Source organism: Natronococcus occultus SP4 (assembly GCF_000328685.1).
GTDB classification, from domain to species: Archaea; Halobacteriota; Halobacteria; order Halobacteriales; family Natrialbaceae; genus Natronococcus; species Natronococcus occultus.
Genome location: NC_019974.1, coordinates 1597884 through 1651532 on the forward strand (window position 1 = coordinate 1597884; position 53649 = coordinate 1651532).

62 protein-coding genes (2 of these 62 running past the window's edge) are annotated in these 53649 nt (G+C 66.8%); 25 read left to right on the forward strand and 37 right to left on the reverse strand.

The genetic code is table 11. The features are described from left to right. The 6 genes from NATOC_RS07845 to NATOC_RS07865 all read left to right on the forward strand — a co-directional run. A protein-coding gene (locus NATOC_RS07845) for a CDP-alcohol phosphatidyltransferase family protein (RefSeq protein ID WP_015320892.1) crosses the window boundary here: on the forward strand, positions 1-297 show its 3' end. It extends 453 nt beyond the left edge of the window; 297 of the gene's 750 nt are visible here — the last part of the coding sequence; its start codon lies beyond the left edge, outside the window; it ends in the stop codon at positions 295-297. 103 nt (positions 298-400) lie between these two features. Beyond that, complete coding sequence (locus NATOC_RS07850) at positions 401-1414, forward strand: zinc-dependent alcohol dehydrogenase (protein ID WP_015320893.1); 1014 nt, start codon at positions 401-403, stop codon at positions 1412-1414. Positions 1415-1490: 76 nt separating this feature from the next. Further along, on the forward strand, positions 1491-1640 hold the full coding sequence (locus NATOC_RS22290; RefSeq protein WP_015320894.1) for a hypothetical protein: 150 nt from the start codon (positions 1491-1493) through the stop codon (positions 1638-1640). Positions 1641-1684: 44 nt separating this feature from the next. Then, entirely contained in the window at positions 1685-2062 is a 378-nt protein-coding gene (locus NATOC_RS07855; RefSeq protein ID WP_015320895.1) for a 6-pyruvoyl trahydropterin synthase family protein, read from the forward strand. After that, complete coding sequence (locus NATOC_RS07860; RefSeq protein ID WP_015320896.1) at positions 2063-3142, forward strand: glycosyltransferase family 4 protein; 1080 nt, start codon at positions 2063-2065, stop codon at positions 3140-3142. Further along, positions 3139-4053, forward strand: coding sequence for a class I SAM-dependent methyltransferase (locus NATOC_RS07865; RefSeq protein ID WP_015320897.1), 915 nt, complete (start codon positions 3139-3141; stop codon positions 4051-4053). Before NATOC_RS07860 ends, NATOC_RS07865 begins: the two co-directional genes overlap by 4 nt. A gap of 105 nt (positions 4054-4158) precedes the next feature. Here the strand turns inward: NATOC_RS07865 and NATOC_RS07870 are convergent, their stop codons facing one another. The 6 genes from NATOC_RS07870 to NATOC_RS07895 all read right to left on the reverse strand — a co-directional run bounded on the left by NATOC_RS07870 (position 4159) and on the right by NATOC_RS07895 (position 9687). Then, positions 4159-4635: a 50S ribosomal protein L11 gene (locus NATOC_RS07870; protein ID WP_015320898.1), complete on the reverse strand. Its 477-nt coding sequence runs from the start codon at positions 4633-4635 to the stop codon at positions 4159-4161. Between the two features lie 77 nt (positions 4636-4712). Then, positions 4713-5015, reverse strand: a complete 303-nt coding sequence (gene cutA / locus NATOC_RS07875; RefSeq protein WP_015320899.1) for a divalent-cation tolerance protein CutA — start codon at positions 5013-5015, stop codon at positions 4713-4715. A 91-nt stretch (positions 5016-5106) separates the two neighbouring features. Next, on the reverse strand, positions 5107-5304 hold the full coding sequence (locus NATOC_RS07880; RefSeq protein WP_015320900.1) for an HEWD family protein: 198 nt from the start codon (positions 5302-5304) through the stop codon (positions 5107-5109). 201 nt (positions 5305-5505) lie between these two features. Continuing rightward, on the reverse strand, positions 5506-7161 hold the full coding sequence (locus tag NATOC_RS07885) for a hypothetical protein (protein ID WP_157224600.1): 1656 nt from the start codon (positions 7159-7161) through the stop codon (positions 5506-5508). Positions 7162-7463: 302 nt separating this feature from the next. Beyond that, on the reverse strand, positions 7464-8975 hold the full coding sequence (locus NATOC_RS07890; RefSeq protein WP_015320902.1) for a phosphoenolpyruvate carboxykinase (ATP): 1512 nt from the start codon (positions 8973-8975) through the stop codon (positions 7464-7466). 346 nt (positions 8976-9321) lie between these two features. Continuing rightward, complete coding sequence (locus NATOC_RS07895) at positions 9322-9687, reverse strand: cupin domain-containing protein (protein ID WP_015320903.1); 366 nt, start codon at positions 9685-9687, stop codon at positions 9322-9324. A gap of 187 nt (positions 9688-9874) precedes the next feature. Here NATOC_RS07895 and NATOC_RS07900 point away from each other — a divergent pair, with 187 nt between their 5' ends. The 3 genes from NATOC_RS07900 to NATOC_RS21795 all read left to right on the forward strand — a co-directional run bounded on the left by NATOC_RS07900 (position 9875) and on the right by NATOC_RS21795 (position 11021). Further along, positions 9875-10111 (forward strand): hypothetical protein, encoded by a 237-nt coding sequence (locus NATOC_RS07900; RefSeq protein ID WP_015320904.1) that lies wholly within the window; start codon positions 9875-9877, stop codon positions 10109-10111. 61 nt (positions 10112-10172) lie between these two features. Beyond that, on the forward strand, positions 10173-10748 hold the full coding sequence (locus NATOC_RS07905; RefSeq protein WP_015320905.1) for a class I SAM-dependent methyltransferase: 576 nt from the start codon (positions 10173-10175) through the stop codon (positions 10746-10748). Between the two features lie 135 nt (positions 10749-10883). After that, a complete protein-coding gene (locus tag NATOC_RS21795) occupies positions 10884-11021 on the forward strand; it encodes a rubrerythrin-like domain-containing protein (protein WP_015320906.1) in 138 nt (45 codons plus the stop codon). Between the two features lie 5 nt (positions 11022-11026). Here the strand turns inward: NATOC_RS21795 and NATOC_RS07910 are convergent, their stop codons facing one another. Both NATOC_RS07910 and NATOC_RS07915 read right to left on the reverse strand, forming a co-directional pair. Continuing rightward, complete coding sequence (locus NATOC_RS07910) at positions 11027-11497, reverse strand: hypothetical protein (RefSeq protein ID WP_015320907.1); 471 nt, start codon at positions 11495-11497, stop codon at positions 11027-11029. Between the two features lie 44 nt (positions 11498-11541). Next, a complete protein-coding gene (locus NATOC_RS07915; RefSeq protein ID WP_015320908.1) occupies positions 11542-12036 on the reverse strand; it encodes a small multi-drug export protein in 495 nt (164 codons plus the stop codon). A 115-nt stretch (positions 12037-12151) separates the two neighbouring features. On the opposite strand from NATOC_RS07915, the gene NATOC_RS07920 reads away from it, so the two are divergent. Beyond that, positions 12152-12928, forward strand: a complete 777-nt coding sequence (locus NATOC_RS07920; RefSeq protein ID WP_015320909.1) for an HAD-IIA family hydrolase — start codon at positions 12152-12154, stop codon at positions 12926-12928. A gap of 21 nt (positions 12929-12949) precedes the next feature. On the opposite strand, the gene NATOC_RS07925 is transcribed toward NATOC_RS07920, so the two are convergent. Next, on the reverse strand, positions 12950-13282 hold the full coding sequence (locus NATOC_RS07925) for a DUF7344 domain-containing protein (protein ID WP_015320910.1): 333 nt from the start codon (positions 13280-13282) through the stop codon (positions 12950-12952). Positions 13283-13323: 41 nt separating this feature from the next. Beyond that, entirely contained in the window at positions 13324-13764 is a 441-nt protein-coding gene (locus NATOC_RS07930; RefSeq protein ID WP_049888905.1) for an acyl-CoA thioesterase, read from the reverse strand. 117 nt (positions 13765-13881) lie between these two features. On the opposite strand from NATOC_RS07930, the gene NATOC_RS07935 reads away from it, so the two are divergent. From NATOC_RS07935 to purM, 3 genes are read left to right on the forward strand one after another with little or no spacing between them, the layout of a single operon-like run. Further along, the gene (locus tag NATOC_RS07935; RefSeq protein WP_015320912.1) at positions 13882-15654 is read left to right on the forward strand and encodes a TraB/GumN family protein; all 1773 of its coding nucleotides are present in this window, start codon (positions 13882-13884) and stop codon (positions 15652-15654) included. Beyond that, positions 15651-16289: a zinc metalloprotease gene (locus tag NATOC_RS07940; protein WP_015320913.1), complete on the forward strand. Its 639-nt coding sequence runs from the start codon at positions 15651-15653 to the stop codon at positions 16287-16289. Before NATOC_RS07935 ends, NATOC_RS07940 begins: the two co-directional genes overlap by 4 nt. A 57-nt stretch (positions 16290-16346) precedes the next feature. Continuing rightward, positions 16347-17342 carry a phosphoribosylformylglycinamidine cyclo-ligase gene (gene purM, locus NATOC_RS07945; protein WP_015320914.1) on the forward strand — a complete coding sequence of 332 codons (996 nt, stop codon included), beginning with the start codon at positions 16347-16349 and terminating at the stop codon, positions 17340-17342. Positions 17343-17401: 59 nt separating this feature from the next. Here purM and NATOC_RS07950 read toward each other — a convergent pair whose 3' ends face one another. Together NATOC_RS07950 and NATOC_RS07955 are read right to left on the reverse strand one after the other, a co-directional pair. Continuing rightward, entirely contained in the window at positions 17402-17824 is a 423-nt protein-coding gene (locus tag NATOC_RS07950; RefSeq protein ID WP_015320915.1) for a universal stress protein, read from the reverse strand. Between the two features lie 147 nt (positions 17825-17971). After that, positions 17972-18508, reverse strand: coding sequence for a macro domain-containing protein (locus tag NATOC_RS07955; protein ID WP_015320916.1), 537 nt, complete (start codon positions 18506-18508; stop codon positions 17972-17974). 127 nt (positions 18509-18635) lie between these two features. Here NATOC_RS07955 and NATOC_RS22295 point away from each other — a divergent pair, with 127 nt between their 5' ends. Further along, the gene (locus NATOC_RS22295) at positions 18636-18803 is read left to right on the forward strand and encodes a hypothetical protein (protein ID WP_015320917.1); all 168 of its coding nucleotides are present in this window, start codon (positions 18636-18638) and stop codon (positions 18801-18803) included. 108 nt (positions 18804-18911) lie between these two features. Here NATOC_RS22295 and NATOC_RS07960 read toward each other — a convergent pair whose 3' ends face one another. The 10 genes from NATOC_RS07960 to ggt form a co-directional block, all read right to left on the reverse strand. Further along, positions 18912-20486, reverse strand: coding sequence for an AMP-binding protein (locus NATOC_RS07960; protein WP_157224601.1), 1575 nt, complete (start codon positions 20484-20486; stop codon positions 18912-18914). After that, complete coding sequence (locus NATOC_RS07965; RefSeq protein WP_015320919.1) at positions 20474-21523, reverse strand: mandelate racemase/muconate lactonizing enzyme family protein; 1050 nt, start codon at positions 21521-21523, stop codon at positions 20474-20476. Before NATOC_RS07965 ends, NATOC_RS07960 begins: the two co-directional genes overlap by 13 nt. Beyond that, on the reverse strand, positions 21520-22461 hold the full coding sequence (locus NATOC_RS07970; RefSeq protein WP_015320920.1) for a 1,4-dihydroxy-2-naphthoate polyprenyltransferase: 942 nt from the start codon (positions 22459-22461) through the stop codon (positions 21520-21522). Before NATOC_RS07970 ends, NATOC_RS07965 begins: the two co-directional genes overlap by 4 nt. Before the next feature lie 74 nt (positions 22462-22535). Further along, entirely contained in the window at positions 22536-23324 is a 789-nt protein-coding gene (locus tag NATOC_RS07975; RefSeq protein ID WP_015320921.1) for a cohesin domain-containing protein, read from the reverse strand. Then, a complete protein-coding gene (locus tag NATOC_RS07980) occupies positions 23321-24658 on the reverse strand; it encodes a DUF7350 domain-containing protein (RefSeq protein WP_015320922.1) in 1338 nt (445 codons plus the stop codon). Before NATOC_RS07980 ends, NATOC_RS07975 begins: the two co-directional genes overlap by 4 nt. Before the next feature lie 14 nt (positions 24659-24672). Continuing rightward, entirely contained in the window at positions 24673-25974 is a 1302-nt protein-coding gene (locus NATOC_RS07985; RefSeq protein WP_015320923.1) for a DUF7405 family protein, read from the reverse strand. Positions 25975-26083: 109 nt separating this feature from the next. Further along, positions 26084-26977 (reverse strand): 1,4-dihydroxy-2-naphthoyl-CoA synthase, encoded by an 894-nt coding sequence (locus tag NATOC_RS07990; protein ID WP_015320924.1) that lies wholly within the window; start codon positions 26975-26977, stop codon positions 26084-26086. 76 nt (positions 26978-27053) lie between these two features. Next, positions 27054-27464, reverse strand: a complete 411-nt coding sequence (locus NATOC_RS07995) for a PIN domain-containing protein (protein ID WP_015320925.1) — start codon at positions 27462-27464, stop codon at positions 27054-27056. Next, positions 27461-27688, reverse strand: coding sequence for a DUF7557 family protein (locus tag NATOC_RS08000; protein ID WP_015320926.1), 228 nt, complete (start codon positions 27686-27688; stop codon positions 27461-27463). Before NATOC_RS08000 ends, NATOC_RS07995 begins: the two co-directional genes overlap by 4 nt. A 131-nt stretch (positions 27689-27819) precedes the next feature. Then, positions 27820-29631 (reverse strand): gamma-glutamyltransferase, encoded by a 1812-nt coding sequence (gene ggt, locus NATOC_RS08005; RefSeq protein WP_015320927.1) that lies wholly within the window; start codon positions 29629-29631, stop codon positions 27820-27822. Positions 29632-29931: 300 nt separating this feature from the next. On the opposite strand from ggt, the gene NATOC_RS08010 reads away from it, so the two are divergent. Then, positions 29932-31308, forward strand: coding sequence for an LVIVD repeat-containing protein (locus NATOC_RS08010; protein WP_157224602.1), 1377 nt, complete (start codon positions 29932-29934; stop codon positions 31306-31308). 5 nt (positions 31309-31313) lie between these two features. Here the strand turns inward: NATOC_RS08010 and NATOC_RS23050 are convergent, their stop codons facing one another. The 4 genes from NATOC_RS23050 to NATOC_RS08025 are packed head-to-tail and all read right to left on the reverse strand — an operon-like array spanning position 31314 to position 35391. Beyond that, the gene (locus tag NATOC_RS23050) at positions 31314-31703 is read right to left on the reverse strand and encodes an MEDS domain-containing protein (protein WP_157224603.1); all 390 of its coding nucleotides are present in this window, start codon (positions 31701-31703) and stop codon (positions 31314-31316) included. Beyond that, positions 31603-33402, reverse strand: coding sequence for a 2-succinyl-5-enolpyruvyl-6-hydroxy-3-cyclohexene-1-carboxylic-acid synthase (gene menD, locus NATOC_RS08015; RefSeq protein ID WP_015320930.1), 1800 nt, complete (start codon positions 33400-33402; stop codon positions 31603-31605). Before menD ends, NATOC_RS23050 begins: the two co-directional genes overlap by 101 nt. Then, positions 33399-34736, reverse strand: a complete 1338-nt coding sequence (locus tag NATOC_RS08020; RefSeq protein ID WP_015320931.1) for an isochorismate synthase — start codon at positions 34734-34736, stop codon at positions 33399-33401. The genes menD and NATOC_RS08020 overlap by 4 nt, the downstream gene beginning before the upstream one ends. Before the next feature lie 55 nt (positions 34737-34791). Next, positions 34792-35391 (reverse strand): sulfite oxidase-like oxidoreductase, encoded by a 600-nt coding sequence (locus NATOC_RS08025; RefSeq protein ID WP_015320932.1) that lies wholly within the window; start codon positions 35389-35391, stop codon positions 34792-34794. 229 nt (positions 35392-35620) lie between these two features. On the opposite strand from NATOC_RS08025, the gene NATOC_RS08030 reads away from it, so the two are divergent. Next, on the forward strand, positions 35621-35920 hold the full coding sequence (locus NATOC_RS08030; protein ID WP_015320933.1) for a hypothetical protein: 300 nt from the start codon (positions 35621-35623) through the stop codon (positions 35918-35920). Positions 35921-36068: 148 nt separating this feature from the next. Beyond that, complete coding sequence (locus NATOC_RS08035; protein WP_008425700.1) at positions 36069-36293, forward strand: ribbon-helix-helix domain-containing protein; 225 nt, start codon at positions 36069-36071, stop codon at positions 36291-36293. On the opposite strand, the gene NATOC_RS08040 is transcribed toward NATOC_RS08035, so the two are convergent. Further along, a complete protein-coding gene (locus NATOC_RS08040) occupies positions 36290-36478 on the reverse strand; it encodes a DUF7550 family protein (protein ID WP_015320934.1) in 189 nt (62 codons plus the stop codon). The genes NATOC_RS08035 and NATOC_RS08040 overlap by 4 nt on opposite strands. 109 nt (positions 36479-36587) lie before the next feature. Here NATOC_RS08040 and NATOC_RS08045 point away from each other — a divergent pair, with 109 nt between their 5' ends. The 3 genes from NATOC_RS08045 (at position 36588) to hisF (ending at position 39469) form a co-directional block, all read left to right on the forward strand. After that, positions 36588-37226 (forward strand): hypothetical protein, encoded by a 639-nt coding sequence (locus NATOC_RS08045; protein WP_015320935.1) that lies wholly within the window; start codon positions 36588-36590, stop codon positions 37224-37226. Beyond that, positions 37223-38578 carry a hypothetical protein gene (locus NATOC_RS08050; protein ID WP_015320936.1) on the forward strand — a complete coding sequence of 452 codons (1356 nt, stop codon included), beginning with the start codon at positions 37223-37225 and terminating at the stop codon, positions 38576-38578. Before NATOC_RS08045 ends, NATOC_RS08050 begins: the two co-directional genes overlap by 4 nt. A gap of 75 nt (positions 38579-38653) precedes the next feature. Then, positions 38654-39469 carry an imidazole glycerol phosphate synthase subunit HisF gene (gene hisF, locus NATOC_RS08055; RefSeq protein WP_015320937.1) on the forward strand — a complete coding sequence of 272 codons (816 nt, stop codon included), beginning with the start codon at positions 38654-38656 and terminating at the stop codon, positions 39467-39469. 13 nt (positions 39470-39482) lie between these two features. Here the strand turns inward: hisF and NATOC_RS08060 are convergent, their stop codons facing one another. Further along, entirely contained in the window at positions 39483-39914 is a 432-nt protein-coding gene (locus tag NATOC_RS08060; protein WP_015320938.1) for a TIGR03668 family PPOX class F420-dependent oxidoreductase, read from the reverse strand. Positions 39915-40016: 102 nt separating this feature from the next. Here NATOC_RS08060 and NATOC_RS08065 point away from each other — a divergent pair, with 102 nt between their 5' ends. After that, positions 40017-40850, forward strand: a complete 834-nt coding sequence (locus NATOC_RS08065) for a hypothetical protein (RefSeq protein WP_015320939.1) — start codon at positions 40017-40019, stop codon at positions 40848-40850. Positions 40851-40885: 35 nt separating this feature from the next. Here NATOC_RS08065 and NATOC_RS08070 read toward each other — a convergent pair whose 3' ends face one another. Further along, complete coding sequence (locus tag NATOC_RS08070) at positions 40886-41170, reverse strand: DNA-directed RNA polymerase subunit L (RefSeq protein WP_015320940.1); 285 nt, start codon at positions 41168-41170, stop codon at positions 40886-40888. A 98-nt stretch (positions 41171-41268) separates the two neighbouring features. On the opposite strand from NATOC_RS08070, the gene NATOC_RS08075 reads away from it, so the two are divergent. Next, a complete protein-coding gene (locus NATOC_RS08075; RefSeq protein WP_015320941.1) occupies positions 41269-43050 on the forward strand; it encodes a rhomboid family intramembrane serine protease in 1782 nt (593 codons plus the stop codon). Here the strand turns inward: NATOC_RS08075 and NATOC_RS08080 are convergent. From NATOC_RS08080 to NATOC_RS08095, 4 genes are all read right to left on the reverse strand, one after another. Continuing rightward, positions 43047-43670, reverse strand: coding sequence for an METTL5 family protein (locus tag NATOC_RS08080; protein ID WP_015320942.1), 624 nt, complete (start codon positions 43668-43670; stop codon positions 43047-43049). The two genes, NATOC_RS08075 and NATOC_RS08080, sit on opposite strands and share 4 nt — an antisense overlap. A gap of 10 nt (positions 43671-43680) precedes the next feature. Then, positions 43681-44082 carry an apurinic/apyrimidinic endonuclease family protein gene (locus NATOC_RS08085; protein ID WP_015320943.1) on the reverse strand — a complete coding sequence of 134 codons (402 nt, stop codon included), beginning with the start codon at positions 44080-44082 and terminating at the stop codon, positions 43681-43683. Positions 44083-44277: 195 nt separating this feature from the next. Next, positions 44278-45312, reverse strand: a complete 1035-nt coding sequence (locus NATOC_RS08090; RefSeq protein ID WP_015320944.1) for a cell division protein FtsA — start codon at positions 45310-45312, stop codon at positions 44278-44280. An 86-nt stretch (positions 45313-45398) separates the two neighbouring features. Further along, the gene (locus NATOC_RS08095) at positions 45399-46313 is read right to left on the reverse strand and encodes a DUF7139 domain-containing protein (RefSeq protein WP_015320945.1); all 915 of its coding nucleotides are present in this window, start codon (positions 46311-46313) and stop codon (positions 45399-45401) included. A 138-nt stretch (positions 46314-46451) separates the two neighbouring features. Here NATOC_RS08095 and dph2 point away from each other — a divergent pair, with 138 nt between their 5' ends. Beyond that, positions 46452-47501, forward strand: a complete 1050-nt coding sequence (dph2, locus tag NATOC_RS08100) for a diphthamide biosynthesis enzyme Dph2 (protein WP_015320946.1) — start codon at positions 46452-46454, stop codon at positions 47499-47501. 90 nt (positions 47502-47591) lie between these two features. Here the strand turns inward: dph2 and NATOC_RS08105 are convergent, their stop codons facing one another. After that, positions 47592-48392, reverse strand: a complete 801-nt coding sequence (locus NATOC_RS08105) for a superoxide dismutase (protein ID WP_015320947.1) — start codon at positions 48390-48392, stop codon at positions 47592-47594. A 175-nt stretch (positions 48393-48567) separates the two neighbouring features. Between NATOC_RS08105 and NATOC_RS08110 the strand changes: the two genes are divergently transcribed. Together NATOC_RS08110 and NATOC_RS08115 are read left to right on the forward strand one after the other, a co-directional pair. Continuing rightward, on the forward strand, positions 48568-49401 hold the full coding sequence (locus tag NATOC_RS08110; RefSeq protein ID WP_015320948.1) for an MBL fold metallo-hydrolase: 834 nt from the start codon (positions 48568-48570) through the stop codon (positions 49399-49401). Positions 49402-49454: 53 nt separating this feature from the next. Beyond that, positions 49455-50378 (forward strand): hypothetical protein, encoded by a 924-nt coding sequence (locus NATOC_RS08115; protein ID WP_015320949.1) that lies wholly within the window; start codon positions 49455-49457, stop codon positions 50376-50378. Positions 50379-50825: 447 nt separating this feature from the next. Here NATOC_RS08115 and NATOC_RS08120 read toward each other — a convergent pair whose 3' ends face one another. From NATOC_RS08120 to NATOC_RS23275, 3 genes are all read right to left on the reverse strand, one after another. Beyond that, positions 50826-51863, reverse strand: a complete 1038-nt coding sequence (locus NATOC_RS08120) for a tyrosine-type recombinase/integrase (RefSeq protein WP_015320950.1) — start codon at positions 51861-51863, stop codon at positions 50826-50828. Further along, positions 51853-52242, reverse strand: coding sequence for a DUF5805 domain-containing protein (locus tag NATOC_RS08125; protein ID WP_015320951.1), 390 nt, complete (start codon positions 52240-52242; stop codon positions 51853-51855). Before NATOC_RS08125 ends, NATOC_RS08120 begins: the two co-directional genes overlap by 11 nt. 1046 nt (positions 52243-53288) lie before the next feature. Beyond that, positions 53289-53649 carry the 3' portion of an HNH endonuclease gene (locus NATOC_RS23275; protein ID WP_083866574.1) on the reverse strand. It continues 275 nt past the right edge of the window, so only the last 361 of its 636 coding nucleotides appear in the window; the start codon falls outside the window, past its right edge; its stop codon occupies positions 53289-53291.

Below are 53649 nucleotides of genomic sequence, written 5' to 3' on the forward strand. Positions count from 1 at the left end.
GTCGTCGCCGTCGCCGCCGACGCCGTCCCCACGGCCTTCCTCGCGGTCGGCGCGGCGCGATACCTGTTCGTCCTCGGGACGTGGTGGCGACGGCGACGCGGACGGCCCGTCCTCGAGCTCCCGCCCAGCCGGGTACGGCGTCCGCTCGGCGCGCTGGCGATGGCTGCCGTCTGGATCGCACTGGCGCCGGTTCCCGGCCGAACGATCTCCTACGCGGTCGGCGCCGCGGTGATGGTGCCGTTCCTGGCGAACTTCTGTCGTGACTGGCTCGCCGTCTGTGGATACGGACGAGGATGACACGGACAACGACCAAGTGTCTGCCCGCGGAATCGTTCCGTACTGTGATCGCTCGCTACGACGACTCGGTTGTCCCCGTCGACGCCGCCTCCGGGAGGGACGAATGAACGCGCGAGGACTCTCCTTTGTCGCTCCCCGGTCGGTCGCCGTCAGGACTGAACCGGTTCCCGAACCCGACCCCGACGAGCTGCGGGTTCGAACGACCGTCTCGGCGATCAGCGCCGGCACCGAGGGGTTGCTCTACCGGGGCGAAGCGCCCGCCGATCTCGAAGCCGACGCCGAGCTCGACGCCCTCGAGGGGGATCTCTCCTACCCGCTTTCCTACGGCTACGCCGCGGTCGGTACCGTGATCGCCGTCGGCGATCGGGTCTCCGGGGACTGGCTCGACCGCCAGGTGTTCGCGTACAACCCCCACGAGAGCCACTTCTGTGCCCGACCCGAGGACGTACTGGCCGTCCCGGAGTCGATCACCCCGCGGGAGGCCGCGCTCTTTGCGACCCTCGAGACGGCGGCAACGTTCGTCCTCGACGGCCGTCCGCTGCTTGGCGAGCGGGTGGCCGTGTTCGGACAGGGAGTCGTGGGCCTCCTGACGACGGCGCTGCTCGCTCGGTTCCCCCTCGAGGAGCTCGTCGTCTTCGACCGGTACGAGCGACGGCGCGAACTCGCGGAATCGTTCGGCGCTGATCGAGCGCTCGATCCGGATGCGGGCGACGCCGACGACCGATTCGCCGAGATCGCCGGCGGACGGGCCGATCTCACCTACGAGCTATCGGGCAACCCCGACGCGCTCGACGACGCGATCGCGACGACGGGGTTCGACGGGCGGGTGATCGTCGGCTCGTGGTACGGGACGAAACCGACGACGGTCGACCTCGGCGGTCGCTTCCACCGCAACCGGATCGACGTTCGGAGCAGCCAGGTGAGCACGATCGCGCCCGATCTCTCGGGACGGTGGGACCGAAGGCGCCGCCACGAGACGACCTGGGACCGACTCCGGGAGCTCGAACTCGTCCGGCTGATCAGCCACGAGTTCCCCCTCGAGGACGCCACGAAGGCCTACGAGCGCCTCGAGAACCGTCCCGGGTCGACGATCCAGGTGTTGTTGACCTACGAGTGAGCGTTCCGTTCGATTCCGCGCAAACGTATCCGTATGCAAGCCTGTCGTTGATCCTGATGGCTCACGAGGACGGCGTATGGACCGAGAGATCAGAGCGAGCTGTCCGAGCTGCGAGTCCGGAACGGCGGGTGAGATCGAGAAACACCGGGACGGAGCGGAAGTGACGGCGACGATGACCTGTGGCGACTGCGGAAACGAGTGGACGAGAACCCTGCGACGCGGGTAGGTCGGGGCACAGCAGTTTACACGAGCCACCTCGTAGGTCGTCGTATGTACGCCGTCTCCGTCGACCGGTCGCTGGTCGCCCAGCACTACCTGACCGTCCCCGATCCGGGTCCGGAGGGAGAGCCCCACTCCCATCACTTTACTGTCGAGGCGACCTTCCGAGGCCCGGAGCTGAACCGCTTCGAGTACCTCGTCGACATCGACGCGATGACGGCCGCGATGGACGCCGTCGCCGACCGCTACCGGGACCGACTGCTCAACGACTTGCCCGAGTTCGAGGACGCAAACCCCAGCGCCGAGCGGTTCGCCCGTGCGTTCGGCGACCGGCTGCTCGACGAGCTCGAGCCCGAGGGCGCAACCGAACTCCGCGTCGAGATCGCCGAGGACGACGTCGCCCGCGTCGCCCACGAGCGGGACCTGTAGATGGAGGTCGGACTCGTCGTTCCCGACGACCTCGAGACGACCTCGGGGGGATACCGGTACGATCGACGGCTCGTCGCCGAGCTCCGGGCCCGGGGAGACGACGTCGAGGTGATCGCTCTCTCGGCGATTCCCGACGGCGCCGTCCGCGCCAACCTCGACCGTCCGTTCGACGTCCTGCTGCAGGACGAGCTCTGTTACGACAGCCTCGCGGCCCCCAACGACGTCCTTGGGGCGCCCGAGCGCGTCGTCGCGCTCGTTCACAACCTCCAGTCCGACGATCCCTCGCTCGCGAACCGGGATCGAGCGCGGGTCCGCCAGCGCGAGCGTCGCTACCTCGAGACCGTCGACGCGGCCGTCTGTACGAGCGGGCACACCCGCGACCGGGTCTGCGAGCTGGTCGACCTGCCGGCGACGGTCGCACACCCCGCGGGTCGCCACGAGACGCCGCCGATCGATCGGGCGACGGTCGCCGACCGCGCCCGGACGGGCGAGCTCCGGATCGCGTTCGTCGGCAGCCTCGTCCCCCGGAAGGGACTCGACGCGCTGATCGAGGCACTCGCCGCGATGGATCGCGACTGGCAGCTAACGGTCGTCGGCCGCGAGGCCGACCCCGAGTACGCGGCCGCCGTGCGTGAGCAGGCCGCGGCGCTCGGGATCGACGATCGGATCGCGTTCGAGGGGCGAGTTCCGGACGGCGTCCTCGAGTCCGTCTACGAGCGTTCCCACGTGCTGGCGGTCCCCTCCAGATACGAGGCGTTCGGGATGGTCTACCTCGAGGCGATGGAGTACGGCGTCGTCCCGGTCGCAGGCCGGAACGGGGGAGCAGGGGAGTTCGTCGCCGACGGCGAGAACGGGTTTCTCGCCGATCCGGGCACCCCGGCGCACGTTGCGGAGCTACTCGACGAGCTCGCGGCCGACCGGGAGCGGCTCGCGGCGCTCGGCGAGCGAGCCCGTGAGACCGCGGCGGCCCACCCCTGGTGGGACGACGCGGCGAAAGCGGTTCGGTCGTTCCTGCTGAACGTCCTCGAGGACGGAGCCGAGACGCCCGCTCCTTTCGACCGCGGAGGGACCGACGCGTGACCGACCAGCGGACCTTCCTCGCCGCGAAACGCACCGTCGACGACCGGGCGCTGAACCGACGAGTCCTCGACCGGTTCACCGCGGCGCTCGAGGCGCGCCCGGCCCCCGTCCGGATCGTCGAGATCGGCGCCGGAATCGGGACGATGATCGCCCGGCTGGCGGCGTGGGGTCGGCTGCCGGACGAGGTCACCTACCGCGCGGTCGATACGGACGCCAAGAGCGTTCGGGCGGCTCGCGAGCGCGTCCCCGACTGGCTCGAGGACGCAGGTTATGCAGTCGACCGACTCGACGACGGGCGAGCGGAGACGACGCTGGTGGCCCGTTCAGACGGCCGACGGCTCGAGGTCAAACTCGAGGTCGCCGACGGGTTCGCCATCGCGGACGACGCCGACGCCGTGATCGCGTCGGCCGTCCTCGATATCGTCGCGCTTGACCGGGCGTTGCCGGCGATCGAGGAGCTGCTCGCGTCCGACGGCCTGCTGTACGCGCCGCTCACGTTCGACGGGAAAACGGCGTTCGCGCCACGAGACCCGGCTGATGACGGGATCGAGCGCGGCTACCACCGCCACATGGACACGGTGCGGTCGGCTGGCGGCAGTCGCGTCGGCAGCGAGCTGCTGTGGCGGCTTCCCGAGTCGGGCTGGTCCGTGCTCGAGGACGGCGGCTCGGACTGGATCGTCCGACCGCGCGACGAGGAGTATCCGGGGGCGGAACGGCTCTTTCTCGAAAGCCTGCTCGAGACGATCGACGGCGCGCTCGCCGAGCTCGCGGGCGACGAACCCGAATCCGAGTTCGGCGAACTCGAGTCCGCCGAGCGACGGCGGTGGCTCCGGCGTCGACGGAACGAACTCGAGCGCGAGGAGCTGGTCTTCGTCGCCCACAATATCGACGTCCTCGCCCGGCCCGATTGACCTCCTCCCACGACTGAAGTCGTGGGCTTTCTCCTGGTTCCCATGTAACGGACGGCGCGGACGCTGATCGTCCACTGAAGAACCGCAAAACGATATCCGAGCGACTTACGCCAGCAGCGCGTCGTCGTACTCGCCGTCGTCGACCTTCTCCTTGAACTCGCGGGCGTCCTCGCCCTCGATGGTGACGCCCATCGAGGCGCAGGTGCCGACGACTTCCTTCGCGGCGTTTCGCGTGTCGTAGGCGAGCAGGTCGGGGTGTTTCTGCTCGGCGATCGTCTTGACCTGATCGATCGAGAGGTCGGCGACGAAGTCCTCCTGGGGCTCGCCGCTGCCGGTCTCGAAGCCGGCCTCGTCCTTGATCAGGGCGGCCGTCGGCGGGACGCCGACGTCGATCTCGAAGGAGCCGTCGTCGTCGTAGTCGACGGTGACGGGCACTTCGGTGCCGTCGAACGCTTCGGTCTGGTCGTTGATCTCCTGTACGACCGCCTGCACGTCGACGGGGGTCGGTCCGAGCTCGGGACCGAGCGGTGGGCCAGGGTTGGCCTGGCCACCCGGAACGAGCACTTCGATGGTTCCAGCCATACCCGTCACAATCCGTGCGCGAGTTTTAAGGATTGCTTTTTCGGGCAGTCGAGCCTGTCACCGACTGACGTGCGCGGTCACTCGACGCTGTCGGCGCGCCAGTCGGCGAACGACTCGAGGACGTCGGCCTCGTCGAACCGCTCGATACAGGGGACGTCGTAGGGATGGAGCTCCCGAACCCGGTCGACGAGCTCGTCGTAGGCGTCGTCGGTCGTCTTGGCGAGCAACACCGCCTCCTCGTCGCGGTGGACCTCGCCTTCCCACCGGTAGGTCGAGGTCGCCGACAGCTCGTTGACGCAGGCGGCCAGTCGCTCCTCGAGCAGCGTCTCGGCGATCGACGGCGCGTCCTCTGGTGGCGCGGTAATGTAGACGGTCGGCATACCTGGGAGTACGGGGATGCGGGACAAAAAACGTGGTCGGATCGGTTCCGGCGAACGGTTCGATCGTCGCGCCCGGCGGTTCCGCAGTCGCTCAGGCGTCCTCGCCGTGTCCCGAGATCGGGTTGAACGTGCCGGTGATATCCCACTCGTGGATACAGTGGGGGTTACCGACCTGTTTGTCGCCGTCCTCTAGAACCAGTTGCCACGCACCGAGATCCTCGTCCCATCGTTCTGCTCGTTCGCACTCCTCGCATACCCGCGTCGTCGGTTTTCGTACCTGTGCGTTCATTGTCGGGTGTGAGAACTCGACGCACATAACGCTGTCTTTGTCCGGCAATTGCTGCCACCGTCATCGAAACGAGACGGTAACGGATCCGTGACGGTACGGAGTGAATAACTATCCCGATCGGTTGGCTCGCGTCTCGAGGGCGGATTCGATCGGCGAGCAGCCGTGGTGGCGGCCCGATCAAAAAACCGCCTCGGGGGCCAGTTAGCAGGCGGTCGCCGCCTTCTCGCCGTCGTAGTTGTCGTGCTTCTGGTCGTCAGTCACGTCGTTGTGCTTCTGGTCGTTAGCCTCGTCGTTGTGCTTCTGGTCGTCAGTCGCGTCGTCGTGGTTGTCGTACGCGTTCTCGTCGTTGTCGTCGATCGGCTCCTCGGGTTCAGCGGGCTCCTCTACGGGCTCTTCATCGACCGGCTCCTCGGGCTCGGCAGGCTCATCCTCGACGGGTTCGTCCTCAGCTGGCTCCTCTTCGACAGGATCGTCGATCGGAGCTTCCTCCGCGACGTCGTTCGCGTCGGCGATCGCGACGAAGATCAGTGCCTCTTCGATCGTCACGTGGAGAACGTCGTCAGCCGGATCGGCGGGCTCGTCGTCGACGGGTTCGTCATCGACTCCGACGTCCTCGTCGTTCTCGTAGTCGTCAGCCTCGTCGTTCTCGTAGTCGTCAGCCTCGTCGTTCTCGTAGTCGTCAGCCTCGTCGTTCTCGTAGTCGTCAGCCTCGCCGTTCTCGTAGTCGTCGGCTTCATCGACCGGTTCCTCGTCGACCGGCGCGTCGTCGTGGTGGACACCGAGATCGACGATGATCGCCTGTTCGATCGTTACTTCGAGCGATCCCTCGTAGACGTGGACGTCGTGGTCGTCGGCCTCGTCGTTCTCGTAGTCGTTGGCTTCGTCGTCTTCGTAGTCGTCGGCCTCGTCGTTCTCGTAGTCGTCAGCCTCGTCGTCTTCGTAGTCGTTAGCCTCGTCGTCGGCGTCGAGTTCACCCTCGAGACCGTTCTCGTCGAGTTCGTCCTCGAGCTCGGAGAGGTCGTCGACGGTTACGAAGATCGTGGCCTGTTCGACGGTCACCTGTAGCTCGTCGTCAGCTGGATCGGCAGGCTCGTCATCGAGTTCGTCCTCCTCGACGTCGTTCTCGTAGTCGTCGGCCTCATCGTCCGCGGCGACGTCCTCGTCGTCGTTCTCGTAGTCGTCGGCCTCATCGTCCGCGGCGACGTCCTCGTCGTCGTTCTCGTCGAGTTCGTCGTCATCGTTTTCGACCGGGGCGTGTTCGATCTCCTGCTCGTCGTTTTCGTCCCCGTCCATCTCGACTTCGTCGTCGGCCTCGTCAACTGGTTCCTCATCGACCGGTTCCTCATCGACCGGTTCCATAACCGGCTCCTCCTCGAGGATGACGTAGGCGGTCGCCTGTCCGATCGTGATCTCCTGTGCGTCCTCGACGTCGTTCTCGTCGAGTTCGTCATCAGTGTCGACCTCCTCGTCGGCCTCGTAGTCGTCGGTCTCGTCGTTCTCGTAGTCGTCAGCCTCGTCGTTCTCGTAGTCGTCAGCCTCGTCGTTCTCGTAGTCGTCAGCTTCCTCGTCCGGGGTAACCTCCTCGTCGTCAGTCTCGTCGAGTGCGTCCTCGTCGTCAGCCGGGTCAACCGGGTCCTCGTCGACGTCCTCGACGAGGACGTAGACGGTCGCCTGATCGATTGTTACGTGTATCGCTCCGTCATCGTCGGGAGCGTCGGTCGGTGCCTCGTCCGCGGTGTCGTCGTTGTCGTAGTCGTCGACGCTGGTTGCAGCGGGACTCGCTGCGATGGCCGTGGCTCCGCCGGAGCCAAGCACCATCAGCGCGACTACTACGACGAGTATGGTACGTACGCTCATGCCCCGCGTTCGTGATACGGGGGGCCGTCCCGCTTAAACTGGGACTGCTATTTCACTGATAAATATCCCGTTCCGCGGTGTAATTCGGCTCTAGTCGCTGTTCGCGGCGGAACGTACCAATTATGTCCACCCTTCCACGGGACGTCGGTTCGAGGGACAGTGTCGCGCCGACGTGGGGAACGAGCACCCTAGTGTCGGCTCGTCTACTGGTATGGGCGATCTCTCAGATCCCGTTTCAGTCACCGATCGACGGCGGTCGTTTCACCGCTCGAGAGCGACTGTCGAACGGGTCGACACCGCGCTCAGTAGACCGCTTCGAGGATCTCCTCGCGAAGCTCGTCGAACTGCGCGAGGTAGTCACGGCGCTCGCGGCGCAGCTCCGCGATGGCTGTCTCGTAGTCGTCGACGTAGTCCGGGACGTAGTAGTCCTCGATATCGATTCCGGGGACCGATTCAGGAATCGTCAGCCCGGTCGCGTCGTCGTCGGTCCACTCGACGGTACCGCGGGCGGTCTCGGTAAGGATCGTTACCGACTCGGTGACGCCGATGTCCTTCGCGTCGTCGCCGAGATACCCCGTGTTGAGCAGGTAGCAGTCGACGTCGAGTTCGTCGATGAGATCGCGGAAGACGTTCCCCTCCTCGCCCTCGGGACCGACGATGAAGGGGTTCGTCCCGACGACACGGATCGACTCGCCGGCCCGCGAGGGGTCGCCGGCGCTGGTTTCGATCGACTCGCCGAGCATGAACGCCGCGGCGGCCTGTGCGGTCGAGAGCTTCGAGACGGGCGGCATCAGCGGGTTCCGCGTGATGAAAAACACCTGATCGACCCGGTCGAGGTCGATCTCGTCGGCCGCGCTCGAGAGCTCGTCGCGCTGAACGATCGCACGCGCGTTGGACGTGTATCGGGCCTCGTCGAAATCGACCGTTCCGTCGTCGTCGACGGCGACGTTCTCGAGGATCGCCGACTCGTCGGTCGCGGCCTCGTAGAGGGCGGGCTGTTCGTCCTCGCCGAGTCCGATCGTCTTGATGAACAGCCCCTTCCCCTCGCTACCGGGTACCGTCCCGTCGGGTAACAGTCCGCAGACGTCGTCCTGGAGCATGGTCGCGCCCTCCTCGCCGTCGAGCCAGCAGCCGTGGGCGGTCAGCGTCGACTTGCCCGTTGCCGACAGTCCCATAAAGAGCTGGCCGACGTCGCGCAGGTCGCCGTCGGCGTCGCGGACGCGGACCCGTTTGCTCCCGGCGTGGAGACCGAGCCCACCCTGCTGTTTGAGCCGGTACATGAACAGTCGGAGGAACGATTTCTTGGCTTCGCCGGTGTAGTCGCTGCCAAGTACCGCAGTAAACCCGTCCTCGGGGAGGATTCGGATCGCGGTCTCGTCGTGGTCGGGGAGCTGTACGGTCTGGAGGTCGGGCTCGCGGCCGTCGCTGGGCTCGAACAGGCTCGCCCAGGCGAGCGCGATCCGGGCGTGTTCGACGGGGACGTAGAGCCGACAGCAGAACGTTGCCTCGGGGTGGCGCCCCATCAGTCGGTCCACACAGAGCAGCTCGTCGCTTCCGGCAGCCTCGATCGCGGTGTCGACGAACTCGTAATCGCGCTCGCCGAACCCGTGGTCGACGGCGTTTTTCGTTCGATCTGAGCTCCGCGAGCGAACGTCACTGACGTACGACGGGGAGCCAAACTCCGTCGTCGTCTCCTCGTGTTCGGCGAGCTCGCGCAGCTCCTCGAGCGACGGATCGTACCGGACGTTCGATGCGGTCGCTGGATCGGGAAGCGCTCGGCTCGGCGGACGCGGCTCCGCCCCGGTTTCGGACATACGATTCGGTCATCATCTTCCCTATGTATAAACATGGTGGCCTTTGATTCGAGCGTGTCACTTTCTACCGAGGCCCTGAGAGAAACAGGTATAGCGTACGATATGGGTTCTATCGCTACCGTTTCGGGAATTTCGGTAGCTATCACGTTTCATATGGTTCTCGAAGAGTACTCGGATCAAAATTAATTCTGATTCGATTTTGAACGCCGTACACTCTCAGGTCAGACCGAGCGGCGAACCCGACACAAAACGTACCGAGGACGTCCCGTCGACCTGACGCGACTCCGGGCTGCCGGAGACGGGCGTCGCTGGTCGGTCGACGACACACCGGCGAGAAGCGGAAGCGTTACTCCTCGAGGATCCCGTCGTCCGCGACGTTCGGCGCGCCGACGACGAGGACGCGGCTCTCCTCGACGGCTCTGAGCTGGCGCCACGACTCGGGCGGCACGAGCAGGACGTCCTCGGCGGTGAGCTCGACGACGTCGCGCTGGTCGTCGCGTTCGATCGTCACGTCGACGGTTCCCTCGAGGACGACGTACAGCTCTTCCTGTTGGTCCTGGCGGTGGTAGGCGTTTTCCTCGCCTTTCTTGTAGTGCCAGACGGTCGGACGCATCCGTTCGGACTCCAGCTCCGCTGCGGTCTGGAGCAGTGTCGGCGCCTCACCGTCGAGTTCGCGTGTGTCGACGTTCTGGAGGTTAGCAATCGAATACATAGCCGACGGTTCGGCGAACGAGGACAAAAAAGCGCTGCCGGCGATCCGACCCCTCGTTGGCGAGGACGTACTCGCCGTCGTTCGGGCACACTCGATTTCACACCTCCCATGGCGAAAGCCGTAGGCGTTCGCCTGTACCTTCTGTAACGACCCCGATACCAATATCGTTCGCTGTCGAAGGGAGCGTATGGACCCGTATTTCCCCAGCCCGAACCCGCCCTGCGTCCCCAAACCCTGTCAGCGGTGTGGGACCGGTGTCGACGGGGACGAGACCGAGGGGTGGTGGCTCGAACGGGAGGTTTGGCAGGGACCGAACTACCACCAGCTGCTCTGTCTGTCCTGCTGTGTCCAGGTGATGAACGAGGAGTCGATCCATCCCGACGTCGTCCACGAAGCCGAAGCGAAGAACGTACTGTACGAGTAACCGGCGAGAGGGAGGGGGGACCGATAGGAACCGGGAAGTATCGCCGGCGTCAACCGACAGTATGGGCTTTCATACGTTTCCGATGGAGCGGGCCGACGCGCTCGACGATCCATCACGGTACCGGTTCTGTTCCAGGGAGGAGCTGCTCGAGATGCTCGCGCCGACCGCCGAGGACGTCGTCGCCGACCTGGGATCGGGAACCGGCTTTTACACCGACGACGTCGCGCCGTTTGCAGGGACGGTGTACGCGGTCGACGTCCAGTCGGCGATGCACGACCGGTACCGGGAGGCAGGTGCGCCAGAAAACGTCGAGTTCGTCACGAGCGAGGTGTCCGCGCTGCCGTTCGCCGACGATGAGCTCGACGGGGCGTTCTCGACGATGACCCACCACGAGTACGCGAGCCCGCCCGACGCCGCGACTCCCGGCGACGCGATCGCCGAGCTCGCCCGGGTACTTCGGCCCAACGGTCGGCTCGTCACCGTCGACTGGTCGGCAGACGGAAACGGCGAGGACGGCCCCGACCTCGCGGAGCGGTACTCGCTCGAGGACGCCGTCGCCCAGCTCGAGGCCGGGGGGTTCACGGTCGAGAGCGCTCGCGACCGGCCCGAGACGTTCGCGCTGGTCGCGGTGCGGTAACCCCAGACCGCGACGACGTCCAGTGGACGAGCGTCCAGATATTAAGGAGGTTGCGCATATTCCAACGTACGGATAACGCCTTTACCTGTTCGTACGAAACGCTTTTTCCGCTATCGCCGCACTCTCACGGTCGTCATGATCGTGGATCCGTACACCCCGGACGAACCGCGCTACGAGTGTGCCAACTGCGGCTACAGGGGCGGTCCCGGCTCGGGTGAGCTGTGTCCCGACTGCGCCGGCCAGCTCAGGAATATCGCCGTCCCCCGAGAGTAGAACGGTCAGTCGAAGTCGGGCAGATCTTCGGGTGGTTCGTACTCGGCCTCCCAGTCGACGTACTCCTCTTTGAGGACGACCGAGACGATCTGGCCGAACTCCGTGAGTTCGGCGTTGATCGCCGAGACGGTCCCCCAGGTGTCGAGCTCGGGGTGGTACTCCCGCTCCTGCCAGTCCTCGGGAATCCCGGGGGCGTGGTAGCCGACGCGGTCGGCAAAGTCGTCCCAGAAGAAATCAAAGCCCGCGAACAGGTCGAGATCGCGGGCGATCCCGTACTCGCGCTCGTCGAGGTCGGTGTCCTCGAGCCACTCCTCGAAGGCCTCTTCCCAGGCGCCCTCGTGGAGGAATTCCTGTAGCTCCTCGCGTCGGTAATCGATCTCGGTCGGATCCTCGGCGCTGATCGTCGCGTCGTCGTACTCGTTCGGATCGACGAACGACAGCTCCGGTGGTTCCGGCGGCTCGACCTCGAGTCCCATACCGCGGGGTACGATCGGTCGGCGGATAAGGATTCCCACACCGGTCAGGCGATCCCGAGCAGCGAAACGCCCGCGACCGAGGCGACCGTCAGCAGAACCGTCCAGACCGCGATCCCGAGGGTCATCCAGCCCGCGACGAGCCGTCCGCGACTGCCCGCGAGCAGGGCCACGAGGGCGGCGACGTGGACGCCGGCCATCACTGGACCCGCGATGGAGACGCCCGGCAGCCCGTACCGATCCCAGAGCCGGCGTGCCCGGGCGTAGCGATCGCTTGGTTCGTCGTCCCCGGCGTATCCTCGCCACCACTCCAGCAGCCGCCGGTAGCTCACGATTAGTGCGTACACCGAGCCGACGTTGCCCGCGAACGCGACGACGGCGGTCGTCACCGGGTTCAGTCCGAGCCCCACCGCGACCGGGATGACGACGAGGATCTCGATTACCGGGATCGCCGCGAACAGGAACACGAGCGCGTACCGGACGAGACCCGTAGTTTCCTCGAGGACGGTACCGACGTCGACGAGCAGCGGTGTGACGGACATCCTGTACGGTCACCGGTTCGACGCGTTCGTCGACGGTAGACCCGTCCCGATGAAGTACCTGCCGTTAGCTCGCGGATCCGAACACTCAACCCGCGTCCGTCCGTACCCACGCGGGATGACATACGAGGCGGCGATCCTCGACGTCGACGGGACGATCGTCCGCGGGGAGCGACTCCTGCCGGGTGCGACCGACGGGCTGGCGGCCATCGACGCGGCGGGCTGTGGCCGGCTGCTGTTCTCGAACAACCCGACCCGGGGCAGCGACCACTACCGGTCGAAGCTCGAGCCCCACGGCATCGAGGTCGACCCTGAGCGAGTGCTTACCTCGGCGACGGTCTCGGCTGCCCATCTCGCCTCGGCCCACCCCGACGCGGCGGTGTACCTGGTCGGCGACGAACGCCTCGAGTCGATCCTCGAGGACGCCGACGTCGAGCTGACCGCCGACCCCGAGGCCGCCGACGTCGTGCTGGGCTCGTTCGACAGCGACTTCTCCTACGGCACGCTGTGGGAGTCGCTGCAGGCGCTACAGAACGGGGCCGTCTTCTACGGGACCGACCCGGATACGACGATCCCGGTCGACGACGGGCTGATGCCGGGTTCAGGGGCAATCCTCGCGGCGATGGGCGCCGTCGGCGGTCGCGAGCCCGACGCGATCCTGGGGAAACCCTCGGGCGTCGCGGCCGAGGCGGCGATCGAGCGGCTCGGCGCCGATCCCAAGGACGTCCTCGTCGTCGGCGACCGACTCGACACCGACATCGCGCTTGGCGAACGCGCCGGGATGGAGACCGCACTGGTGCTGACGGGGATCACCGACGAGGACACCCTCGCGTCGACAAGCGTCGAACCCGACCACGTCCTCGATTCGCTGGCCGACGTCGAGCGGCTGCTGTAGCTCGTCCAGGCCCAGTTCGTCTCAATCGTCCGGGCTCTCGAGGAGCTTCGCGATCGTGACGAACGCGTCGAACTCGGGGGGCGAACCGTTGATCTGGACGACGTTCTGGCTCGGATCGTACTGGACGAACTCGACTTCGGCCGAGCGTGGCAGATGGCGGTGTTGGAGCTCCAGGGCGATCTCCTCGAAGGAGCCGTCGTCCAGAACGCGTCCGTCACCGTCCGTCTCCCACCGTTCGACCGTCTCGACGACGTCCTCGATGGGGACCGGACCGTCCCGCTCGTAGAGGTAGTAGAGGGCGTACCTGCGGCGCTCGTTCTCGAGGAGCTCGAAGACTGTCTTCAGCGCAACCATGCGAGGTTTTGGATCACACCGAATTTAGCCTTCTCGGTGGTTCAGCCGTTTTCACCCTCGAGAGCCGCCTGTCGGAGCCGTTCGCCCTCGTCGGTGTCGACGGTCAGCTCCGGCACGGTCGTCGGTTGGTTCTCCTCGTCGATCGCGACGTAGACGAAGTACGATTCGGTGGTCTTCTCGCGCTCCCGGGTGCGGAGGTCCTCGCGCTCGGTGAGCAGGCGAACCTTCACGCTCGAGGTCCCGGCGTCGTAGACGTAGGCCGTGATGTAGGCGGTGTCGCCGACCGGGATCGGTCGCTTGAAGTTCATCCGGTTGACGCGGGCCGTGACGCAGGTCTCGCCCGAGAAACGCATCGCCGACATCGCGCCGATCTCGTCCATCCACTTCATCACGTTCCCGCCGTGGGCGACCTCGAGCATGTTCGCGTGGTTCGGCTGGACCATCTCGCGGTTCTCGATCAGCGTCTCGAGTAGATCGGTCATCGAAGAGGGGTTGCCCGTCTCCACAGTTAGGAATGCCGGGAGTCCGTTGTCAGCCGTGAACATATCTCGTTCAAGCCTTCGATACTGGTAAAAGTCGGCGACGAGTTGGCACTCCTAATGAGTGATGCAGGCGACGCCGACGTCCCGGAGCCCCCCGACGCCGCCGGCGAGGGACGGGGCTCCGTCGACGTCCTCGGGACCGCCCACGTCTCGAAGGCCAGCGTCGAGGAGGTCCACGAGACCGTCGACGAGCGGGAGCCGGACGTCGTTGCCGTCGAGCTCGACGAGAACCGGTACCGCCAGATGCAGGGTGGCACCCCGGACGATATCGAAGCGAAGGATCTCCTCTCCGGAAACACCGTCTTCCAGTTTCTGGCCTACTGGATGCTGTCGTACGTCCAGTCGCGGCTGGGAAGTCGGTTCGACATCGAGCCCGGTGCGGATATGCGGGCCGCCATCGAGGCCGCCGAACGGAACGGCAGCGGCGTCGCACTGGTCGACCGTGACATCCAGATCACGATCCAGCGATTCTGGACGCGGCTGTCGTTCGCCGAGAAGCTCAAAATGGTCGGCGGGCTCGCGCTCGGAGTCACCGATCCGCGGACGATCGGGCTCACCTTCGGTGCGGCCCTCGGTGCGTTCTTCGGGCTGATCTTCGGTGCCTTCCTCGCGCCGACGTTCGGACTCGGCGACCTGCTGGCGCTCGGGGTCACCGATCCCGCAACGTTGCAGTACGTCGGCGCCGCCGGCGTCGGACTCGTCGGCGGACTCGTCGTCGGGCTGCTCTTCTTGCCCTCGCTCGAGTCGGCCGGCCGCGCGGCCGGCGGGCCCATCAGCGGGTTCTCGCTGCGCTTGCTCGGCGGGGCCGTCCTCGGGCTGGTCGGCTGTCTCGCGCTGGTCGTGACCGGGACCGCCATCGGACCCCTCTCTCCGGGAAGCTTCGAGAACTGGGGCGGGTACGCGGTTCGCGGCGGTGTCGGCGCTGTCGCGGGACTCGGTATCGGCGTCTCCGTCGGCGCCGTCGTCGGGTTCGTTCTCGACGGGCTCGCCGAGGACACCGAGGAGTTAGACGAGATCGACATCGAGGAGATGACCGATGGCGACGTCGTCGCCGCGATGATGGAGGAGTTCCGCCGGTTCAGTCCTCGCGGAGCCGAGGCTCTGATCGACGAACGGGACGCCTACATCGCCCACAAGCTCCACGGGCTCCGCGAGCAGGGGTACCACGTCGTCGCCGTCGTCGGTGCTGGCCACAAGGCCGGGATCGAGCGCTACCTCGAGAATCCGCGGGAACTGCCGCCGATGGAGTCGCTAACCGGAACCGCGTCGGGGCGACGGTTCTCGCCGGTGAAGATCGTCGGCTACCTGGTGATGGTCGCCTTCCTCGGTTTCTTTTTCCTGCTGATCATGGCGGGCGTTCAGAACACCTTCCTGCTCCAGCTGTTTCTGGCGTGGTTCGCGTTCAACGGGATCTTCGCGTTCTCGCTGGCCCGGCTGGCAGGCGCACGCTGGATCAGTGCCGGCGTCGGCGGAGCGGTCGCCTGGCTTACGAGTATCAACCCGCTGCTGGCGCCGGGGTGGTTCGCCGGCTACGTCGAACTCAAGTACCGCCCGGTCAACGTCCGGGACGTCCAGCAGCTCAACGAGATCATCGGCGACGCCGACCGCCCGATGAGCGAGGCGATCGAGGAGATGTTCGACGTCCCGCTGTTCCGGCTGATCATGATCGTCGCGCTGACGAACATCGGAAGCATGATCGCAACCTTCCTGTTTTTCATCGTCGTCATCCCGTGGCTCGCGCCGGAGATCGGTGGTGTCGACGCCCTGATGAACGAGCTGATCCGGGGCGCCGAGAACAGCCTCGATCTCATCCGGGGGGTGGTGGCGTGAGCTACCCGACCGAGCGCGCCTCGGCGCTGTCCTTTAGCGACAAGGAGCTGTTCGACCTCGCGATCGCGTGGATCTCCCTGAGCGTCGCGTTCGCACTGCTGCTGGCGCCGATCCACCGGTTCGACATCGGGCTCGGCTGGTTCGTCACGATGATCGGGCTGAGCTTCGTCACCGTCGGCGTCGCCTTTCTGCTACACGAGCTCGCCCACAAGGTCGTCGCGATCGAGCACGGCCAGACCGCGGAGTTTCGGGCCGACTACCAGATGCTATTTTTAGCGATCATGAGCGCGCTGGTCGGCTTCCTCTTTGCGGCCCCCGGCGCGGTCTACCACCGCGGCCGGATCACGGTCCGGGAGAACGGCCTGATCGCGCTCGCGGGACCGGTGACCAACCACCTGCTCGCGCTGTTGTTCCTGCCGCTGATGCTGTTTCCGGGCATCATCGGACTCGTCGGCCACCTCGGGGTCCTCATCAACCTCTTTCTGGCCGCGTTCAACATGATCCCCTTCGGCCCGCTGGACGGAAAGTCCGTCCTCGAGTGGCACAAGCCGATATTCGGGGCCGTCTTCGGGCTGAGCCTGCTGTTGTTGGTGGGTTTTTACCTCGTCTTCGGCTTCCCGGCACTGTTCGGTTGAGGCCGTTCCCTTCTGCGGACCGGTGATCTTTTGCTCGACCCTGGCAGTCGTTGAGGTATGACGGACCACGCCGACGAGGGGAGTGACACGGAGGGACTGACCTACGCCGACACCGGCGTCGACATCGCGGCCAGCGAGGACGCCACCGCCGCCTTGCTCGAGGCCTTCGGCAGCGACCTGACGACCGAGTACGCCGGTCTGCTGGATATCGGCGACCGGTATCTCGCGCTGGCGACCGACGGGGTCGGCACCAAGCTGCTGGTCGCCGAGGCGATCGAGGACTTCTCGACGATCGGGATCGACTGTATCGCGATGAACGTCAACGATCTGGTCGCCGCGGGGGTCGAGCCCGTCGCCTTCGTCGACTACCTCGCGGTCGACGAGCCCGACGACGCCCTGACAAACGAGATCGGCGAGGGGCTGGCCGTCGGCCTCGAGCAGGCAGATCTCACGCTGCTCGGGGGCGAGACGGCCGTGATGCCCGAGGTCGTCTCCGGGTTCGACCTCGCCGGGACGTGTGCGGGCCTGGCGCCGAAGGACGCGATCTTCGAGGGGGAGGCGAAGGTCGGTGACGTCCTCGTGGGCTTTCACTCAGACGGGATCCACTCCAACGGGCTGACGCTGGCCCGGGAGGCCGTCACCCGCGAGCACGAGTACGCGGACCCGTTCCCGCCGAACCCCGAGGTGTCGATCGGTGAGGAGCTGCTGCGACCGACCCGGATCTACACCGACTTGCTCGAGCCGATGCGCACCCACGGCGTCCACGCGGCGGCCCACATCACGGGCGGTGGCTGGACGAACCTCTCGCGGATGGGCGAGCGCCGGTACGTGATCGACGATCCGCTGCCGGCCCAGCCGGTCTTCGGGTTCGTCCAGGCGGAGGGCGACGTCTCCGACGAGGAGATGCATCGCACGTTCAACATGGGAACCGGGTTCGTCGCCGCCGTCCCCGAGGATCGGGCCGACGGGCTCGTCGACGCCACCGACGGGCGGGTCATCGGCCGCGTCGAGGACGGCGATTCGGTCGAGATCCGCGGCCTGACGCTGTCCTGAACGCAACCGCGTCGACGGGTTCGAGGCCTGGTCGAGCGCGACGCGCCCGTGTCGGTCTCTCAAACCGCCTGTACTGGGGTCTCGGTCTGACGCACGACCCGTTCGGTGACGCTGCCGAGCGGCGTCCGTCGGTCGTCGGTCTCTCCCCGGCGTCCCATCACGATCAGGTCGGCGCCCTCCCGCTCCGCGCGCTCGACGATCTCCTCCCAGGGGAGTCCGCGGCAGCACTCACACTCCGCCTCGAGACCGATCTCGCCGGCGCGATCGGCGATCCCCTCGAGCATGTCGACGGCTTCGTCCTCGACTTTCTCGTGTTCGGCCTCGACGCTGCCAAGCGCCGGGGGTCGTCCGTGGCGTCGTTCGTCGACGACGTAGAGACACACCACCGACGCGCCGTACTGCTCGGCGAGGTTCAGCCCGTGGTCGACGCCGCGAGCGGCCTGTTCGCTCCCGTCCGTCGGAATGAGGATCGTATCGTACATCTCCGTTCACCCGTTTGACACTCCGACGCTCTGGCACGTAAAGACCGGGAGCGGTTCCCGGCGAGGAGGAACTCGTTGCCGCCGGCCGATTTCGAATTCGGACCCTGCTCGGCTCGGACCTGACCGATCGCTTTCGTCGAGAGTCGGTTACCGATCGGCCTCGCGTTCGCCCTGACGGGACTCGTCGGCGCTCCCGGTCGCCGCCCGGACCGCGTCGTACTCCGCGTCGCTGTAGGCGATGAGCCGGACGTCCTCGAGGTGCTTCGGCTCGTACGCGTCGATCTCCTCGCCGATGATCGCGGCGCCGTTCTCGAGGTCGAACCCCGCGACGCCACAGCCGAGCGCCGGGGTCACGAGCGACCGACAGTTCAGCTCGTCGGCCGTCTCGAGGGCGTTGCGGGTCGCGTCGCGGATGCTCTCGGCGGTCGCCTGCCCGTCCCCGTAGTGGGGCATCGCCGCGGCGTGGACGACGTAGTCGGCGTCGAGACCGTAGGCGTCGGTCGCGACCGCCTCACCGAGATTGATCGGTCCCTTTGCGGTGGCCGCCTCGTTGAGCTCCTCGCCGGCCCGGTCGCGGAGTGCGCCGGCGACGCCGGAGCCCATCTCGAGGCTGGTTCCGGCGGCGTTGACGAGCGCGTCGGCGGACTGTTCGGCGATATCGCCCTGAACGACGTCGAACTCCATACTCGCGGCTACGACGCTGTCCGATTTGAAAGTACGCCCGGCAGGCGGATCGGTCGGAAACTGACCCGTTCCCGCGGTCTTAGGCCGACCAAAACCTTTTACATTTAGGTACGCCTAATCCCTCGTAATGGACGTACCCGCCCGAAAAGAGGAGACGGACACCGAGGACGGAGACGAGGAGTCGACTGCGATCGTGTCGAGCCACGAACCCCGTCCAGGGAAGCTCGTCATCACCGAACGCGGCAACAAGGACGGCTGGCTCGCGACCGATTCGGCCGTCGATCTCGAACCCTAGCCCAGCGGTCGCCCGTTTCTCGAGGGGCGACTCGTCGAGAGTCGTCGATCCGGAGCGGAGCTTCCCGCCCTCCACGCCCCGACGGAACGGCCGTTCGACGAGCCCTCCTTACTCCGACCCCGACCGCGTCGAGACATCGGTCCCGAACTCGAGCAGCCGCGTCCGAACGCGCTCGCGGTCGACGGTTCCCGAGTGGGTACGCGGGAGCGCGTCGACCACCCCGAGCGTCTTCGGTCGCTTGAATCCCGCGAGGCGGTCGTCACAGTGCGCGAGGACGTCCTCGAGGTCGACCGGACCGTCGTCGGGAACGACCAGCGCGGCGACCCGTTCGCCCCACTCGGCGTCCTCGAGCCCCACGACGGCTGCGTCTCCGATCGCGGGATGGGAGCGCAGGACGTCGGCGACCGCGCCGGGGTCGACGTTCTCCCCGCCGGTGACGATCCGATCGCTCCGGCGGTTGAGCACCCAGAGTCGTCTCTCCTCGTCGGCGTAGCCGACGTCGCCGGTGTGCAGTCCGCGGTCCCCGAACGCCACCGCGGTGTTGTCCGGATCGAGATAGCCCGGCGTAACCGTCGGTCCGGCGACGACGAACTCGCCGACCTCGCCCGTCGGTACCGGCTCGCCGTCCTCGCCGACGACGGTAACGTCGGTTCCGAGCAGGGGCTGGCCCGCCGTTCCCTCGTGGGTCCGCGTCTCGGCGGGCGTCGCGGTGGCGATCTGGGAGGCCGTCTCGGTCATCCCGTAGGTCGGGTGGACCGGAACGTCGGCCTCGTGGCAGCGCTCGAGTAGCTCCGTCGAGGCGGGCGCACCCCCCAGGAGGACGAACCGCAGCGAGTCGGCGGGCCGCCAGCCGTCCTCGAGCAGGCGCTTGCACATCGTCGGCACCAGCGAGACGCCGGTGATCCCGAACGCCTCGAGGACGTCGGCGGTCGCTTGCGGCGCGAACGATCGCTGGACGACGACCGGGGTGCCGTACAGCGCCGAGCGGACGACGGGTGCGAGCCCGCCCATGTGGTACATCGGGAGACAGCAGAGCCACCGGTCCTCGCGGGTGACGCCGAGGCGAAACGCCGACGCCGTCGCGCTGGCGACGAGGTTGGCGACGGTCAGTTTCACTCCCTTCGGCTCGCCGGAAGTGCCGGAGGTGAACATGACGAGCTGGACGTCGTCGGGGTCGAGTTCGGCGGGCTCGACCGCGGACGAGGACGGGGAGTCGGCTGCTCCGTCGCTGACCGCGATCGGTCGGACCCGACCCGAGCCCGGATCGTCGACGGATCGAACCGGGAGTCCGCCCAGTTCGTCCGCCAGCGCGACGGCGTCTGTCGCGGTGTCGTCCTCGCAGACGACGGCGTCGAGGGCCGTCCGTTCGCCCTTCTCGACGAGTTCGGGGAGCGCCTCGCGGACGTTCAGCGGGACGACGGTGGTCCCGAGCCGCATCGCGGCGAAAAACAGCGTCGCGAACGCGGGCCGGGTATCGAGCAGGAATCCGAGCCGGGCCTCGCGCGGGGTCTCGAGGACGTCCCGGAGCGCGGCCGCGGCCGCGTCGACACGTCGGTCGAGTTCGCGGAGCGTCCACGACTCGTCCCGGTCGGCGTCGATCAGGGCGGTCCGCTGGGGCGTCGACGCGACGCGGTGGCTGACGAGATCGCGGGCGGGCCAGGAAAGCGACGTCACGCCTCCCACACCCCCTCGACGCCTAGCCCCTTGGCCTGGGGGACGACCGCGGCCCCGTTCTCGAAGAGGACGGGATCCCGACCGAGGTCCTCGGCGAGCAGGTCGCCGGTGGCCAGCCCGCAGGCCGGCAGCTCGGGCAGCGACGCCGCGAGGTGGACGGCGCCGGTGCGGGCGACGACGCCGTCGATCGTCGTCGTCACAAGCGGCGTGATGCCGAACTCGGCCACCCAGGTCGTCACCCGCTGGGCGACGTCGAGCCCGCCAAGCGGCATTGGCTTGACGACGACGGCGTCGGCGGCCTGGGCCTCGCAGATCGCGTCGACGCCGTGCTCGAGCAGCCCCTCGTCGAGGGCGATCTCGACGCCCCGTCCGCGGAGCTCGGCGTGACCCTCGAGGGCGCCCGCGGGAAGGGGTTGTTCGACGAGCGCGACGTCCTCGTCGTCGAAGGCCTCGACCGCCGCGAGCGCCTCCTCGTAGTTCCAGGCGCCGTTGGCGTCGGCCCGGAGCTCGACCGACGGACCGACGGCCTCCCGCACGCGACGGACCCGTTCGATATCCGCGTCGACACTCCGGCGGCCGACCTTGAGCTTACAGCAGCTAAAGCCACGCTCGACGGCGCCCCGGGCTGCAGCGACGGTCTCCTCGATCGAGCCGTCGCCGACGGTCGCGTTCACCGGTACCCGGGCGACAAGCGAGTCGGGTGCGTAGTAGCGATACAGCGGGACCGACTCGCTCGAGGCCGCCAGATCCGCGAGGGCAAGCGAGACGCTGTGTCGGGCAGCGACGTCCTCGTCGACGGCCTCGAGGACGCCGTCCTCGTCGCCGGAATCGAGCGCTTCCTGCGCGCGCTCGAGAGCGGCCTCGCAGTCCGCGAGCGACTCGGTCCACCCCGGCAGCGGGGTCGCCTCGCCGTAGCCGACGGCGCCGTCCTCGCGGGTTACGCGGACCAGGAAGCCGTCGCGGGACTCGATCGTGCCGCTCGCGGTCTCGAGGGGGTCGGCCAGCGACAGCGAGAACGAGCGGTACTCGAGGTCGTACCGGCTCATCCGAGCACCAGCCCTCCGGCGAACAGGACGGCGTACAGCGCGAGCAGCTTTCCGGTCTGCTCGAGGGCGGGGTTGAGCGCCTCGCCGTCGGTACGGGTCAGTATCGTGCGGGCGATCGGCGCGGCGTAGGGGAGGGTAACCACCGGCAACAGAACTGCGGGGCCGAACCCCTCGCCGAGCCAGAACCACAGCGGGGTGAGATACGCCAGCGCGAGCAGGGCGAGGTACTCGACGCGACTCCCCCGGTAGCCGAGCCGCACCGCCAGCGTCCGCTTCCCGGCCTCGGCGTCGGTCTCCACGTCCCGGACGTTGTTCACGACGATGATAGCCGTCGAGAGCCCCGCGATCGGGAGGCTCGCGAGGACGGCCTCGCGGGTCACGGTCCCCTCGGGCAGCGTCGTGATGAACGGCTCGAGGTGGGCCGCGGCCTGGACGTAGAACGTGCCGACGACGGCCACGAGTCCGAAGAAGACGAACACGAACAGATCCCCGAGCCCGTGGTAGCCAAGCGGGTAGGGACCGCCCGTGTAAGCCCACCCGCAGAGAACGCTGACGAGGCCGATCACGAGGATCGGCACGCCGCCGACGTAGACGAGGTAGGTCCCCGAGAGGATCGCCAGTCCGAAGGTGACGATCGTCGCCAGTTTGACCCGTTCGGCCGAGATCAGCCCCGACTGGGTGACCCGGGTGAACCCCTCTCGATCGTCGGTGTCAGCGCCCTTGATGGCGTCGTAGTAGTCGTTCGCGAAGTTGGTACCGATCTGGATCAATGCCGCGCCGACGAAGGCCATCAGCGCCGGCAGCGGGGCGAACACGCCCTCGTGGACCGCGATCCCGACCCCGACGATAACGGGGGCCGCCGCCGCGGGTAACGTCTGCGGGCGCGCGGCCATCACCCACGCCTTCGTCCGCGAGATATCGAGCTCCGCCGTACTCATTGTCCGACTACTCCGACTCGGAGACGTGTCAACGTTGGCATTGACGCCGACCGATCGGGTCGACGCGACCGCTGTCAGGCGCGTCGGCGCACCGCCCAGAGCGCGACCGCGAGCCCGAGGACGGCGACGGGCGCACCGAAGCCGGGGACGGAGTCGTCGTCGCTCGACTCCGTATCGTCACCCGAGCCCGCGCCATCGGTCGTTCCGTTCTCGTCGGCGTCGGCGCCGTTCGCGTCCTCGGCTTCACCCGCGTCGTCCTCGTCGGCGAGCGTCACGCCGTCAGTTCCGTCGTCGTCCTCGTCTTCGACGTCCTCGTCCCCGCCGTCGACGTGGATCGTCGCGTCGTACTCGAAGGTCGCCTGCGGGTAGTCCGTGACCAGCGTCGTCGACGCGTCGGCGATCTCGATCGGCTCGCTGGTCGCGTCGGCGTCCTCGGCCACCGCGACGGTGATCGTCGCCGCGACGTCGGACCCGGTCGCACCGTCGCCCGAGGGCGTCCGTTCCTGTTCGACCGTCACCGTCCCCGCGTCCTCGTCGACGGTACTCGAGCCCTCGACCTCGGCGTCGGCGTCGCCCGCGGCGAGCATCGGACCGTGTTCGACGTCGACGACCTCGAGGACGTCACGCTCGTAGGCGATCGTCGCCTCGAGCTCGTCGATCCCGTTGCCGTGGAGATCGCCGTGGTCGCTGGCGATCAGCGCCAGTTCGACCGTCTCGCCCGGATCGGCCGCGATCTCCTCGTCGTCGAAGTAGAAGCTGGTCGCGTTGTCGCCGGCCAGCGTCGTCGCCGGGACGAGGACGCCGACGGCGAGCAGCGCGGCCAGTGCGATCGCGAGCACCCGCCGGGTTCGATCGGCGTTCATTCCGTTTCCTCCGGGACCGTCAGCTCGAGGGGCTCCATCTCGAGGAACGCGGTCTCGTACCCCTGGTGGCGGGCGACTTGAGGGGGTGACTCGAACGACACCGTCACGTCGTCGCCCGGGTCGGCCGCGACGTCGGCCCCGTAGTGGAGCCCGTACTCGCCGTCGAGAGTCTGTTCGAGGACGGTGTCGGCGGCGGAGCCGTCCTCGCGCTCGACCGTCGCGGCCAGCGTCGCGTCCGCCAGTGGCACCCGGTTGTACGGCGTTCGCGGGGAGACCAGCAGGTAGCGCTCGTGGCCCGCGAGCCGCGAGTCGGGCTCGAGCAGCGTCGCGACGACCGCCGCGTCCCCGCTGCGGGGGAGGTCGGCGTCGTCGCCCGGTTCGGTCTCGTCGGCGCCGTCCTCGCGGAGCAGCGTTCCGGGGTACTCCTCGACCGGCGGGAGCTGGGAGTAGGGAACCTCGTGGTGGGCGTGATCGTCCTCGTCGTGTTCGTGGTCGTCGTGATCGTGGTCGTCCTCGCCGTGTTCGTGGTCGTCGTGACCGTGATCGGCTTCGTGGTCGTCCTCGTCGCCATGATGATCGTGGTCGCCGTGCTCCATCGGTTCGAGCGCGCCCCGCTCGCCCCACAGCTCCTCGTCTAAGTACTCGACCCCGCCGACGACCGCCTCGCGGAACGCCTCGTCGTACTCGAACTCGAAGCGAGCACTCACAGCCTCGGTCAGCCGGTCCTCGAGCGCTCCCGTCCGCCGGGTCGAGAGCGCGGGCAGGTCGATCTCGACGGCGTAGCTGCCGTCGCCGGGCAAGGAGACGTTGTCCCCGAAATGAAAGCCCATCTCCTGGGAGAGCATCGTCCACGGCGACAGCGGCGAGCCGATCCGTTCGCCGTCCCGGAACACCCGGAGCTCCGCCCCCTCGTCGACCGGGAGGACGGTTCCCGTCTCCCGGTCCCAGGCGGTGAACATCATGTGGACGCCGTGGCCTTCCGCCGGGTCGACGCGCTCGACCGAGTCCTCGTCGCCGCCGGCGACGATCCAGAACGGATGCGGGTACGACAGCATCGGCGCGATCGCGACGTCGCCGTCCTCGATCGGCTCGAGCATGCGCATCTGCTCGCGGTGGGTCGGGACGTAGACGGCCTCGGGCGGGTCCTCGACCTCGATGATCTCGGGGACGGCCTCGACATCGTCGTCGGCTCCGTTCTCGTCGTCCGTCTCGTCGTCGTCTCCGTCGGTTCCGGTACATCCCGCGAGCGCGACCGCTCCCGCGAGCGCGCCCGTTCGCCGGACGAGTGTCCGGCGGTCGATCGTCCGTCGCGTGTCGTGTCGTTCCTGTTTCATGAGTCACACCGTGATCAGCTATCGTCGTTCGGCTCGGCCGGCGGGAGCGCCCGCAGCGATCGGGGCGGGACGAGATAGTTCCCCCGTCGGTCGACGAAGAGGTAGTGCAGAATGCCGTTGTTCGCCGTCGCGACGTCCAGGTCCGTCCCGTTCATCGCCTCGCGAACCCGGACGAAGTCGGCGATCTCCCGCTGCAACGAGAGGAAGTGCAATCCCGGTCGGTCGCCGTCGACGGTGTTGAAATCCCGCCGCAGGAGCGGGGGCTCGCCGTCCTCGCGAGCGCGTGCGGCCTTCTGAGCGTGGCCGACGACGCCGCGCTCCCGGGCGTCGTCCTCGGTCGCCGCGATCCGTTCGTCGGTCAGTCCGTTCGTCGCGCCGAGCTCCTCCCCGACCTCGCCGACGGCTTCCTCCGCGGCGTGTTCGGGGCTGAACAGCTTCGAGACGCGCTGGTAGTGGTTCTCCTGGCCGAACCACTGCGCCAAGTTGATCTCCATCGAGGACACCTGCTGGGTCGTTCCGCCCGCGAACGGCCCCGACTCGATCGTCACGCGGTCCTCGCTGGCCTGGCTGTCGGCGAACCCCGAGCGAAACCCCATGAAGAACGGCGCGTCCTCGGGGACGGTCTCGGGCACGCCGGGGACGTCGGTCCGCTCGGCCGGCAGCCCGTCACCGACGAACCCCGTCCGACGGCGGTCGTCCTCGCGGTCGAAAACGCCCGAGAGCTCCGCCTCGGGTTCGATCCCGTTGACCGACTCCCGGTCGCCGAACAGCCCCTCTTCGGCCTCGAGGACGACCTCGGGGCGGTCGCTCGCGAGGTGCAGGAGGGCGTCGAACTCGTCGAACGCCGGGTTCTCGCCCTCACGGAGCGGCTCGGGCTCGGGGAGATCGACCGACTCCGGCAGCGGTTCCTCGAACCGGTCGAAGTACGCCGACGTGTAGCCGATCGTAAACAGCAAGCCGTCGTTGCTGCGCTCGTAGGCCCGCTCGAGCGTTCGCAGGGCGTCCTCGACGGTCTCCCGGGCGTCGGGGTCGGCGACGCTCCCGACGTCGTCGCTCACCGACAGCGCTACGAGGACGTGGTGCTCGGCCGGGCGAACGTTCTCGTCCCCGTCGGCCGGAAGCTGCTCGTCCCAGGCGTGCTGGCGGTCGGGCAGCGACGACGGGTCGTCGATACCTGCGGGAACCGGGTCCGCGTCCTCGTCCTCGTCGTCGTCCGACAGGTCCAGACAGGCGCTCAGCGCCGTCGCCCCGCCGGCGGCGACCAGCGCGCGAACGTACTCGCGCCGGGAGAGCGCGGATCGATCTGGGAGGGACACTACTCCAGTGTGGGAGTGTGAGCGTCATATGGGTTTCTCACGCCGTCGGTTTCGACCGCTGTCGGCGACGGTATAAGGACGGCCGTCGTCGATAGCGGCAATCCGTTCGTCAGTAGTGCCAGGGGTAGTCGTCGAAGTCGGGGTCGCGGCCCTCGACGAAGGCGTCACGGCCCTCCTGGGCCTCGTCGGTCATGTAGCCGAGTCGGGTCGCCTCGCCGGCGAACACCTGCTGGCCGACCATCCCGTCGTCGGTCATGTTGAACGCGTACTTGAGCATCCGCATCGCCGTCGGGCTCTTCGCGTTGATCCGTTCGCCCCACTCCAGGGCGGTCTCCGCTAACTCCTCGTGGGGGACGACCTCGTTGACCATCCCCATCTCCGCGGCCTCCTCGGCGTCGTAGGTCTTCCCGAGGAAGAAGACCTCTCGGGCCTTCTTCTGGCCGATCTGTTTGGCCAGGTACGCGGAGCCGAAGCCGGCGTCGTAGCTCGCGACGTCGGGATCGGTCTGGAGGAACTTCGCGTGTTCCTCGCTGGCAAGGGTGAGATCGCAGACGACGTGCAGCGAGTGGCCGCCCCCGACCGCCCAGCCGGGGACGACACAGACCACGACCTTCGGGATGTGGCGGATGAGCCGCTGGACCTCGAGGATGTGCAGCCGTCCCTGTTCGGAGGCTCGTTCTTCGTCCCCCTCGTACTGGTAGCCGTCCTCGCCGCGGATCGTCTGATCCCCGCCCGAACAGAACGCCCAGCCGCCGTCTTTCGGCGAGGGGCCGTTCCCCGTCAGCAGGACACAGCCGACGTCGGTCTGGCGTTTCGCGTGTTCTAAGGCGTCGTACAGTTCGTCGACCGTGCCCGGTCGAAAGGCGTTACGAACCGCGGGCCGGTCGAACGCGATCCTGACCGTTCCCGAGTCGACCGCCCGGTGGTAGGTGATATCCCGGAAGTCGCGATCGACGTCCTCGATCGGCTCCCAGCGCTCCTCGTCGAAGAGTTCCGAAACCATCGCTCGAGTGTGGTCGCCGTCGCGTCAAATAGGTTCGCGTCGCCGGTCGAGGACGGACTCCGGCCAGCACCCCTCGTCAGTGCGGATCGTACTTCTCGACGTCCAGTACGGCCTGAACGTCGTCCGTCCAGAACTGCTTTTCAGCCGTTGCAAATCGTCCGCCGTGCTCTCGAGCGGACGCCGCGATCAACGCGTCGAGTTGATCCACGGGGGCGCCTCGTTCCTGGAGCACCTGCTGAAGCTCGTGGCCTTCGATTGCCGTTTCCCGGGTGGTCTCGAGGACGTCCATCGAGGTCGTTACGGAGTGGATGATCGCCTCCGGAGTCGCATCGATATATCCGTACAGACTCCCCATGAGGGCTTCGAAGAGGACGATAGACGGCACACCCCACGGATCTTGCTCGTGTACTTCGAGGAACGATCTCGCGTCGTCCGTACCGTTGAGGTAATCGCTGAGGAGATTGGTGTCGAAAACGAGTACCGTCACTGATCGATCTCCTCGACGTGGCGATCCATTCGGGTTCGAATCCCCTCTCGGACCTCCTCCATCCCCTCCTTCGATCGCTCCGGATCGCTCGACGCGATCCCGAATCCGGCCCACTTATCCTCCGACGTAAGACGGAGGATCACGTCGTTGTAGCTCTCGTCCTCCCGTTTGAATAGATCTAACCGAGACTTCGCCTCCTCCGAAAGCCGGATCGAGGTGCTCATGTATGCAGTAGTGCATGCAGCCTGAATAAAGATAGCTGTTTAACTCACAGTACAAAGTCAGAAAGGAATGTTGGGCTCGAATTCGCCTCCAGATCAACTCGGCTGTGGGACAACCGAGGACGTCCGGGCCGTCAGTCGTCGCCGTTGGTCCCGGGCTCCCGATCGAAGCCGACCGCCTGGCCGTCACGGTTCGGGTCGGCCGCGCCGGTCAGCAGGCCGTCCTCGCTGGCGATGACCTGGACGTTGCCGATCTCGCTCGGCTCGTCGTCGACCTCGTGGCCCCAGTCCGCGAGGGTATCGCGGGCCTCCTGTGGGACGCCCTCGTCCCACTCGATCCCGCCCATGTGGTGGGTGTAGATCGACGGCTCGGTGATCGACTCCAGCGGACTCAGACCGTAGGCGTACCGGTGGAGGATCGTCTGGAACGTCGCGCTGACGATCGCCCAGCCGCCCGGCGAGCCGGCCGTGAACTCCGGCCGACCGTCCCGCAGCACCATCATCGGGCTCATGCTGCTCAGCGGGCGCTTCCAGGCGTCGGGCTCGTTTGGCCCGCCCGGCTCGGCGTCGAAGTCGGTGAGCTCGTTGTTGAGCAGGAACCCGCGGCCGGGGACCATCTTGCCCGAGCCCATGAACTGCTCGATCGTGGAGGTGTAGGAGACGGCGTTGCCCCACTTGTCGATGACCGAGAAGTGGGTCGTCTCGCCGGGCTGTCCCGGGCCCATCTCGTCGTCGGGGAAGACCGTCCCCCCGAACTCGATGGGATCGGCCCGCGACTGCAGGTAGTCGTCCGAGAGCAGGGCGTCGACCGGGACGTCGACGAACTCGTCGTCGCCCATGTACTCCATCCGATCGGCCCAGGCGGAGTAGATCGACTCGGCGATCAGGTGGTACTTCTCCGCCGAGCGGACGTCGTACTCCTCGATATCGAGGAACTCGAGCATCCGCAGCACCATCGCGACGACCGTCGGGCCGGAGCTGGGCATCGGCTGGCCGACGAGCTCGACGTCGCGCCACTCCTTGCGAACCGGGTCGTCGATCGTGACGTCGTACGTCGAGAGGTCGTCCTCGTCGACGACCTGGTCGGGGTCGCGAGCGTACTCCCGGATCGTCGCGGCGATATCCGCCGCGACCGCCCCCTCGTAGAAGCCGTCGGCCCCTCGCCGTCGGATGCACTCGAGGGTGTCCGCGAGGTCCGGGTTGGTCATCGTGTCGCCCTCCTCGTAGAGGTTGCCCCGATCGTCGCTGTAGGTCTCGATGGCCGCGTCGTTGAACTTGTCGGTGTTCTCCGCGATCTCCTCGGCGAGGAACCAGTCGACGGTGAACCCGTCGCGCGCGAGGCGGATCGCCGGATCGATCAGCCGCTGGCGCGAGCAGCTCCCGTACCGTTCGCGGGCGGTTTCGAGTCCCTTGACCGTCCCCGGCGTCCCCATCGCCTCGCCAGTCTCGATGTCCTGGTCGTACTCGCCGTCGTGACGATACAGCTCCGGAGAGGCGGTCTGGGAGGCGCGCTCCCGGCTGTTCACGCACTCGACCGTATCCGAGTCGGCGTCGTAGACGACCATGAACCCGCCGCCGCCGATCCCCGACCCGTGGGGCTGGGTCACGGTCAGGACGTACTGGATCGCGACGGCTGCGTCGATCGCGTTCCCGCCCTCGCGGAGGATCTGCGCTGCGACCCCCGAGGCGATCGGATCGACCGTCGAGACCATCCCGTCCGCGGCCGTGACCTCTCGTCCGCAGGTGAACTGCGGATCGTCGCAGCTAAAGCCGGGAACGTCGGTGACCGGCTGGTAGTCGTCGGCCGTGACCGTCGGCGTCCCGAACGCAAGCGCCCCCGCGGCGACCCCCGCGCTCGAGAGAAAGGCCCGACGACGAAGCCCCGAGGACGTCGTTCGTTCTCCCGCCTGTCCCGCCGTCCGTCGTGGCGTGTCATCTCGTGACATGACTGTTGTGCCACCAGGACACTCACTACTCTCTGGCAAAACCGTTTCGGAAACTGTAACCATTCGAACCAGTGGAGGGTCTCGTGCTCGAAAACGACCGGGCGCATCGACGCGACACCGGTCACGGTACTCGACGGTGGGTGCAGCTGTCCGCGATCTATTTCGTTCGTTGGACGATAGGATAACTACCCACGTTCGTTGGTTTTCAGATTTTGAGAACAAAATCGATCTTGATTATCTATTTTATCGTAGTACGTTCCCGTATCGATAGATGATCAAATTCTCGAAATTAATCCAATGATGAACGCAGACAACTCGGCTCGCCGTCGGTTTCTGAAGCGACTCGGAACAACGACCGCAGCGGTGGCCGCGCTCGGCTCCGGAACCGTTGTCGCGTCGCCGCCGGACCGCGCGAACGCCCGCACCCGAGGACGGATCGACAAGCTCGGTCAGGCGCTCCCCGAGGACGCCCCGCGGTACACGTACGGCCACGTTCGCGAGGACGGCATGTACGGTGCCGTGAGCAGTTTCCCGCGCGGAGGGAACGATTACGGGAGCACGCTGTACGATCTCTCGGACCTCGAGAACCCCGTCGAGGTTCATCGCCTTGAGACGGCCAACGAGCTCACCCGCTCGAACAACCTCAAGTTCGACGGCGTCCGTGACGGGCTCTACTACCGCACGCAGGAGGCGGACGACTTCGGCGAGGACGACCAGGTCGGCCTGATGGGCTTCGAGGTGGTCGACTACGGCTGGGGCGAGGGGACGCTTGAGGATCCCGAGATCGTCGCCACCGTCGAAACGCCGAACACGGGCGTCCACACGCTCGCCGAACACCCCGAGAAGCCGATCGTCTACGCCGTCGACAAGGACGCGGAGGAGAGAGGCGTGATTCCGGTCGACGTGAGCGATCCGGAGAACCCCGAGATCTGTGGCCTCTACGGTCCGCCGGGGTACTGCCACGACTGCGAGGTCGATACGGGCCGGAACGTGCTCCACTGTGCGTACATCGCCGGCGAGTTCGAAGGGTACGCGATCCTCGACCTCGAGGACCCGCTGGCGCCGACGGAGATCGGCCGGTTCGACTATGAGGAGCAGCCGGACTACGAGGAGATCGGAACGCCGGGCTTCGAGGACTGTCACCAGGCCAGCTTCGACCCCGAACGCGGGCTCGCGGTCGTCGGCGACGAGATCTGTGCGACCGACGCGATCCCGGGCGGAAAACACGTCTTCGACATCGGCTGGGACGAGGGATCGCTCGAGGACCCGATCCCGATCGGCTTCACCCACTCGCCGGACGCCCGGTTCCAGGAGGACGCCTGCTTCTGGACGACCCACTTCCACGACGTCGTCCACGACGGCGACGAGGTCCTGCTGGTCGACGGCGGCTACCGGCAGGGGACCTGGGTCGCAAACATCACGGATCCAACGAACCCGACGCCGACCGAGCGGTACGCGACCGACGACCGAATGGAGGAAGCCGAGGATCACTCGCCGGGAACGCCGCCGTACTGCTGGTCGGCCGTGTACAACGAGGCGCGCGATTTCGTCTTCGCCAGCGATACCCTCACCGGGGCGTACACGTTCGATATCTGCGCGAAGCCGGCGCGCGGCGAGGACGGGGGTGGTCCCGAGGGTCACTACGACCTCGAGGCGATCCTCGAGCGCGGCGAGTAGGGTGACTACCGCTCGCCGCCGAACGGAAGCGCGGCCGTTTTCGAAAGCGGCATTGCCGTCCGCGCTTTCGCGTCGTAGTCGGCGCAAAGCCGATTGCCCGCCCGCTCGTACCCGATCACGCGGTCGAGATCGGCGCCCGACTCGAGGGGCCAGGACATCTCGGCGGTGATCCGGAGGCCGTCGTACCCCTCACGGGTGGCCGTGGCCGTTCGTCGATTCCGTATATCGAAATACGATATGTCAGTCCTGCCTCGAGCGGTGTCACACCTCGACTGCCCGGGCCGACGTTCGGCGTTACGGGTTGCGCTCGAACGCCTCCGCGGCCGCGTCCTCGACCCGTTCCGCGAGGACGTCCCGACGGCGGTGGCTCGCCTCGGCGTCGAACGGGACGGCAAGCAGCTGTGTCCCCTCGCTCTCGAGCGAGCGTCGGTAGGCGTCCGCGAACGCTGCGGGCTCGACGCGCTCGAACTCGAGGTCGTACAGCGCCGCGAGGCGCTCGAACTCGAGGCCATGGGGAGTCTCGAACTGCTCGGTGAACGGGGGGTCGAAGTCGGCGATCGGCAGCTCGTGGAAGATCCCGCCGCCGTCGTTGTCCAGGAGAACGATCGTCGCGTCGACGCCACAGCGCTTGACGGCGAGCAGTCCGTTCGCGTCGTGGTACAGCGAGAGATCGCCGGTGACGAACACGAGCGGGTCGTCGGTCGCGCTGCCGGAACCCAGCGCCGTACTCACCGTTCCGTCGATCCCGCTGGCGCCGCGGTTCCCGAGGACGGTCAGCTCGGCCGCCCGCGGGCGGGCGAACCGGTCTGCGTCCCGGATCGGCATGCTGTTCGCGACGACGATCGTCGCGGGGTCGGGCGCGTCCTCGAAGACCGTGGCGAGGACGGCCCCCTCGAAGGGAGCGTCGGCGAGCGTCGACGGTTCGAGCGCCTCGTCGCGGTGCCGCCAGTGGGCCCGCTCGGCGCGCTCGAACCGTTCGCGCCACTCGCCGTCGGCGCCAACGTCCTCGCTGGAGGACGCGAGGCGCTCGCGGACGCCCTCGAAAACCGAGCCCGGGGTCGCGGCGAGCAGGTCGGTCGCGGTGAAGGTCGCCTCGCGCCACTCCCCGGCGGGGTCGAGCAGGTACTGGTCAGCGTCGGCCGCCGCGAGGGTCTGCCGGAGCGGTTTCGAGGTCGGCGAGGCGCCGACCCGGACGACGACGTCGGGTTCGGGCAGGACGTCGGCATAGGCGTCGTAGCCGCCGACGACCGGACTATCGGGGACGTCCTCGCCGAACCGCAGCCCCGAGAGCGGGTCGGCAAACACCGGCGCGCCGACGCGCTCGGCGACCGCGAGGACGGTCGCGGGCTCGAGTTCTGCGAGGTCGACCGGGTCGGCCGGACCCGCCACGATCAGCGGGCGGTCGGCCGCCGCGAGCGCGTCCGCGAGGTCGGTAACGGCGTCGCTCGAGGACGCGAGGGTCGGTCGCCCGCGATCGGTTTCGACGAACGCGCCCGCCCGTCCTCGTCCGGCGAGGGTCTCCCCGAACGAGTCGGGAACGTCCTCGGTCTCGGTCGGCTCGAGGGGTTTCCGGAACGGGCAGTTGAGGTGGACGGGGCCCGCGGGGGTTCCGATCGTCTCCGCGAGCGCGCGGGCCGCAGTCGTCCGCAGACTCCGGGCCTTTCGCTCGTCGGCCTCGGGGTCGGGAAGCTCGGCGTACCAGCGAACGGCGTCGCCGTAGAGCTTGACCTGGTCGATCGTCTGGTTGGCGCCGCTGTCGCGCAGCTCGTGGGGACGGTCGGCGGTGAGCACGAGCAGCGGAACGCGGGCCTGGTTCGCCTCGATGACCGCGGGGTGGAAGTTCGCGGCCGCGGTACCGGAGGTCGAGACCAGCGCCGTCGGCTCGCCGGTTCGTCGGGCCCGGCCGAGCGCGAAGTAGGCCGCCGACCGCTCGTCGAGCTGGGAGAAGACCTCGATCTCGGGGTGGGCGGCGAACGCGACCGTCAGGGGGGTCGATCGGCTCCCCGGCGAAATACAGACCGCCTCGAGACCGCCCTCCGCGAGCTCGTCGACGAGGACGCGACCCCACAGGGTGGCCCGATTCGGCGCGCTCATTTGAGCTCGTCCAGTACGGGCCGGAACTTCAGCTGGACCTCCTCCCACTCCTCCTCGGGGTCGCTGTCGGCGACGATCCCGTTGCCCGCAAACAGCGTCACGGTCTCGTCGGTCGCGAGCCCCGACCGAATGCCGACCGCGAACTCGCCGTCGCCTGCAGCGTCGAACCACCCGATCGGGGCCGCGTACCACCCCCGGTCGAAGGACTCGGTCTCGCGGATCGTCTCGAGGGCCGTCCCGGGTGGCACGCCACCGACCGCGGGCGTCGGGTGCAGGGCCTCGACGAGCTCGAGGACGTGCCGGTCGGCCTCGAGAGTGGCCTCGATCGGCGTCTGCAGGTGCTGGATCGTCGCCAGCCGACGGATCGTCCGCTCGGCGACCGTCAGCTCGCTCGCGAGGGGGGCGAGCTGGTCGCGGATCGCCTCGGCGACGAGCCCGTGTTCGCGGCGGAGCTTCTCGCTGTCGAGCATCCGCTCGGCGTGGTCGTCGTCCGCCTCGGGGGTCTCGCCGCGGGGCACCGAGCCCGCAAGCGCCTCGGTCTCAACCCGGTCGCCGCGTTTCGACACCAGCCGTTCGGGCGGGGCCCCGAAGAACGTGCCGCTGGTCCCGTCGCCGACGAGAAACCGGTAGCAGTTCGGGTAGCGTCGGCGCAGCCGCTCGACGGTCGCGGGGACGTCGATCGGTCCCTCGAGGTCGACCGACAGCGCCTGCGCGAGGACGACCTTCGTGAGCTCGCCGGCGTCGATCCGTTCGAGGGCGGTCTCGACCTGGGCCCGCCAGGACTCGATCGCGGTCGTCCGTCGGGTCTCGGCGACGCCCGGCCCCGACCCGCTGGGACGCATCGCCGGCAGCTCGAGCAGGCGCTCGTGCCAGTCCTCGAGCCGCCGCGTCGCGTCCTCGGCGTCGTTGGCGACCGCGGTGAGCCAGGTGCCGTCGTCGCTGCGCGTGACGAGCATCGCGGGAACGACGAAGGAAGCCGCCTCGAACCCGTGCCAGACGCCACCTGCGTCGTGGCCGTCGTGAAACGAGAAGCCGCCGAACGCGCGCGGACGAGCGACCACCGGGCCGCGGTGATCCAGGTCGTCGAACGCCGCCTCCGCCTGCGTTCGGATCTCGTCGAACCGCTCCGGGCCCCGTGCCCGAAAGCGAGCCGCGACGCCGCGACCGACGACCTCGAGCCCGTCGGGGGTCGCCCACTGCACCCGGCAGGCGTCGTCGGCCTCGACGACCGCGCCGAAGGAGACGTCCTCGAGCTCGCGGCTCCGGCTCGTCAGCCCGCCGCTGTCGGGCCGCGAATCGACGGCTGATTGTCGCCCGTCCAACGTTCTGTCCATCGAGGGAACGTCAGGACTGGCCCGCCTTCAGCCTAACTATTCGGCGGGGGAGACCCTAGCTGTACCGCTCCTCGTTCCAGGGATCGGCCGTCTCGGAGTAGCCGCGTCGCTCCCAGTAGCCCGGCTCGGGATCGGTAAGAAACTCGATCCCGTCGACCCACTTGGCGCCCTTGTAGGCGTACTTGTGGGGGGTGACGACCCGCAGCGGACCGCCGTGGTCGGCCGGCAGCTCCTCGCCGTCGTACGCCCAGGTCAGCAACACCTCCTCGCGCAGACAGTCCTCGAGCGGGAGGTCGGTCGTGTAGTCGTCCAGCGCCGAGAACATGACGTGGACGGCGTCGTCCCGCACCCCGGCGCGCTCGGCCAGCTCCGTGAAGGGGACGCCCGTGAACTCGCAGTCGAACTTGCTCCAGCCGGTGACACAGTGGAAGTCCTGGCGCTGGGTCACGGCCGGGAGCGCCCGGAACTCTTCCCAGGACAGGGAGAGTTCGTCCTCGACCGCGCCGGTGACGGTAAACTCCCAGGTGTCGGGATCGAACTCCGGCGTGCCGCTCTTCGAAAGCACCGGGAACGCCGTCGTCTCGCGCTGGCCCGGCGGGAGGCGTTCGTCGCCGAACTCGTGGTAAAGATCCGTGACGTCAGTTACGTCGCTCATACGTTACGCCAGGAGTCGTGCTCACGTAGGTCTGACGTTGCGGCGTCGGCGCGGTCGGCGGGACCACCCGGCTCGAACGCGGCGCCATCGGCGCGAAACGAAATCTGCGGTACCGCTGACGGCGGTCCGAACGAAACTCGATGAAACGGTTGAAACAATCCGTTAATCGGGCGGTGCGTCGTGAAACCCTCGCCACCGCTTAGTTCGGCCTCGTCGACGACCGCACCGTATGGAAAACAAACAGCAGCTGACGGAACGGGAGCTGTCCGACGGGACGGCCGAGGAGGTCGGCAAGCAAGCGATGGGGCCCGCGTTCCTGGCGGCCGTCGCCTCGGTGGGCCTCTCGTGGTACTACTTCTTCGCACGCGGCGACCGGGAGCGAGGGATCTTCGTCGGGCTCTGGCCGCCGACGATCCTCGCGTTCGCGAGCTACTTCAATCAGCGGAAGATGCGCAAACAGATGGACTCGATCACCCAGCCCGGAACGACGATCAAAAGCGCCATCGACTCGATGATGGGCAACAAGTAGCGGCGCCGAGCGGACGATACCGACATCACGAACGGGCGCGCGACGACACGGCACCGAAAACAATAGTTCCGCGCGAGGAACTTTTTCTTTCCCGACGGCGTACATTCCCCGTCAAAGCTAAATACCCCCTCGCCGAAAGCCGAATCAGATGCCGAAAGTAGAGATCACCATCCCCGAACATCTCGAGATGCAGATCGCGCAGATGGTCGAGCGGGGCGAGTTCGTCAACCGAGAGGAAGCGATCGAGGACCTCCTGTCGACGGGTATCAAGGCGTACAAGACGAGCGGACCGATGGAAGACGAGGACGAGGGTATGGGCGGTGGCCTCGAGGACGACGGCATGATGGGCCACGACGACGAGTACGTCTTCTAAAACGCCACCAGCGGAATCCCGAACGCGATCAGGAGACCGACGACCATGATCGCGAAGCCGACACCGACGTCGCGGGTGCTGTAGTCGCTCATCGGTGCAGTCGTCCGTTCGTCCTCGAGGTCGTGGCCGACGTCCGCTGCCGAGTCGTGATCCACGGCGGGATCTGTTTCGCTGTCGTCTGCCATACCCGCGCCTTCTCGGCTCGGGGCCTTAAATACACCTACAGCGGACGGAGTCGCCGTTCCGCAACAGGTTATCCAAAAGAACTTACCGAGCTGTTGAGCAGTTTTGTGCATGTCCTCCAGCTTCCCGTCTCGACGGCAGTTACTGGCCGCCGGGAGCTGTCTCCCCGCGGTGCTCGCCGGCTGTGCCGGCCCCGGCGAGTCGTCGACGACCCACAACACCACCGACGGCGGCGAGCCGATGGCGTCGGACGAGTACGACTCGCTGACGCTGCGTGCCGACGACGACGTAGTGTTCGTCTATCCGAACGACGATCCTCCCGATGAAACGGACGAAAGCCGGTCTCGACCCCGCCGGAACGTCGAGTTCGTTCTCAGTCGGTCGGCTGCCGAAGACCTCCGGATCGACGCCGACGGCATCGAGGACGCGCGAGCGTTCCTCGAGGAGACGGATTTCGAGACCGAGTCTGTCGTCGTCGAGCAGCGGCCGATCGAGGACTGCTACCGCCGACACGTGCTGGGCGTCCGGGCCGAGGCCGACGAATTCCGGACCCGGTACTGTCGAACACTGCGGTCGCCGACCACCCCCTGCGAGGCCGACCGCACGGTTATGGAGGCGATCTTTCTCCGGATCCGGCGGAGCTACGATGACCGCCCCTCGAGTCGCGGGAGCAGCGAGAGCGGTTCCTGTCCGGAATCGGCGCTCGAGACGGGTGAAAACGCGATCGACGTCGAGGTGACGGGCCGATGACGGACGGCCCGTTCGACCGACGGCACGTCCTCGCGGGGTTCGGGACGGCTGCCGGAGTCGCCGTCGCCGGCTGTAGCGACCTGCCGTGGAACGACGCGGAGTCGACGGCGACGACGTTCTCCCGGACCGAGATCGATCCGATCCTGACTGGATCGGTTCCGGACGTCTATCGCCCGGCTCCGGTCGAACCCGCAGCGAGCGCGCTCGAGGACGCACGGTCGCGAATCGACGAGGTTCTGGAACCCGTTTCGGACACCGTCGACCCCGACGACGTCCCGAACGGCGTCGTGCGAGCGTCGATCGCCGACCGTCGCGACAGCGCGCTCGAAGCCCGGGACGAAACGGTCGACGCGCCCGCTGACGAACGGTACCGGGCACTGCGGACGAGTCGGGAGGCCCGCGAGGACGCCCGGGCGTCGGCGACGGCGCTGGCCGCGATCGAAGCCGACCGCGAGTCGCTGCTGGCGGAGCTCGACGACGAGCGGGCCACGGTCCGATCGACGGTTACGGAACGCCTCGAGGACGTCGACTACCGCGGCGAGGACGGCGACGACGGCAGACTCCGGGCCGCGTTGCTGTTTGCGGCCCGCGAGAACGACCTCGAGACGGCGGCCCGCCGCGTCGAGCGCTGGGACGTCGACGCCACCACGGACGTCGTCGACCTCGGGAGCGAGGCCGGCGACCTCGAGTTCGCTGCGGCGACGACGTCCGTCTGGGACCACCTCTTCGAGCGATACGCAGACGAGACTGGGGAGCGGATCGATCTCGAACCCGTCTTCGCCGACGCGCTCGAAAAGTCCCTCGAGCGCGCGACCGACGTCTCGCTCCCCGACCAGGGCGAGGACGACTGGCTCGCCACACTCGTCGACCGCGAGGTCGAGCAGGGGTTCGACCAGACGGTTCTCTGGGACGCGGTCAGGCCGGTGTACAGCGCCCGAGAGCAGCTACAGGACGCGGTCGACGACGATCGGCTCGGCACGGGGCTGGCGGCCGCGCTCCGGTTCGAAGGAGCGTTCCGGGCGTTCGAACTCGTTCGCGAGCGGTTCGAGGACGGCAAACTCGCTTCGCCCGAGTCGATCGAGGAGATACGGGCACAGCGGACGGCGGCTGTCTCGGCGGCCGAATCGGTACGCGGCGACGGTACGGGCCCATCGCTCGGCGCCGACGTCCTCGCGAAGACGGTCCGCTCGCTCGAGCGGGCCGACGACACACTGCGTCGGAGGGCCGACGGCGATCCCGAGGCGAACGTCACGCTCGGCAGCGAGTACAACGAGTACGTCCGCCTGGAGGCCCGGTTCGAGACGCTCCCGGACGCGATCGCGGCGTTTCGCGGACGGTTGCTCGAGGACTGACGACGGGACGAGACGCCGGATCGCTGCGGGATCCAGACGGCTTTACTACCCCGGGTGCGAAGCCTCGAGCAACGAATGACCCTGACCAAACGCGTCATCCCGTGTATCGACGTCGACCTCGACGAGGACGGGAACCCGGCGGTCTACACCGGCGTCCACTTCGAGGACCTCGAGTACACCGGCGATCCCGTCGAGATGGCCAAGGCGTACAACGAGTCCGGCGCCGACGAGTTCGTCTTCCTCGATATCACCGCCTCGGCGGAGGGCCGCGAGACGATGCTCGACGTCGTCCGCGACGTCGCCGACGAGGTCTTCATTCCGCTGACCGTCGGCGGAGGGATCCGCACCACCGACGATATCAAGGAGACGCTGCGGGCTGGCGCGGACAAGGTCTCGATCACCACCGGCGCCCTGGAGCGTCCCGAACTCATCACCGAGGGCGCCCGCGCGTTCGGCAGCCAGTGTATCGTCATCAGCGTCGACGCCAGACGGCGCTTCGACCGCGAGGGCGAACACTACGTCGAGGTCGACGGTGAGTCCTGCTGGTTCGAGTGCACCAAGAAGGGCGGCCGCGAGGGGACCGGGATCGACGTCCTCGAGTGGGCCCGGGAGGCCGAACAGCGCGGCGCCGGCGAGCTGTTCGTCAACTCGATCGACAAGGACGGCACCAAGGACGGCTACGATATCCCGCTGACGGAGGCGGTCTGTGAGACCGTCGACACGCCGGTGATCGCGTCCTCGGGCTGTGGCGGCCCCGAGGACCTCTACGAGGTGTTCACCGAGGCCGGCGCCGACGCGGGGCTTGCGGCCTCGATCTTCCACTTCGACGAGCACTCGATCCAGGAGTGCAAGGAGTATCTGGACGAGCGGGGCGTTCCGGTTCGGCTCTGAGCTGACAGGTCGGCTACGGATCGCTCCCGTCCATGGCGCCCCACGAGACAGTCGAGCCGATCGCGATCTCGAGGACGGGTCGTGTCGCAAGGTCGTGATCGGCGTACTGCTCGTACTTCGCCTCGAGGACGCGGACGGCCTCGGCGTGCGTCCTCGCGTCCGGCTCGAGGACCGTCGCTCGGCCCCGGACCTGTACCCACGCGAGCCGGGACCAGTCTTCGGCGTACCGGTCGACGACCACGGCGACCAGAGGGGTCGACCGAACGTTTCGAACGCGACGGAGCTCCCGGGTAGCCTTGGGTTTCTCGTCGATCGCGGAGACGAGTCGCGACCCGTCGCGGAGCGCGTAACAGATCGGAACGGCGTGTGGCCGTCCGTCGCCGTCGACCGTCGCCAGCCGTCCGACGCGGGACCGCTCGAGAAACGCCCGTTCTGACGGTTTCATACACCGAGGACGTCGGCGGCGTCGAAAAGCTGTTCCCGTGGGGTTCGGAGACGACCCCGCGATCCAGTACGCTTATCTCGTCGCAGTCGTGCTCTTCTACCAGTGAAGTGGCGGTGTACCTGGTGTGGGGAACCACACGAAGAGAACGACCCCCCGTGTCGCGAGTGCGGGCACAACAGCTTCGAGAAGGCGGTCGTCCGGGCGGACGAAACCGAGGCGGAGCCGACGCGCACGGAGACCGTCGACACCGGGACGACGTACGTCTGGCGCTGTCAGGACTGCGGCCGGGATCACGTGAAGAACAACCCCCCGTGTTCGCGCTGTAACGGCCACGACCTCCGAAAGGTCGAGCAGCGCTACGACGACGTCGATCGCGAGCTCGAGGTCCCGGGCTGGCTCGACGTGGCGAAACCCTACCTGCCGGTGTTCGCCGTGCTCGGCGTCGTCGTCGTGCTTTTCGCGACGGGGATCATCTCGCCGTCGATACTGCCGGGACTGGGCTCGCCCTCGCCGCCCGACGCGCCGGGCGAGGGTGCCGAGGCGGCCGGGATCGACCTCGCCGAGACCGAGCGGCTGGTCCACGACCGCCTCGAGGACGACCGAACCGACGCCACCAGCGCGTACGACGACGACCTCGCCGCGTTCGCGGAGTACCAGAACCGCGCGTTCGTCGCCCAGGAGTACGCCGACGCCGAGCCCGACCCGGCCGAGCCCGGCGAGTTCGGCGTCGACTGCGAGGCGGAGTTCGTGTTCGTCCCGTTCGCGATGGAGTCCTCGATCGACGACTACGACAGTGAGGCCGCGCTGGCCGAGGACGTCGCGGCCGCGCTGGCAAGCACCGACGACGGGGAGGCCGTCCTCGCCGGACCGCCCGGCGAGGGGATCGACGTCCACGTCGTCGAGGGGACGATCCACGTCGTCTACGCGGCCTGCTGAGGGTCCGAAAAAGGAGCGACCGAGGGAACGGTCGATTACGCAGCCGCTTCGAACGCCTCGCGGAAGGTGATCGCCTTCTCGCGAACGTCGGCCGCACCTTCCTCCAGGACCTCGAGGGGATCGGCGCCGCCCTCGGTCTTGATCGTCAGGATCGGCTCGGTCTGGCCGCCGGACTGTTCCGGGTTGACGTCGTAGGTCGCCGCGCTGATGTCCTCGTGCTCTAGGAGTGCGCCCTTGAGAACGTTCATGAACGTGTGGTCCTCGCCGGCGATCTCGATCGAGAGTTCGTCCTCGCTGCTCTCGGTGACCCGCAGTTCCATACCCGCTAGTGGGGTCGTCGGTCGCTTGTACCTTTCCTTTTCGGCCCCGTTTCGGCGACGGCAACAACCCCTATACGGGCGCGGTCGAATCACGAGGTATGGATCCGGTCGCGGTCAGTTTCGGCCTCGTCGTGCTGGCGGTACTGCTGGGTTCGGTAGCGGTCGTCAGACTGCTCTCCCGGCCGGAACGGCCCTGGAGCGCGGTCGCGCGGGAACGGCTCGTCTGGGGCGTGCCGTGGGGATCGATCCTCGTCCTCGTCGGAGTCTGCTGTGTCTATCTGTTCGTTCAGGACGGGATCACCGACTTCACCGATCCCGTCACGATCCCCTACCGTGCCTGGTCGTACTTCTCCCCGCTGGGAATGCTCACGGCGTCGTTCGCCCACGCCGACGCGGGTCATCTGCTCGGCAACCTGGTCGGCGCCGCCGTTGCCGCACCGATCGCCGAGTACGCCTGGGGACACTACCCCGAGGACGACGGCGCGGGCTCGCGGCTTGCCGACCCGCGGGTGCGAGCGCTGGTCGTGTTCCCCGCCGTCGTTGTCGCCGTCGGACTGACGACCAGCCTCTTCGCGCTCGGTCCCGTGATCGGCTTCTCGGGAGTCGTCTTCGCGTTCGCCGGCTTCGCGATCGTCCACTACCCGATCGCGACCCTCGTCGCCACGGTCGGGCTCCAGGGAGCCCTGTTGACGGTGCTCGAGGCCCTCCAGCGGCCGATCGGCGTCTACGTCGCCGAGGCGAGCCCCCCGGGGCCGCCGTCGTGGGCGACGATCGCGATCCAGGGCCACGGCCTGGGCTTCTTTATCGGCCTCGTGCTCGGCATCCTGGTGCTCCGGCGCCGGAGCCGGTCTCCGAACCCGCTTCACCTCTGGCTCGCCGTCGTCCTCTTCGGCTTCGCCAAGTCACTGTGGGCGATCTACTGGTTCGGCGGCGAGAACACGTTCGTCCTGCTGCGGGGGCCCGGCGTCGTCGTCGTCGCAGTGCTGTCGGTCGTCGTCACGGTGGCGGTGACAGGCTCCGAGCGAGCGCTGGTGCCACGGTGGCTCCGGCGGGAGGGTGAGTCGATCGAGCGGCCGACCGCCGAGCGCGTCCTCGAACTCGCTCGGGGCTCGGGTCGGACCGATGGCGGCGCCTCACGGGGACTCGGCCGGGTCGCCGAGATCGTTCGCGGGACACGCACGGGCGAGAGCGAGCCGCGCTACCACCGGTACGCGGCGTTTCTGTGCGTGTTGCTCGTCACCGCCTCCCTGATGGGGGTCGCCGTCCCGACGAACGTCCTCGTCGTCGAGTCGGAGACGACCGGGGACGCGACCGTCGAGATCGAGGGTTACACCGTTACCTACGAGGAGAGCGCCCAGAACCAGCTCGTCTCGCCCGTTGCGGTCGGCCCGCTCGAGGACGCCGTCGCGATGGAGTCGAGCGGGGTGATCGTCTCGAGCGACCAGCGCCAGATCTGGTTCGACGCGGCGACGAGCCAGCAGCTCGCGTTCAGCGGCGAGGAGACGGTGACCGTCGGCGGCCCCGGCTGGCGAGAGTCGGTTACCGTCGATCGAACCGGCTGGGAGCCCGTCGGCAACGAGACGGTCTACCAGGTCTGGATCGAGGGCGGCGACGAGGACCGCCAGCTCGCCCACGAGTCGAACGCCTCCACCGCCGACGTCCGTATCGACGACCGAACCGTGACCGTCGCGAGCGAGGACGGCGAGTACGTCCTCGAGGTCGCAAGCGAGGAGGCGGCCGAGACGGCAACCGCGACGGTTCCGGCCGAAAACGAGTCGACCGAGGCGGGCGGGCTCGCGTTCGAGCACGACGACGGGACCGTGTACGCGGTCTCGAACGGCACCGAGGTCGCGGTCGCGGCCGAGGAGACCTACAACTAGGCCCACTCGATGCGGAACAGTTCGGCCGCGAGCGTGGTCTCGTCCTCGGTGTGGAAGTCGAAGCGGTTCTCGATGGGAAACTCGGTCCGGAAGGCGTGAGTGACGGTGGCGCCCGCGTCGGCGACGAAGGAGTCGACGAAGGATTGGCTTCCCTCGTTGTGGATCGTGTACGAGACCGTGCCGACCGCTCGGGCGGCCTCGAGGAAGGCGCGATCGGCGTGGCGGTTGCCCCGCTGGGCGCCGAAGGGCGGGTTCGAGACGACGGTCGCCGACGAGGGGGCCAGCGGCGGTCGCCGGGCGTCGCCGCGGAGCCAGTCGATTCGGTCGGCGACGTCGACCCGCCGAGCGTTCTCGCGGGCCAGCGCGAGCGCGTCGGGATCGACGTCGACGCCGACGACCCGGTCCGCGCCCGCCAGCGCGGCGCCGACCGCGAGCATTCCCGTTCCGGTACCCAGGTCGATCACTCGCCGGTCGAGATCGTCCTGGAGCCCCGCGAGGTGACAGAGGTGAGCGGCGATCTCCGGCGGGGTCAGGTACTGTTCGAGCGACGCCGACGGCTCGGCGAAATCGGACAGCGACTCGAGTCGGCGAGCGAGCGTTCGCCGCGACGGGCCGGACATTACGCCGGCGTCAGCGCTCGAGGGTAATGGGTGCGTCGAGTTCGAGTTCGATCCCCTCCCGTTCCGCGCGCTCGGCACAGGCCGCGAGCGCGGGTCGGACCTTCTCGGCGTTCGCGACGGTGTCTGCCGACACCGTTACTGAGTCGACACCGAGGAACGCTCCTGCGCGGACGTAGCTCCGGATGCGGTCGGCCTCTTCCTGGGTGGCCAGCGAGCAGTCCTCGTCGAAGCAGGTCTCGAGTGAGAGTGCGGTCGGCGAGAGCCCCTCGCCGTACAGTTCGGCTTTGAGTTCGCGGAGGTACTCGGGTGCGGTCGATTCCAGCGCCGTTGCCTCGATCGTGACGGGCGTAACGTCTGCGGGTCGACAGCGGTCGATCGGCGACTCGAGTTCGGAACCGGACGTCGTGCTCATTACGAGTACATACATAGCCTGCATACAAAAACATTTCTAATGCACAGAGGTAATACTCCCCGTCGAACGGCGACCACCAAGGTGACGAGCGACGACGGACAACGAGACGGTCGAAAAACAGCGTGCCGAGCCGGCCCGGAGCACGAACGGGCCGACTCGAAAAACGGATTCAGTGCGGAGCCAGCCCGCGGCGCCTCACTCGCTTGGCGGCGCTGCCTCCGTTTCTGGTTCGGCTGTCTCCTCGCGGTCGACGTCCTCGTCGGAGCGGGCCGCGACCAGTCCACCGCGCGCGACGCTGTACAGCGGCTCGTTGGCGTGGGAGACGCCGCTGATCGAGAACGGGATGGTCGCCTCCCGGAGGTGATCGCGGAACAGCTTCTCGAATCCGCGGGGACTCGAGGTGCCGCCGGTGACGACGACCGGGATGTCCAGCCCTTCCTCGATATCCTCCTCGTCGACCTCGCTGACGATGTTCTCGATGACGTAATCGAGCAGGTTCTCGTAGTAGATCGCCAGCGCGCCCTCGACTCCGCCGACGTCGGTCGTGAAGTCGAGCTCGAAGTCGTCCTCCTTGATCGAGGTGACCTTGTCGACCGGCGTCCCGGTCGCGCGGGCGGCCTGCTCGTCGATCCAGTCCCCGCCGCGGGCGACCGAGAACTTCATCACCGGGACCGCGTAGTACGCCAGACAGACGTTCGTCATGCCGGCGCCGAAGCTGATCCCCAGCCCGGTGAAGTTGTTGTCCGCGAGCTCGCTGTAGATGACCGACATCCCCTCGTTGATGGGTTCGGCGTCGTACCCCATATCGTCGAGGAACGATTCGATCGTCTTCTGGTGGTATAGCGTCGAGAGCTCCGAGTCGATCGGATCCGCGGGCGTCGAGAAGTACACCTTCTCGTCGGGGCGGTCGGGTTCGCCGACGACCTGCTGGATGATGAGTTTCATCATCGGGATCGCGCTCTGCTCGTCGTTCGAGAGGATCCCGTGTTTCATCGGGCGACGGGTCTCCTTGTTGAAGATGTTCGCGAAGTTCAACGCGTCGTCGCCGACGACGTACACCTTGTCGTCCTTCCGGATGTGGAGCACGTCGCTCCGGGCGAGCATCTGCTCGGCCATATCCGAGTACTCGATCTCCACGAAGGAGTTGCGTTGCTGTACGAACACCGTGTCGTTTCCGTCCTGCTGTGCCGACAGGATGTTCATCGTGCCGACGTCTAGGCCTTTGGCCATACCGCCAAACGTACCTATCGGGTTATAAGTTTAATGGCAAGAATATATTTATTTATGAAATGTGGAGGGCAGCGAGAAGTGGCGGGTTACGATCGATCGAACAGCGCACGGACGCGAGTGCCCATTCTGCCGAGGACGCCGTCGGCGCCGTCATCGGACCGGCTTCGCTCTTCGCGTCGCTGCTCTCGAAGTTCGGTCAGCTTCGCCGTCTGGTCGTCGACGGTCGAGTTCGAGGCGGTGGTCGAGGTCTCCCGCCCCTGGAGTCCTTTCAGTCCCGCAACCTGTTCGTCGACCCCTGACAGCCGGGTCGTCGTCGTCCCCTCATCCGGGTCCATCGAGACGTCGTCGAACCCGTCGTCGTCGAACTCCAGACGCTTCGTGTCGGTCTTCTCAACGCCGCCCCAGGAGAGCTCGACGCTCGCCATCGCCTCGTCGATGTCCTCGCGGATGTCGGCCATCGAGAGTCCGTCGTCCGCGTCGGCGTCGGCGTCCTCGGCTGTGGCCGGTTCGGCCCGGCTCGCGAGTTCGAGGTAGTGAGCGACCAGCGCGGCGCCCGTCGCGGCGACGAGGCCGGTGAGCCCGACTGCGTACGTCGTGACGACCTCGACGGTGTAGTCGACGTCGCCGACGAAATACCAGTTGCGGGGGTACGCATAGAGGAAGCCGGCGACTGCGAGGACGGCGACCATCGCGCCCCCGACCGCACCGTACAGCGTCCGACGGTCGGAGGGCAACAGGACGACCACGCCCAGCATCGTCGCGGGTAGCGACAACAACCCCAGCGCGTACGCCGGCTGGAGCAGGTCGTAGTAGGCGCTCTCGAGGGTTCGGGCCTCGTAGGTGCTGCCCCACAGGAACAGTAGCAGGGCGGTCACTCCGATTCCGATCCCGCCGAAAAAGAGGGCGAATCCGGCGTAGACGTCGGTGTAGCCGTCGGGCTCGCCGACGTACTGTCGGTAGAGGTCGACGAGGTAGCCATCGGGAGGCTGTTCCGTTGTCATGCCCCGCTGATTTTTACTCCATCACCATGACTTTTTGGATAGTATATGTGTGAAGAAGAGACTGTATCGGTTACGAATACTCTCGGAGCCAGCCCGCGAAGCGCCGCCGTTATACGTTCGTGGCTGTAACCGGAGACAATGAGCCAGGAGTCGGAGTACAGCGAGGGAGACCTGCGGAACGTGGGGATGAGCCTCAAGCACGACCGGGAGTGGGATTACGAACTCGAGCGGATCATCGAGGCGATCGAGGAACGGGACGCCGAGACCGTCGGCCTGCAGTTCCCCGAGGGACTGAAACGGCGCGGCCCGAAGGTCGCCGACGACCTGCGGGAGCTGGCCGACGACGACGTGACGTTCATGCTCTCGGGCCAGCCCTGTTACGGTGCCTGCGACCTCGACACCTACCTGATGAAACGGACCGACGTGTTCGTCCACTTCGGCCACTCGCCGATGAAGAACACGGACAAGGTGATCTACGTCCCGCTGTTCTCGAACGTCGAGGTCCAGCCGATCATGGAGGAGGCCCTCGATACCCTCGAGGATCCCGCCGAAACGGAGGGCGTCGGCCTCGTCACCACCGCTCAGCATATGAACCGCTACGAGGAGATGCGCGAGTTCCTCGAGGACCGGGGGTACGAGGTCCAGAGCCGTCGCGGCGACGAGCGACTCACCCACGAGGGGCAGGTGCTTGGCTGTAACTACGCCAGCGCCGACGTCCCCGCCGACCAGGTGCTGTACGTCGGCGGCGGGAAGTTCCACCCGCTCGGACTGGCGATGGAACACCCTGAGAAACACGTCGTCATCGCCGACCCCGTCAACAACGTCGTCACGGTCGCCGATACCGAAAAATTCCTGAAACAGCGCTACGCCTCGGTCCACAAGGCGATGGACGCCCAGAAGTGGGGCGTCATCTTCTGTACAAAGATCGGCCAGGGGCGCTGGGATCAGGCCCAGGAGATCCTGGCAGACAACGACGACGCCTACCTCATCACGATGGACGAGGTCACGCCCGACCGCTTACGAAACTTCGACATGGACGCGTTCGTCAACACCGGCTGTCCGCGGATCACGACCGACGACGGCCCGCAGTTCCACAAGCCAATGCTCACCCCCGGCGAGTACGAGATCGCCGTCGGCAACAAACCGCTCGAGGACCTCTCCTTCGACACCTTCCACGGCACCTGGTAGGGTCGGCGTCCGAGACCGTCGCGGACCGACCCGCTCGACCCCGCAGTCGTCCGCGGTGTCCCGTCCGCTACCCGAGGACGCGACGTGTCGTCACTCCTCGTCGGTGTCCTTCTCCGCCTTCCCGTCCGACACCTCGTCGGCTCGAGTCTGGGTCAGGAACTCGTAGCGCCGGCAGACGTCGTCCCAGTCGACGACGTTCCACCACTCCTCGACGTAGCTTCCGCGCTCGTTCTCGTACTGGAGGTAGTAGGCGTGCTCCCAGACGTCCAGCGTCAGAATCGGGATCGCACCCTGGTGGGCGAGCCCGTTCTGGGACTCGATCTGGCCGATCACCAGCAGGTCGGCGACCGGTTCGTAAAACAGCATCGCCCACCCGTTGCTCTCGACGTTTTCGGCCGCGGCGGTGAACTCCTCGCGGAACGCCTCGAACGACCCGAACTGCTCGTCGATTGCGGCCCCGAGCTCGCCGTCCGGTTCGCCACCGCCGTCGGGACTCATGTTCTGCCAGAAGATGGTGTGGTTAATATGCCCCGAGAGATTGAACGAGAAGTCTCGCTTCGCGGCCTTGACGTCCTCGTAGTCGCCCTCCGAGCGCATCTCCTCGAACGTATCGAGAGCGGCGTTGGCGCCGTCGACGTACCCCTGGTGGTGGACGCTGTGGTGGAGCTCCATGATCCGTTCGTCGATGTGGGGCTCGAGCGCGTCGTACTCGTAGGGGAGTTCGGGAAGCGCGTACCGGCCGTCCTCGACGGCACCGTACCCCTCGACGTCACCGTTGTCGCCGGCGCCGGCCGCCGACGTCGAGCCGATCAGCGCGAACCCGGCGAGTCCGCCGACAGTCTGGAGTACGTCGCGTCGCTGTCCGGTCGGGAGGATCGAGTCGTTCGACATACGGGAGTCACACTAACGCGGCGTCGAATCAAGATTCACCCGGAAATAGAAGGCCCCGTAATTAATACTGGACTGTGGTCGAATCAATCGCCGAGCGAATCGACTCAACCGAGCCGTTGATCGGTTCTCGCCGAGAGACACAACACTTACCCAGCCGGTTCGCACATCCTCGAGTATGCCAACCAGCGACTGGGACGACTGGCTCGTCCGCGATATCGAGGACGCCGCCCCCGACGGGGTCGCCGTCTGGTATCTCGGCTGTAACGGGTTCGTGCTCAAGGGCAGCGACGACACGACGATCTTCATCGATCCGTACGTCGGGCTGGGCGATCCGCCCCGAACGGTTCGGATGATCCCGGTTCCGTTCGACCCCGAGGACGTCGCCGAAGCCGACGCCGTCCTCGCGACCCACGAACACACCGACCACGTCCACGGCCCGAGCCAGGCGCCGATCCTCGAGAACACGGACGCGACGTTCTACGCGCCCGACGACAGCCTGGCGGTCGCCCGCGAGGACGAGGCCTGGCCCGAGGAGTACGACCTCGCGGACGATCAGCTCGTCGAGACCGAAGCGGGCGAGACGATCGAGATCGGCGAGTTTACGGTACACGTCGAGACGGCTCACGACCCCGACGCGAGCCACCCCGTCAGCTACGTCGTCGAACACGAGGCCGGGACTGTCTTCCACGGCGGCGACACGAAACCCACCGACGAGTTCGAACGGCTCGGCTCGACGTACGACATCGATCTCGGCGTCCTCGCCTTCGGCACCGTGGGACAGATTCCTGACAAGGAGACCCGCGAGCCCAAGCGCACGCGGTGGTACAACGACGAGAACCAGATTATCGAGGCCGCGGCCGCCCTCGAGCTCGAGGCGCTGTTGCCGAGTCACTGGGACATGTGGCGCGGTCTGACGTCCGATCCGAAGGTGCTCCACCACCACGCGAAGAGTTTCGAGTATCCGCGAGAGCTCGAACTCGTCGAGATCGGCGATCGTGTCGACCTGTAGCATTCCTTCCTGAAACGCAACGCGTTTACCGCTCGACGGCCGAGAACCGTCCGATGGGCGAGACGATACCGATCGCAGTTCCGCGGAAGGGGCGCCCGCTCGAGTGCGTGCTCGATCGCATCGCCACGCGGCTCGGCGTGCCGAGCCTCGCGGACGACATCACCTCGACGCTCCGACACGAAAAGGCCCTCACGAAGGGTTCGCTGGAGGCCAAGGAGGACGTCTACCATCGTCTCGCCGCCTACAGCACCGTCGACGATCCGACCGAACCCGAGTACACCCTCCTGCGGGACGATCGGGCCGGCAAGCCCCGGCGGATCGTCTTCGACAGCGTCACGATCCCGCTCGGAGACGTCGACGCCGGACCCGACGACGCCGCGATCCAGTTGGTCGGCCGCGAGGAGCCGTTTCGCGCGCTGCGGACCCACGAGTTCGCGCTCGGATTCGACAGCGCCGACCTCGTCCTCGAGGAGGTCGTCGAGCTTCGGCCCGAACCCCTCGGCCGGATCGAGGACGTCAACGCGCGGATCAGTCCCGTCGACACCGACGTCCGCGTCGTCACGGGACTGGGCGACACCGTCTACCACACCCTGATGGCGACCCCCGAGACCGCGCCGTCGAACGCGGCGATCGACCGCGAGTTCCTCCGGGAGTACGCGGGGCCGCTCTGTATCGAACCCCGCTACGAGCGACTGGTCCGGGCCGTGCTGGGCACTGAAGCTCTCGAGGACGTCACCTTCCGGTACCCCGACGAAGGTCGCGAGGAGGAGGCCGCGATCGCCGAGGCCGGACTGGGCGTCTACCTGACCGTTACGGGATCTACCGCGCGAGAACACGGGCTGGTGCTCGGCGAGCAGCTGTTCCCCAGCGAGACCGTGTTGCTCGAGAACGGGTCGGAGGTGACCGACGAGGTCGCCGCGGTTCGGTCGGTGATCGCGAACGGCACCCGGGAGACCGAGCTCGCGGTCACGCACTAACTTCTTCCCTCGAACCGATTACCGGCTCGTGAGTTTCTGTCGCTACCGATATCGTCGTCTCGGAGTCCAGCTCGAGATCAGCTATTTCGTATATCGAAATATAGTTTATGGGTCCGCTCTCGAGCACTCCGTAGGGGAGATCCGGGTCCGGTTCGAACGGACGGGCAGACGCTTTCCCTCAAATTCGTCTCGAGGGTCCGGCGTAGACGGTCTCGAGGACGTAGCACTCGATTATCCTGGCGACGGACGTTTGAACTGCGATCCGCGAGCGAAAGGAACTCTATGAACTATCGACAAGAAGCGAGGGGCTGGAACTTCGAGGACCGACGTCCGTGCTCCGAGGCGTGTCGGCACCACCGCCGGGGTTTCGGCGAATCGTGTCGTTCGCGTCGCGTCCTCGTGATATCTCGACCCACTCGGGCACTCCGGGCTCGCCGCGGACGCGAATCAGTGTAGCGAGTAGATGTGTCGTTCGTACACCGACCGAACCCGATCCCCCCAGTCGTGGGTGTAAGTGTCGATAACGTCGTCGGCCACGTCACCCCGGAGGTATTTGACGATCCCCCGGTCCCCCGTTCGGTCCCGCAGGTGGGTCGTGAAGAAGTGCCGGAAGTAGTGGGGCGTGACGTTCTCGGTCGCTCCGCCGCCGGTTCGGTACCAGCCGCGCTCGCGGGCGTGTTTCTCGACGATGTACTGCACGTCCGCCGGTTCGAGTCGTTCCCCCCAGCCGTCGCCGGTATCGAGAAAGAGCGGATCCGCCGGCGATAGTGGGTCCGGACGGATCGCCAGCCACTCGAGCAACACTCGCCGGAGTTCGTCGTCGACGGGGATCACCGTCTCACGCTCGCGTTTGTTCGAGGCCGTTCGCTTCTCGCCGTTGATCGTTTGCCCGCGAGCCGGTTCCGAGGAGACAAACAGCGAGGCGGGGCGTCGTTCGAGCTGTACCCGGGGCGTCCACTCGAGATCGAGTTCGGGAACCGCGAGGTGGCAGTCCCGAAGATCGAGGTTACAGAGTTCCCCGACCCGCATTCCCGTCTTCAGCAGCGTGACGACCGCGGCCCGCTCGAGTGGATGGGAGACCGAGCCGACGAACTCGCGCATCTCCGGCACCGAGATATCTCGTCGGGTCGGGTTCGTGTCAATCGATTCGGACAGCTCCTCCATCACGAGCACCATCGGGTTCTCCTCGAACGCGCCGACCTGGGTCATGTACTCGTAGAAACGGTTGAGGTACGAGGCGTAGGTCGCGATCGTACTCGATGCGAACCGGTCGCGAAGCGAGTGGACCCAGGCCATACACTCCCGCCGACCGACCGTTGACACCGACTCGGCGTCGAAGCGCTCGCGGACGAACGCCTCGAACTCGCGGAGCACCCGTTCGTAGGCCTCGAGGGTGCGCTCGCTCTTTCCGTGGTAGCGCTGGTCGTCCAGAAAGTACGCGATCGGGTCCTCGATCGCGTCGGGGGCGTCGGCGCTACTCGCCATCGTCCCCGACGATCGTGTACCCGCCATGGCGGCCACTGTACCGGACGCGGTTCTCGGCCTGGAGCTCCTCGAGCGTCTCGTCGAGCCGTGACTCGATGTCGTCGCTGACCGCTTCGAGGAGTTCGTCCCACGTGTAAGTGTCATCGGATAGTAACTCGAGGAGACGTGTTTCGAGGCCGTTACCCCCAGGGTCTGCGTCCGGAGAACCGGGTTCCTCGGTCCCCCCCTGGAAGCCTCGCCGTCCGGCCTGGACCATCGTTCGGAGGAACTCGCTCTGGCTCATGTCGAGCTCGTCGGCGTGATCCTGCCACTCCGCTTTCTGGTACGCGGGGACGTAGGTTTTGACCGCAGTTCGAGAGGTGTCCTGGGAATCCGCCATACACAACCAATCAAACTCCGAAACCTTCAATCTGACCATAACTCGGTCTAAGGATATTTATGTCCGGAAGTAGGACCAAGATAGAGGAGTGTATAGTTCTAAAATTTCATCTGTGAATAGGTACAGTACTATTAGTTGGTATACTAAGCACGGGCCGCTGTAGTACCACGAGTCGGGATAACTGACAGAGGGTATGAGAGGTCGAGTCCTCGAACGCGAGACTACTGGTACTTCGGAACGGGTTTCGATCTCGAGTTACGATAGCGTGCGCTGTCGACTGGCTGTCCGAGGAGAGACGGTCGTCAGAGCCACGGGAAACGAGCGAGCTGAGTAACCGAATTAGCTGAGGAGGACGCAGCGTCCTCGTATCACCAGTTCGGTTGACATCCTCCTCCGCCTGAAGGCGGAGGAATCCCGAGCGGTGGGGGTTTCAGGTTTGCAGTCCAATCGGTGGACTACCAGCCCTTTCGAGTACGGGTAGTCCCACAACATCGGACTGGTGGACTGCTGGCGGCGCCAAACCGCCGGTACTCCTCTCCTCAGTTTCGTTGACTCTCAACTGTTGTTTTTGCCAGTAGGGAGTCGCTGACACATCAACGGACGTGGAGTTATCGTGGGTTTGCTCAACCGACAGGCACGAGACGAACCCTTCTGGGATTCGCGTTCACCGCGTCGGCGGTTCGGATACTGTCTCGTTGGGTGGCGGGTAGACCGCCTCCGACAGTCGTTCGGAATCCACTCCGCTCCAACCTGACCTCACTATTATGTAAATACTCCTTCATGAGGGAGGCATTGATTTGAAGCTCGGACTATGCTAATGTCGATGTAATGTATCACTCAGTGATGGTCCGTATCCACGCCGTGAACGACGTGGTACTGTGCCTGTTTAACGTATAATACTCTCATCTGACTAACAGAGACTGTAGATTTGCTTCTCGTATTGAGAGAGAAGATACTATGTGGTATTCGTATATTTGCTCGATTCGTTCACACGGTCTTCCAGGCTGGATTCGTCGCCAGTGAGGATATACTGTTTGAGATGTTGATCAAGTTGCGAGTGTTTTTTTGAAACAGTTGATAAACGCTTGCGGACGTTCTCCGCTTCGGTCTTTAAGCGAGTGCGCCAGCATATCTCTCGTTATCGGTTCTCCCCAGTTCTTTGCCGTGGAGAGAAAGAGCCGATCAGATCCGCTATCCGGTCTGATAGTTAGATACCGAATTAGTTCTCGCTCTACCACGGGAGGTAAGGGCAGTGTAGTCGCTCGAGAACGGGAACGCGAAGACGCATTCTCTCGACCCGGAACGACTTCGAGTACTGGGTTCGTAGTATGCGCGATTTCGAAGTGTTCCGCTACAGCTTGGTCTGAGCAGTCGTAATCGTGCAGTTCCAGGTTACAGAGTTCTCCA

Excerpts from the sequence above, each read along its gene's own strand:
- purM (WP_015320914.1), top strand. The coding sequence starts at position 16,347 with ATGACGGACCACGCCGACGAGGGGAGTGACACGGAGGGACTGACCTAC.
- NATOC_RS08020 (WP_015320931.1), bottom strand. The coding sequence starts at position 34,736 with ATGGACAGAACGTTGGACGGGCGACAATCAGCCGTCGATTCGCGGCCC.
- dph2 (WP_015320946.1), top strand. The coding sequence starts at position 46,452 with ATGAGCCAGGAGTCGGAGTACAGCGAGGGAGACCTGCGGAACGTGGGG.
- NATOC_RS08045 (WP_015320935.1), top strand. The coding sequence starts at position 36,588 with ATGTCCTCCAGCTTCCCGTCTCGACGGCAGTTACTGGCCGCCGGGAGC.
- NATOC_RS07930 (WP_049888905.1), bottom strand. The coding sequence starts at position 13,764 with ATGACCGATCTACTCGAGACGCTGATCGAGAACCGCGAGATGGTCCAG.
- NATOC_RS08060 (WP_015320938.1), bottom strand. The coding sequence starts at position 39,914 with ATGAAACCGTCAGAACGGGCGTTTCTCGAGCGGTCCCGCGTCGGACGG.
- NATOC_RS07935 (WP_015320912.1), top strand. The coding sequence starts at position 13,882 with ATGAGTGATGCAGGCGACGCCGACGTCCCGGAGCCCCCCGACGCCGCC.
- NATOC_RS07905 (WP_015320905.1), top strand. The coding sequence starts at position 10,173 with ATGGGCTTTCATACGTTTCCGATGGAGCGGGCCGACGCGCTCGACGAT.
- NATOC_RS22295 (WP_015320917.1), top strand. The coding sequence starts at position 18,636 with ATGGACGTACCCGCCCGAAAAGAGGAGACGGACACCGAGGACGGAGAC.
- NATOC_RS07860 (WP_015320896.1), top strand. The coding sequence starts at position 2,063 with ATGGAGGTCGGACTCGTCGTTCCCGACGACCTCGAGACGACCTCGGGG.
- hisF (WP_015320937.1), top strand. The coding sequence starts at position 38,654 with ATGACCCTGACCAAACGCGTCATCCCGTGTATCGACGTCGACCTCGAC.
- NATOC_RS21795 (WP_015320906.1), top strand. The coding sequence starts at position 10,884 with ATGATCGTGGATCCGTACACCCCGGACGAACCGCGCTACGAGTGTGCC.
- NATOC_RS08050 (WP_015320936.1), top strand. The coding sequence starts at position 37,223 with ATGACGGACGGCCCGTTCGACCGACGGCACGTCCTCGCGGGGTTCGGG.
- NATOC_RS08120 (WP_015320950.1), bottom strand. The coding sequence starts at position 51,863 with ATGGCGAGTAGCGCCGACGCCCCCGACGCGATCGAGGACCCGATCGCG.
- NATOC_RS07870 (WP_015320898.1), bottom strand. The coding sequence starts at position 4,635 with ATGGCTGGAACCATCGAAGTGCTCGTTCCGGGTGGCCAGGCCAACCCT.
- NATOC_RS07885 (WP_157224600.1), bottom strand. The coding sequence starts at position 7,161 with ATGAGCGTACGTACCATACTCGTCGTAGTAGTCGCGCTGATGGTGCTT.
- NATOC_RS07895 (WP_015320903.1), bottom strand. The coding sequence starts at position 9,687 with ATGTATTCGATTGCTAACCTCCAGAACGTCGACACACGCGAACTCGAC.
- NATOC_RS07950 (WP_015320915.1), bottom strand. The coding sequence starts at position 17,824 with ATGTACGATACGATCCTCATTCCGACGGACGGGAGCGAACAGGCCGCT.
- NATOC_RS08035 (WP_008425700.1), top strand. The coding sequence starts at position 36,069 with ATGCCGAAAGTAGAGATCACCATCCCCGAACATCTCGAGATGCAGATC.
- NATOC_RS07925 (WP_015320910.1), bottom strand. The coding sequence starts at position 13,282 with ATGGTTGCGCTGAAGACAGTCTTCGAGCTCCTCGAGAACGAGCGCCGC.
- ggt (WP_015320927.1), bottom strand. The coding sequence starts at position 29,631 with ATGTCACGAGATGACACGCCACGACGGACGGCGGGACAGGCGGGAGAA.
- NATOC_RS08125 (WP_015320951.1), bottom strand. The coding sequence starts at position 52,242 with ATGGCGGATTCCCAGGACACCTCTCGAACTGCGGTCAAAACCTACGTC.
- NATOC_RS08075 (WP_015320941.1), top strand. The coding sequence starts at position 41,269 with ATGGATCCGGTCGCGGTCAGTTTCGGCCTCGTCGTGCTGGCGGTACTG.
- NATOC_RS07920 (WP_015320909.1), top strand. The coding sequence starts at position 12,152 with ATGACATACGAGGCGGCGATCCTCGACGTCGACGGGACGATCGTCCGC.
- NATOC_RS07970 (WP_015320920.1), bottom strand. The coding sequence starts at position 22,461 with ATGAGTACGGCGGAGCTCGATATCTCGCGGACGAAGGCGTGGGTGATG.
- NATOC_RS08040 (WP_015320934.1), bottom strand. The coding sequence starts at position 36,478 with ATGGCAGACGACAGCGAAACAGATCCCGCCGTGGATCACGACTCGGCA.
- NATOC_RS08110 (WP_015320948.1), top strand. The coding sequence starts at position 48,568 with ATGCCAACCAGCGACTGGGACGACTGGCTCGTCCGCGATATCGAGGAC.
- menD (WP_015320930.1), bottom strand. The coding sequence starts at position 33,402 with ATGAGCGCGCCGAATCGGGCCACCCTGTGGGGTCGCGTCCTCGTCGAC.
- NATOC_RS07900 (WP_015320904.1), top strand. The coding sequence starts at position 9,875 with ATGGACCCGTATTTCCCCAGCCCGAACCCGCCCTGCGTCCCCAAACCC.
- NATOC_RS07850 (WP_015320893.1), top strand. The coding sequence starts at position 401 with ATGAACGCGCGAGGACTCTCCTTTGTCGCTCCCCGGTCGGTCGCCGTC.
- NATOC_RS07910 (WP_015320907.1), bottom strand. The coding sequence starts at position 11,497 with ATGGGACTCGAGGTCGAGCCGCCGGAACCACCGGAGCTGTCGTTCGTC.
- NATOC_RS07990 (WP_015320924.1), bottom strand. The coding sequence starts at position 26,977 with ATGGTTTCGGAACTCTTCGACGAGGAGCGCTGGGAGCCGATCGAGGAC.
- NATOC_RS07975 (WP_015320921.1), bottom strand. The coding sequence starts at position 23,324 with ATGAACGCCGATCGAACCCGGCGGGTGCTCGCGATCGCACTGGCCGCG.
- NATOC_RS22290 (WP_015320894.1), top strand. The coding sequence starts at position 1,491 with ATGGACCGAGAGATCAGAGCGAGCTGTCCGAGCTGCGAGTCCGGAACG.
- NATOC_RS08115 (WP_015320949.1), top strand. The coding sequence starts at position 49,455 with ATGGGCGAGACGATACCGATCGCAGTTCCGCGGAAGGGGCGCCCGCTC.
- NATOC_RS08105 (WP_015320947.1), bottom strand. The coding sequence starts at position 48,392 with ATGTCGAACGACTCGATCCTCCCGACCGGACAGCGACGCGACGTACTC.
- NATOC_RS07890 (WP_015320902.1), bottom strand. The coding sequence starts at position 8,975 with ATGTCCGAAACCGGGGCGGAGCCGCGTCCGCCGAGCCGAGCGCTTCCC.
- NATOC_RS07855 (WP_015320895.1), top strand. The coding sequence starts at position 1,685 with ATGTACGCCGTCTCCGTCGACCGGTCGCTGGTCGCCCAGCACTACCTG.
- NATOC_RS08025 (WP_015320932.1), bottom strand. The coding sequence starts at position 35,391 with ATGAGCGACGTAACTGACGTCACGGATCTTTACCACGAGTTCGGCGAC.
- NATOC_RS08080 (WP_015320942.1), bottom strand. The coding sequence starts at position 43,670 with ATGTCCGGCCCGTCGCGGCGAACGCTCGCTCGCCGACTCGAGTCGCTG.
- NATOC_RS07955 (WP_015320916.1), bottom strand. The coding sequence starts at position 18,508 with ATGGAGTTCGACGTCGTTCAGGGCGATATCGCCGAACAGTCCGCCGAC.
- NATOC_RS07915 (WP_015320908.1), bottom strand. The coding sequence starts at position 12,036 with ATGTCCGTCACACCGCTGCTCGTCGACGTCGGTACCGTCCTCGAGGAA.
- cutA (WP_015320899.1), bottom strand. The coding sequence starts at position 5,015 with ATGCCGACCGTCTACATTACCGCGCCACCAGAGGACGCGCCGTCGATC.
- NATOC_RS08000 (WP_015320926.1), bottom strand. The coding sequence starts at position 27,688 with ATGAGCACCTCGATCCGGCTTTCGGAGGAGGCGAAGTCTCGGTTAGAT.
- NATOC_RS08030 (WP_015320933.1), top strand. The coding sequence starts at position 35,621 with ATGGAAAACAAACAGCAGCTGACGGAACGGGAGCTGTCCGACGGGACG.
- NATOC_RS07965 (WP_015320919.1), bottom strand. The coding sequence starts at position 21,523 with ATGAGCCGGTACGACCTCGAGTACCGCTCGTTCTCGCTGTCGCTGGCC.
- NATOC_RS08095 (WP_015320945.1), bottom strand. The coding sequence starts at position 46,313 with ATGACAACGGAACAGCCTCCCGATGGCTACCTCGTCGACCTCTACCGA.
- NATOC_RS08090 (WP_015320944.1), bottom strand. The coding sequence starts at position 45,312 with ATGGCCAAAGGCCTAGACGTCGGCACGATGAACATCCTGTCGGCACAG.
- NATOC_RS08010 (WP_157224602.1), top strand. The coding sequence starts at position 29,932 with ATGAACGCAGACAACTCGGCTCGCCGTCGGTTTCTGAAGCGACTCGGA.
- NATOC_RS08085 (WP_015320943.1), bottom strand. The coding sequence starts at position 44,082 with ATGAGCACGACGTCCGGTTCCGAACTCGAGTCGCCGATCGACCGCTGT.
- NATOC_RS08070 (WP_015320940.1), bottom strand. The coding sequence starts at position 41,170 with ATGGAACTGCGGGTCACCGAGAGCAGCGAGGACGAACTCTCGATCGAG.
- NATOC_RS07880 (WP_015320900.1), bottom strand. The coding sequence starts at position 5,304 with ATGAACGCACAGGTACGAAAACCGACGACGCGGGTATGCGAGGAGTGC.
- NATOC_RS07980 (WP_015320922.1), bottom strand. The coding sequence starts at position 24,658 with ATGAAACAGGAACGACACGACACGCGACGGACGATCGACCGCCGGACA.